The sequence below is a fragment of the Aeromonas sp. s11 genome, from assembly GCF_040907945.1.
In the GTDB taxonomy this organism is placed as follows: domain Bacteria; phylum Pseudomonadota; class Gammaproteobacteria; order Enterobacterales; family Aeromonadaceae; genus Aeromonas; species Aeromonas veronii.
On the sequence record NZ_JBFOCU010000044.1, the window covers coordinates 57,672 to 114,283 of the forward strand.

At 59.5% G+C, this 56,612-nt stretch carries 51 protein-coding genes (2 of these 51 cut by a window edge); 13 read left to right on the forward strand and 38 right to left on the reverse strand.

Annotation, left to right across the window (positions count from 1 at the left end; all coding sequences use genetic code 11):
* The 3 genes from AB5Y84_RS12570 to AB5Y84_RS12580 all read right to left on the reverse strand — a co-directional run.
* On the reverse strand, positions 1-124 hold the beginning of the coding sequence (locus AB5Y84_RS12570) for an ion channel (RefSeq protein WP_005353221.1). Its footprint begins 839 nt before the window's first position; only the first 124 of its 963 coding nucleotides appear in the window; its start codon is at positions 122-124; the stop codon falls past the left edge of the window.
* 66 nt (positions 125-190) lie between these two features.
* A complete protein-coding gene (locus AB5Y84_RS12575) occupies positions 191-1,837 on the reverse strand; it encodes a tetratricopeptide repeat protein (protein WP_368177065.1) in 1,647 nt (548 codons plus the stop codon).
* A gap of 159 nt (positions 1,838-1,996) precedes the next feature.
* The gene (locus AB5Y84_RS12580; protein ID WP_368177066.1) at positions 1,997-3,043 is read right to left on the reverse strand and encodes an FAD:protein FMN transferase; all 1,047 of its coding nucleotides are present in this window, start codon (positions 3,041-3,043) and stop codon (positions 1,997-1,999) included.
* 335 nt (positions 3,044-3,378) lie between these two features.
* Between AB5Y84_RS12580 and azu the strand changes: the two genes are divergently transcribed.
* On the forward strand, positions 3,379-3,819 hold the full coding sequence (gene azu / locus AB5Y84_RS12585; RefSeq protein ID WP_005337768.1) for an azurin: 441 nt from the start codon (positions 3,379-3,381) through the stop codon (positions 3,817-3,819).
* A gap of 115 nt (positions 3,820-3,934) precedes the next feature.
* On the opposite strand, the gene AB5Y84_RS12590 is transcribed toward azu, so the two are convergent.
* The 14 genes from AB5Y84_RS12590 to AB5Y84_RS12655 form a co-directional block, all read right to left on the reverse strand.
* Entirely contained in the window at positions 3,935-4,492 is a 558-nt protein-coding gene (locus tag AB5Y84_RS12590; RefSeq protein WP_368177067.1) for a HutD family protein, read from the reverse strand.
* An 85-nt stretch (positions 4,493-4,577) separates the two neighbouring features.
* Positions 4,578-5,237: a YceH family protein gene (locus AB5Y84_RS12595; RefSeq protein ID WP_368177068.1), complete on the reverse strand. Its 660-nt coding sequence runs from the start codon at positions 5,235-5,237 to the stop codon at positions 4,578-4,580.
* A gap of 139 nt (positions 5,238-5,376) precedes the next feature.
* Positions 5,377-7,515 (reverse strand): diguanylate cyclase, encoded by a 2,139-nt coding sequence (locus tag AB5Y84_RS12600; protein ID WP_368177069.1) that lies wholly within the window; start codon positions 7,513-7,515, stop codon positions 5,377-5,379.
* The gene (locus tag AB5Y84_RS12605) at positions 7,512-8,705 is read right to left on the reverse strand and encodes an extracellular solute-binding protein (RefSeq protein ID WP_368177070.1); all 1,194 of its coding nucleotides are present in this window, start codon (positions 8,703-8,705) and stop codon (positions 7,512-7,514) included. The genes AB5Y84_RS12600 and AB5Y84_RS12605 overlap by 4 nt, the downstream gene beginning before the upstream one ends.
* 162 nt (positions 8,706-8,867) lie before the next feature.
* The gene (locus AB5Y84_RS12610) at positions 8,868-9,083 is read right to left on the reverse strand and encodes a YdcH family protein (protein WP_005337763.1); all 216 of its coding nucleotides are present in this window, start codon (positions 9,081-9,083) and stop codon (positions 8,868-8,870) included.
* A 276-nt stretch (positions 9,084-9,359) separates the two neighbouring features.
* Positions 9,360-9,971, reverse strand: coding sequence for a hypothetical protein (locus tag AB5Y84_RS12615; RefSeq protein WP_005337761.1), 612 nt, complete (start codon positions 9,969-9,971; stop codon positions 9,360-9,362).
* Complete coding sequence (locus AB5Y84_RS12620; RefSeq protein ID WP_368177071.1) at positions 9,968-11,329, reverse strand: MATE family efflux transporter; 1,362 nt, start codon at positions 11,327-11,329, stop codon at positions 9,968-9,970. The genes AB5Y84_RS12615 and AB5Y84_RS12620 overlap by 4 nt, the downstream gene beginning before the upstream one ends.
* A gap of 121 nt (positions 11,330-11,450) precedes the next feature.
* Positions 11,451-13,274, reverse strand: a complete 1,824-nt coding sequence (locus tag AB5Y84_RS12625) for a SulP family inorganic anion transporter (protein WP_139477705.1) — start codon at positions 13,272-13,274, stop codon at positions 11,451-11,453.
* A 71-nt stretch (positions 13,275-13,345) separates the two neighbouring features.
* Positions 13,346-13,936 (reverse strand): nucleotidyltransferase family protein, encoded by a 591-nt coding sequence (locus tag AB5Y84_RS12630; protein ID WP_368177072.1) that lies wholly within the window; start codon positions 13,934-13,936, stop codon positions 13,346-13,348.
* A complete protein-coding gene (locus AB5Y84_RS12635; RefSeq protein ID WP_005337747.1) occupies positions 13,923-14,183 on the reverse strand; it encodes a GNAT family N-acetyltransferase in 261 nt (86 codons plus the stop codon). Before AB5Y84_RS12635 ends, AB5Y84_RS12630 begins: the two co-directional genes overlap by 14 nt.
* Positions 14,184-14,386: 203 nt before the next feature.
* Positions 14,387-15,571 carry an iron-containing alcohol dehydrogenase gene (locus AB5Y84_RS12640; protein WP_139708930.1) on the reverse strand — a complete coding sequence of 395 codons (1,185 nt, stop codon included), beginning with the start codon at positions 15,569-15,571 and terminating at the stop codon, positions 14,387-14,389.
* A gap of 18 nt (positions 15,572-15,589) precedes the next feature.
* Positions 15,590-16,108 carry a hypothetical protein gene (locus AB5Y84_RS12645; RefSeq protein ID WP_201937199.1) on the reverse strand — a complete coding sequence of 173 codons (519 nt, stop codon included), beginning with the start codon at positions 16,106-16,108 and terminating at the stop codon, positions 15,590-15,592.
* The gene (locus tag AB5Y84_RS12650; RefSeq protein WP_031227698.1) at positions 16,089-16,709 is read right to left on the reverse strand and encodes a TetR/AcrR family transcriptional regulator; all 621 of its coding nucleotides are present in this window, start codon (positions 16,707-16,709) and stop codon (positions 16,089-16,091) included. The genes AB5Y84_RS12645 and AB5Y84_RS12650 overlap by 20 nt, the downstream gene beginning before the upstream one ends.
* An 11-nt stretch (positions 16,710-16,720) precedes the next feature.
* Entirely contained in the window at positions 16,721-18,166 is a 1,446-nt protein-coding gene (locus AB5Y84_RS12655) for a coniferyl aldehyde dehydrogenase (RefSeq protein ID WP_021230685.1), read from the reverse strand.
* A 212-nt stretch (positions 18,167-18,378) separates the two neighbouring features.
* Between AB5Y84_RS12655 and AB5Y84_RS12660 the strand changes: the two genes are divergently transcribed.
* The 3 genes from AB5Y84_RS12660 (at position 18,379) to AB5Y84_RS12670 (ending at position 20,306) form a co-directional block, all read left to right on the forward strand.
* Positions 18,379-18,672 (forward strand): hypothetical protein, encoded by a 294-nt coding sequence (locus AB5Y84_RS12660; protein ID WP_005353197.1) that lies wholly within the window; start codon positions 18,379-18,381, stop codon positions 18,670-18,672.
* A 223-nt stretch (positions 18,673-18,895) separates the two neighbouring features.
* A complete protein-coding gene (locus AB5Y84_RS12665; protein WP_368177073.1) occupies positions 18,896-19,864 on the forward strand; it encodes a nucleoside hydrolase in 969 nt (322 codons plus the stop codon).
* Positions 19,865-19,970: 106 nt separating this feature from the next.
* Complete coding sequence (locus tag AB5Y84_RS12670) at positions 19,971-20,306, forward strand: DUF3634 family protein (RefSeq protein WP_180349400.1); 336 nt, start codon at positions 19,971-19,973, stop codon at positions 20,304-20,306.
* An 87-nt stretch (positions 20,307-20,393) separates the two neighbouring features.
* Here AB5Y84_RS12670 and AB5Y84_RS12675 read toward each other — a convergent pair whose 3' ends face one another.
* Both AB5Y84_RS12675 and AB5Y84_RS12680 read right to left on the reverse strand, forming a co-directional pair.
* The gene (locus AB5Y84_RS12675; RefSeq protein WP_368177074.1) at positions 20,394-21,599 is read right to left on the reverse strand and encodes a cytochrome c; all 1,206 of its coding nucleotides are present in this window, start codon (positions 21,597-21,599) and stop codon (positions 20,394-20,396) included.
* Positions 21,596-23,521 carry an NAD(P)-binding protein gene (locus AB5Y84_RS12680; RefSeq protein WP_368177075.1) on the reverse strand — a complete coding sequence of 642 codons (1,926 nt, stop codon included), beginning with the start codon at positions 23,519-23,521 and terminating at the stop codon, positions 21,596-21,598. The genes AB5Y84_RS12675 and AB5Y84_RS12680 overlap by 4 nt, the downstream gene beginning before the upstream one ends.
* 366 nt (positions 23,522-23,887) lie before the next feature.
* On the opposite strand from AB5Y84_RS12680, the gene AB5Y84_RS12685 reads away from it, so the two are divergent.
* Complete coding sequence (locus tag AB5Y84_RS12685) at positions 23,888-24,304, forward strand: DUF805 domain-containing protein (protein ID WP_021230688.1); 417 nt, start codon at positions 23,888-23,890, stop codon at positions 24,302-24,304.
* Positions 24,305-24,386: 82 nt separating this feature from the next.
* Here AB5Y84_RS12685 and AB5Y84_RS12690 read toward each other — a convergent pair whose 3' ends face one another.
* From AB5Y84_RS12690 to manA, 6 genes are all read right to left on the reverse strand, one after another.
* Complete coding sequence (locus AB5Y84_RS12690; protein WP_368177076.1) at positions 24,387-25,490, reverse strand: ElyC/SanA/YdcF family protein; 1,104 nt, start codon at positions 25,488-25,490, stop codon at positions 24,387-24,389.
* A gap of 346 nt (positions 25,491-25,836) precedes the next feature.
* A complete protein-coding gene (locus AB5Y84_RS12695; protein WP_368177077.1) occupies positions 25,837-26,589 on the reverse strand; it encodes a DNA/RNA non-specific endonuclease in 753 nt (250 codons plus the stop codon).
* Between the two features lie 220 nt (positions 26,590-26,809).
* The gene (locus tag AB5Y84_RS12700; protein WP_167566425.1) at positions 26,810-27,655 is read right to left on the reverse strand and encodes a universal stress protein; all 846 of its coding nucleotides are present in this window, start codon (positions 27,653-27,655) and stop codon (positions 26,810-26,812) included.
* Positions 27,656-27,674: 19 nt separating this feature from the next.
* Entirely contained in the window at positions 27,675-29,165 is a 1,491-nt protein-coding gene (locus tag AB5Y84_RS12705) for a SulP family inorganic anion transporter (protein WP_368177078.1), read from the reverse strand.
* Between the two features lie 410 nt (positions 29,166-29,575).
* On the reverse strand, positions 29,576-31,468 hold the full coding sequence (locus AB5Y84_RS12710) for a PTS fructose transporter subunit EIIC (protein WP_368177079.1): 1,893 nt from the start codon (positions 31,466-31,468) through the stop codon (positions 29,576-29,578).
* A gap of 504 nt (positions 31,469-31,972) precedes the next feature.
* On the reverse strand, positions 31,973-33,172 hold the full coding sequence (gene manA / locus AB5Y84_RS12715) for a mannose-6-phosphate isomerase, class I (protein WP_368177080.1): 1,200 nt from the start codon (positions 33,170-33,172) through the stop codon (positions 31,973-31,975).
* A gap of 129 nt (positions 33,173-33,301) precedes the next feature.
* On the opposite strand from manA, the gene AB5Y84_RS12720 reads away from it, so the two are divergent.
* Both AB5Y84_RS12720 and icd read left to right on the forward strand, forming a co-directional pair.
* On the forward strand, positions 33,302-34,177 hold the full coding sequence (locus AB5Y84_RS12720; RefSeq protein ID WP_368177081.1) for a helix-turn-helix transcriptional regulator: 876 nt from the start codon (positions 33,302-33,304) through the stop codon (positions 34,175-34,177).
* 156 nt (positions 34,178-34,333) lie between these two features.
* Positions 34,334-35,587 (forward strand): NADP-dependent isocitrate dehydrogenase, encoded by a 1,254-nt coding sequence (gene icd, locus AB5Y84_RS12725; protein ID WP_005347179.1) that lies wholly within the window; start codon positions 34,334-34,336, stop codon positions 35,585-35,587.
* 72 nt (positions 35,588-35,659) lie between these two features.
* Here the strand turns inward: icd and AB5Y84_RS12730 are convergent, their stop codons facing one another.
* The 3 genes from AB5Y84_RS12730 to dsdX all read right to left on the reverse strand — a co-directional run bounded on the left by AB5Y84_RS12730 (position 35,660) and on the right by dsdX (position 38,830).
* On the reverse strand, positions 35,660-35,836 hold the full coding sequence (locus AB5Y84_RS12730; protein ID WP_005337712.1) for a hypothetical protein: 177 nt from the start codon (positions 35,834-35,836) through the stop codon (positions 35,660-35,662).
* A gap of 308 nt (positions 35,837-36,144) precedes the next feature.
* Positions 36,145-37,476 carry a D-serine ammonia-lyase gene (locus AB5Y84_RS12735; protein ID WP_005337710.1) on the reverse strand — a complete coding sequence of 444 codons (1,332 nt, stop codon included), beginning with the start codon at positions 37,474-37,476 and terminating at the stop codon, positions 36,145-36,147.
* A gap of 16 nt (positions 37,477-37,492) precedes the next feature.
* Entirely contained in the window at positions 37,493-38,830 is a 1,338-nt protein-coding gene (dsdX, locus tag AB5Y84_RS12740; protein ID WP_368177082.1) for a D-serine transporter DsdX, read from the reverse strand.
* A gap of 223 nt (positions 38,831-39,053) precedes the next feature.
* Here dsdX and dsdC point away from each other — a divergent pair, with 223 nt between their 5' ends.
* A complete protein-coding gene (gene dsdC / locus AB5Y84_RS12745) occupies positions 39,054-39,998 on the forward strand; it encodes a DNA-binding transcriptional regulator DsdC (protein WP_005337705.1) in 945 nt (314 codons plus the stop codon).
* 168 nt (positions 39,999-40,166) lie between these two features.
* Here dsdC and AB5Y84_RS12750 read toward each other — a convergent pair whose 3' ends face one another.
* The 3 genes from AB5Y84_RS12750 to AB5Y84_RS12760 form a co-directional block, all read right to left on the reverse strand.
* Positions 40,167-40,343: a hypothetical protein gene (locus AB5Y84_RS12750; RefSeq protein ID WP_005337704.1), complete on the reverse strand. Its 177-nt coding sequence runs from the start codon at positions 40,341-40,343 to the stop codon at positions 40,167-40,169.
* A gap of 311 nt (positions 40,344-40,654) precedes the next feature.
* The gene (locus AB5Y84_RS12755) at positions 40,655-41,104 is read right to left on the reverse strand and encodes a C40 family peptidase (protein WP_005337703.1); all 450 of its coding nucleotides are present in this window, start codon (positions 41,102-41,104) and stop codon (positions 40,655-40,657) included.
* Positions 41,105-41,297: 193 nt separating this feature from the next.
* Positions 41,298-42,206 carry a hydrogen peroxide-inducible genes activator gene (locus AB5Y84_RS12760; RefSeq protein WP_270904976.1) on the reverse strand — a complete coding sequence of 303 codons (909 nt, stop codon included), beginning with the start codon at positions 42,204-42,206 and terminating at the stop codon, positions 41,298-41,300.
* A gap of 146 nt (positions 42,207-42,352) precedes the next feature.
* On the opposite strand from AB5Y84_RS12760, the gene AB5Y84_RS12765 reads away from it, so the two are divergent.
* Complete coding sequence (locus tag AB5Y84_RS12765) at positions 42,353-42,955, forward strand: peroxiredoxin C (RefSeq protein ID WP_005337701.1); 603 nt, start codon at positions 42,353-42,355, stop codon at positions 42,953-42,955.
* A gap of 249 nt (positions 42,956-43,204) precedes the next feature.
* Here the strand turns inward: AB5Y84_RS12765 and AB5Y84_RS12770 are convergent, their stop codons facing one another.
* The 6 genes from AB5Y84_RS12770 to AB5Y84_RS12795 form a co-directional block, all read right to left on the reverse strand.
* Positions 43,205-44,170, reverse strand: a complete 966-nt coding sequence (locus AB5Y84_RS12770) for an alpha-L-glutamate ligase-like protein (RefSeq protein ID WP_005353164.1) — start codon at positions 44,168-44,170, stop codon at positions 43,205-43,207.
* Positions 44,171-44,173: 3 nt separating this feature from the next.
* On the reverse strand, positions 44,174-45,712 hold the full coding sequence (locus AB5Y84_RS12775) for an inactive transglutaminase family protein (RefSeq protein WP_005337699.1): 1,539 nt from the start codon (positions 45,710-45,712) through the stop codon (positions 44,174-44,176).
* A 3-nt stretch (positions 45,713-45,715) separates the two neighbouring features.
* Positions 45,716-46,504 carry an ATP-dependent zinc protease gene (locus AB5Y84_RS12780; protein ID WP_005337698.1) on the reverse strand — a complete coding sequence of 263 codons (789 nt, stop codon included), beginning with the start codon at positions 46,502-46,504 and terminating at the stop codon, positions 45,716-45,718.
* Between the two features lie 52 nt (positions 46,505-46,556).
* Entirely contained in the window at positions 46,557-47,534 is a 978-nt protein-coding gene (gene cmoB / locus AB5Y84_RS12785; RefSeq protein ID WP_368177083.1) for a tRNA 5-methoxyuridine(34)/uridine 5-oxyacetic acid(34) synthase CmoB, read from the reverse strand.
* Positions 47,531-48,277: a carboxy-S-adenosyl-L-methionine synthase CmoA gene (gene cmoA / locus AB5Y84_RS12790; RefSeq protein WP_005337690.1), complete on the reverse strand. Its 747-nt coding sequence runs from the start codon at positions 48,275-48,277 to the stop codon at positions 47,531-47,533. Before cmoA ends, cmoB begins: the two co-directional genes overlap by 4 nt.
* 275 nt (positions 48,278-48,552) lie before the next feature.
* Positions 48,553-49,401, reverse strand: coding sequence for a DUF72 domain-containing protein (locus AB5Y84_RS12795; RefSeq protein WP_005337688.1), 849 nt, complete (start codon positions 49,399-49,401; stop codon positions 48,553-48,555).
* Between the two features lie 162 nt (positions 49,402-49,563).
* Between AB5Y84_RS12795 and AB5Y84_RS12800 the strand changes: the two genes are divergently transcribed.
* The 3 genes from AB5Y84_RS12800 (at position 49,564) to AB5Y84_RS12810 (ending at position 52,457) form a co-directional block, all read left to right on the forward strand.
* Complete coding sequence (locus AB5Y84_RS12800; RefSeq protein WP_005337686.1) at positions 49,564-49,815, forward strand: FmdB family zinc ribbon protein; 252 nt, start codon at positions 49,564-49,566, stop codon at positions 49,813-49,815.
* 32 nt (positions 49,816-49,847) lie between these two features.
* On the forward strand, positions 49,848-51,614 hold the full coding sequence (aspS, locus tag AB5Y84_RS12805; RefSeq protein WP_005337684.1) for an aspartate--tRNA ligase: 1,767 nt from the start codon (positions 49,848-49,850) through the stop codon (positions 51,612-51,614).
* A gap of 102 nt (positions 51,615-51,716) precedes the next feature.
* Positions 51,717-52,457, forward strand: a complete 741-nt coding sequence (locus AB5Y84_RS12810; RefSeq protein ID WP_005337681.1) for a YebC/PmpR family DNA-binding transcriptional regulator — start codon at positions 51,717-51,719, stop codon at positions 52,455-52,457.
* A gap of 519 nt (positions 52,458-52,976) precedes the next feature.
* On the opposite strand, the gene adhE is transcribed toward AB5Y84_RS12810, so the two are convergent.
* Positions 52,977-55,643 carry a bifunctional acetaldehyde-CoA/alcohol dehydrogenase gene (adhE, locus tag AB5Y84_RS12815; RefSeq protein WP_019446648.1) on the reverse strand — a complete coding sequence of 889 codons (2,667 nt, stop codon included), beginning with the start codon at positions 55,641-55,643 and terminating at the stop codon, positions 52,977-52,979.
* 839 nt (positions 55,644-56,482) lie between these two features.
* On the opposite strand from adhE, the gene AB5Y84_RS12820 reads away from it, so the two are divergent.
* Positions 56,483-56,612 carry the 5' end (the start) of a YchE family NAAT transporter gene (locus tag AB5Y84_RS12820; RefSeq protein WP_005337678.1) on the forward strand. The gene runs 506 nt beyond the window's last position, so the window shows 130 of its 636 coding nt (coding positions 1-130); it begins with the start codon at positions 56,483-56,485; the stop codon falls past the right edge of the window.

Sequence of the window (56,612 nt, forward strand, 5' to 3'; positions counted from 1 at the left end):
GTGCCTCGGCGGTGTGGGCTTCCTGATGGGTATGGTGGGGATCATGCCAGTGGCAGAGATCGTGCTCGCCAGCCTCTTCACTGCAGTGGCGGCCATCGGCCACCAGATAACGACACATCGCCATCTTCATTTCCCTCGCATTGCCGAACTGGTTTCAGCATAGGCGGGGAAAAGGGGGCGCGGCGGCGTCTTAGCTGAACTGGTTGAACTCCTGATGCAGCTTGCGAAAACGCTCCTGCTGGGCCGGGTTGAGGGGGATGCCGTCGAGCACGTCCAGGGTGTCTTTGCACTCGGCACCAAACTCCGGGCTCTTGCGGTTTTTCTGCATCAGTTGCAGCAGCACCTGGATCTTGTTGAGAGCCGCACCGGTATTGGCGGGAGCACGGCGCAGGGCCTCGCGAAAATGGCCGAGGGCCTGCTCCAGCTCGCCGCTCTGATAGGCCTTGATCCCCAGATCGTTGAGCTGCTGGTAGCGCTGACGTCGCTCCAGCACCGTCTTGTCATCCCGGGTTGCCTGAATGCAGGTGGTGAGCAGCCGATCTTCGTCCTCCGCCAGCAGCCCCTGCAGGCTTTCGGCATATTCAAACTCGCCGAGCTGATAGAGGGCGAGGATGGTCTCACCAAGCAGGGCGGGGGGCATGGTGGCCGGTTCATCGAGCCAGTTCTGATTGGCGCGATAGAGCATCTTCTTGCCCTTGAGCAACTCACCCAGCGCAATCTGCACCCGGGCCTGACAGATCTGCTCGAACACCGGGTAGTTGAACTCCGACATCATCAGCGAATCGCGAATGCGCGACAGGGCAGAATTGACCTGCTTTTGCAGGTTGGCGATGTGGTAGCTGTCGTTGCTATTGAGGGCGTAGAGGGTCAGGGTCTGGATATAGGCCCCCAGATAATGGGGCGTGCGATGGATCGAGTTGCGCGACAGGTCGATCAGCGACATCAGCACATCCTTGGCCTGGGCGTAGTCGTGGCGCTGCAGGCAAACCTCCGCCAGCCGACGGGAGAGTTGCACCGACTGGGGGGAGATATCCACCGCCCGTCTGAGCTCCTGCTGCGCCTGCTCGTCATTGCCAAGGGCCAGCAGGGATTCTGCCAGCCAGAGGTGAGCCTCCACCATCAGCGGGGTATTTTTGAGGGTCGCCTGCAGATGGCTGACCGCCTCTTCGTGGAGCCCCAGGGTGTTGCAGGCCTTGCCCAGTGTCAGGCGGGCCCAGCTGTTCTCCTGCCCGGCCAGCAGCTGGCGCATCAGGGCGCGTGCTTCCTGCGCCTGACCCAGCTTGAGGTGGGTATCGGCCTGCAGGCAGCGGCAGTAGTTGGCAAAACGGGGCACCGCATCGGCCCGCTCGGCACAGGCGGTAATGAGCGCTGCCAGATTGTCATCGGCCAGCGCGGTAAAGACGCTGGCCAGGGCGTTGCGCCGAGCGAGGGCACGCTTCAAGCGAAACGAGAACTGCTCCTGAGAGAAGGGCTTCATCAGGTATTCGTCGGGCTCGGCTTCCAGCGCGCTCAGTACCATGGCGCGGGAGCTGTCGCCACTCACCATGATCACCACGCTCTGGGGCGGGATCAGGTCTTTGTCGCGCAGGCTTTCGAGCAACTGGCGGCCATTCTCGCCAACCCCCAGATCGTAATCGATGAGATAGATGTCGAAACTGCCCTTCTGGCAGCGGCGCCGCGCATCCTCGGCGGTATTGGAGTAGGTGATGTTGCTGATACCCAGATTGAGCAGCATCGCCTTCATCATCACCTGAAACGAGCGCTGCTCATTGACCATCAGAATGCGTTGTGGCTTGGCTGGGCTCTTTTTTTCTGGCTCTTGTTCAGGTGTCTGCATCTGTCTGGGTCGAGGCGCTGCGGGCTGATGGGAGAAAGTGTGCCACCAAAGCGCCCGAAGAGGCAATTGGCCAAGTTGTCGATTGCGAACCATCTCCGTTTGTCCGCCTTTTGCCCGCGATGAGTGAAAGAAAAAGGCCCTGTTGCCAGGGCCTTGAACTCACCGTTTTTTCTCTGCCAGATAGGGAGCAAATTGCGGCGTGTACTCGGCCTTGAACCCCTGTTCGGTCTTGATGATGAGATAGACCGCCAGCTTGTGCTGCTTGGCAAATGTCATCCCCGCTTCAGGCCCCATCACCATCAGCGCGGTATCGAGGGCATCGGCCTCCAGCGCGGTCGGGGTGATGACGCTGGCGGAGACCAGCTTGTGGGTGACCGGCTGGCCGGTGGCGGGGTCGATGATATGGGAGTAACGCTGGCCATCCAGCTCGTAGTAGTTGCGATAGCTGCCCGCGGTGCTGAGCGCCATGCCGTTGGGGATGACGATATCGGAAAACGCTCCCGGCTGATCGGAGGGTTCGACGATGGCCACTTTCCATGGCGAGCCCTTGCTGTTGTTGCCCTTGCTGCGCACCGCACCGGCCACTTCGATCAGGTAGTTGTGTACCCCCTTGCCTTCGAGCAGGGCGGCAATCTCGTCAGAGGCGGCCCCTTCGCCGAGAGTGGAGAGGTCGAGATAGAGATCCGGGATCGTTTTTTCGAGCAGGAAGTGATCCCCTTGCGGGGTCAGGGTCAGCTTGTCGATGCCCACCTTGTGGCGGGCGGCGGCGATGGCCGCCTCATCGGGCCGCTTGACCGGCCGTTTGTCCGGGCCAAAGCCCCACAGATTGACCAGTGGCCCCACGGTCACATCCAGCTTGCCGTTGGTCAGCTTACCGGCATCAATCCCCTGCTGGACTATGATGGCCATGGCGGGCGGGATGGCAAACGGGATGTTGGCGGGCCCCTGATTGAAACGGGAGATGAGCGAGCCCGGATCGTAGGTGGAGATCTCCTTGTTCATCCGGGCCAGCAGGCTCTCTACGTCGCTTTTGAGGGCGGGCTCTCCACCGGGGTAGCTATCGCTCAGGGTCACCACATAGTAGGTGCCCATGGTCTTGCCCTGAATACGGGTCTGGGCAGGCGGGGTGGGCTGGCAGCCGGCCAGCGCCAGCAGCAGGGTCAGCAGCAGGCCGCGCAGGGCCGCCACGGGGGTTATCGCAATCATCCGGCGCTCTCATCTGGAGAAGGTTCATATCGGGGCGCTAGCTTAGCCAAGGGGCGCCCTTCGGGCGAGCCCTGATAGGGGTAATCGGAGGGAAAAGGGCAGAAAAAATTAAACAGTTTTGAACCTGTGGCGGGAGCGGGTCGTATCGTCCATCCGTGAGGGAGAGAGTGGCGAGTAGAGCACCGTCTGGTGACCTGGCCCGCAGCTTTGGCCAAAAGCCATAGCCGATTGAAGACAATTGAGTAAAATGAAAGTCGATTTAGACGGCATCTTTGCGAAGCGTTCACCGCATCCGCCAAGTCGTTGCCATCCATTGCCAATCAAAGGAGAAGATGATGAAAAAGGCGATTACCCTGCTGTTTCTGAGTACCCTGGCTGCCCCCGTGCTGGCGGATGAGTGTGCACTGGTCATCGAAGGCAATGATGCCATGCAGTACAACCTCAAAGAGATGAGCGTGCCGGCCACCTGCAAGGAGGTGACGGTCACCCTGAACCATACCGGCAAGCTGCCCGTGACCGCCATGGGGCACAACTGGGTGCTGGCCAGCACCGCCGACTATCAGACCGTGGCAACTGCCGGGATGAGCGCCGGGGCCGAGAACGGTTATCTGCCCAAGGATGATCCTCGTGTGCTGGCTCACACCAAGCTGATCGGCGGCGGCGAGAGCAGCAGCGTCACTTTCAAGACCGACGGTCTGGCGGGCAAGGATCTCACCTTCTTCTGCTCCTTCCCCGGCCACTTCGCCATGATGAAGGGCTCCTTCAAGGTCAACTAAGGCGGTTACCGGCATCGAGCCGGTCGCCTGAATAGAAAAAGCCGGGATTGCCCGGCTTTTTCATCTCTGCTGTCTGTGTGTGGCCTGGCATGACTGCACACCGACGACTTTTGCGCTATTTGGCCTGCAGGGTAAAGAAGGCGATGGCGGTCTTCTTCTGGCATTCGAAGTGAATGCTCTCTTCACCGGTCACCACCAGCGTCTCGTTGATGGCTACCTCTTTGCCCTGCACGGCCAGCTGGCCGCTCAGCAGGTGACAGAGGTAGGTCTTCTCTGGCTCGAGGGTAAGGGTCAGCGGGAAGGGGAGGTTCAGCACTCGCACGTTGGCGCTGATGCGATCCGGATGGTAGATAAGCCCCAGATCGGTCACCTCTTTTTTCAGCAACTCGCAGTGGGTCTCCTCATCGCCGCTAAAGTGCGCCGCCTCGAAGGTGGCGTAGGGGTGGCCGTTGAGCACAAAGCCTGCCCCGCTCACCGGCAGCAAAATGCGCTGATAGCCGGGAAAGGGGGAGAAGGGACCCGCGCTCTTGATGGGGGCCGAGCTCAGTCGATAGTCAAAGTCGAGTTTGGAAAGGCTGCTCCCCTTGGGGGAGACGAGGATCTGGCTGGTAGTGCCCTGCTGGTTTTTCCAGGGCATCTTATGGTGGTCAGACTCTTTAATCAGGGTGATCACGGGCACTTCCTCACGATAAAAAAACGCAGGGAGCCGGGGACATCTGCCCCGGCTCCCTGATAGAGATTGGCGATGGTAAAGGCGATCAGCCCTGACCATCCAGCGCAGCCAGCCGCGCTTCCATGGCGGCGAGACGGCTCTTGAGCTCGTTTACCTCCTGCTCCAGCTCGCTCAGACGGTCGGCGGCAGGGGAGGCATAGGCCGCGGCGGGAGCGGCATCCATCATCGCCGGAATATCCACTTCGCCGCTAAACAGGTGGGCGTAGCGGGATTCGCGTTTGCCTGGCTCGCGCGGCAGCTTGACCACGTAGGGGCCACGCTCGATAAGCTGGGTCAGCACCGCATCCACCTCGGTGACATCATCGAAGCTGCAGAGGCGGTTGGTGCGCGAGCGCAGCTCTCCCGGGGTTTGCGGGCCGCGCAGCAGCAGTTCACAGACGATGCCAAGCTCCTGGGCACTGAATTTCAGCTCGCCAAATTCGGTGTTGCAGAATCTGTGCTGGTAGCGGGGAACCCGGGCGTTGAAGCCGGCGGTGTTGACCACCAGCCGCTTGCGGATCAGCTCGTCTACCACGGCGCGGATATCGAGCTCGGAGAGCTCCAGCACCGGCTCGCGGTTGCTCTTCTGGTTGCAGGCGTTGACCAGTGCATTAAGGGAGAGGGGATATTGATCCGGGGTGCAGATCTCTTTTTCAATCAGACAGCCGATGACGCGGGCTTCCAGTGGGCCAAGTACTAACTCCATTTCCTACTCCCTTCCAAATCGAGACATCAAGAGCCCCTATCTTAGTCATGGTCCGCGCCGCGTCTAGCGTTGCGCGCCATTTTTGCGAGCTGATCAGGGCGTTGGCGAAAGGCTCGCCAACGCCGCAGACCTCCGCTTTTTATCGCTGCCCCTGATAGAAGCGCGCCTTATTGGCATACATGGCGTCGTCCGCCACCCGGCTCAGCTCCGCCAGCGGGGTCTGGTCGCTGCTGCTCCAGCCGATGGCAAAACGCAGCGGGAAGCTGTGCTCCCCATGCTGCACAATGGCGTGCTGCTGGCTTGCTTCCAACCTGCCTGCCAGCTGCTGGCTGGCGAGGTGATCCGCCTCCGCCAGCAGCACGAACTCGTCGCCGCCGATACGGAAAATCTTCTCATCCTGACGGCAGAGGGTGCGCAGTTGGCGAGCCATCTGGATCAGCAGGGCATCGCCCGCCTCGTGCCCATACTGGTCGTTGGTGCGCTTGAGGCCGTTGAGGTCGAGCATGAAGAGGGCGAGGTGACGCTCCGGATGGCGCGCCAGCACTGCTTGATAGTGGTGGAAGGCCTCTTCGAACGCCTGCCGGTTGGGCAGCCCGGTGAGGTTGTCGGTGCGGGCCACCCGCGCCAGCTCGTCGGTGAAGAGGCGCCCCTCGATGCCCACCGCCAACTGCTTTGCAAACAGCCGCAAGATGGCCCTGTCTTCGGACTCCAGCCCTTCGGCGCTCACCATCAGATAGCCAAACAGCACGCCGCTCTGGCTACCGGGCAGGGTCATGATCTTCCAGAGTGCGTTGTCCCACTGGCATTCGGAGTGTTTGACCTCCTCATCCATCAGTTGAACCAGTTTCTCCTGCAAGGCATCCCGCAAGGGGGCATCGACCCCCTGGATCAGGGAGTAGTGGGGCTGCCCGTCTCGGCGGATCACCAGTCCCCAGCGGTGGCCGGGATAGAGCTGCGAGAGCTGCAGCAGGGCAGAGCTGGCCAGCTCGGCAATATCGATATCCAGCTGCTGGTGCAGACCGAACTGCAACCAGGATTGCAGGATATGGCGGCTGCGCTCCTCCCGGCTCAGGGCCGAGCGCAGGGCGGTCGTTTGCGAGGCAACCTCTTGCTCCAGTTCGTCGTTGAAGCCGAGCAGCCGCTGGTTGAAGGCCTCTTTCTCGCTATTGGCCTGCTGCAGCTGTTCATTTTGTTGATAGAGCGCCCGCACCTGATCCGAGATGGTGCTGGCCATCTCCTGTAGCAACTGGCGCACCTCGTCGTACTCCACAAAGCGCAGCGGCGCCTGCCGTTGCTGGTAATTGCCCTTGCCATAGCTGCGCACCAGCGCGGCCAGCGAGCGCAGCGGTCGGGTGAGCCAGCGGGTGAGCCAGACGCAGCCGATGGCCACCAGCAGCAACATGACGGCGATGCTGACGGTCAGCAGCTGTTGGGATTTGTTGAGCTCGCTGACCCTGTCATTGCTGTAGCTGTAGAGGGTGATGGTGGGGGTGATCTCCTGCTCCAGCTGGGGCCAGCCAATGGCCAGGGGCTGCGCCATCTTGCTTGGCTCCCTGTCATCCATGGCGTTGGCGCTCTGGTGAGCCCCTTCGTAGAGACGGTTCTCGCCCTGGGAGATCACCAGATATTCGCTTCCCTTGAGATAGGGTTCCAGCAACTGGGCCATCTGCCGCCAGGGGAGAATGGTCATCACGAAGCCGGAAGGGGTCTGCATCACCCCTGCTCGCTGGTGGTTGCGATAGATGGGGGCCACCAGCGCCAGCCCGCCACTGCGGTTTTGCTCCATGTCGTCGACCAGTACGGGATCATTGACGGGGAGCAGCAGATGCTTGCCCTGTTTTGCCTCGCGGGTCTTGCCCCAGGCCATCAGCTGCGGCATCAGGTTGCTCGATTCGAGGTGGGAGGCCTGGCCATTGATGTACTCCACCACCAACCCCTTGTCATCGATGAGGTAGGCCGAGGTGAGCAGGCTGTTGGATTTGACAAAGGTGGCCAGCGCCAGCCGGGCATGGCTGGAGAAGAGAAAGTTGTCGAGGGCCTGATGGAGTACCCGATCCTGGCTGAGCTGATTGAGCTGGGTGCCGATCAGCTCGCTGCGAAAGCGGGCCTCGCGGGTCATGCTGGTGAGGGCTCGCTCCAGCTGCGACTGCTCGCTCTGGGCGATGATCTGGTGCTGACGGATCAGCAACACAGTGCTGGCCAGCAGCGCCGGCAGCAGGGCGACGGTGAACAGGATGATGATGAGGGTCGGGCCGAGCCGAAAGGTGCGATGTTTCATGGTGCTTTGACCTGCCGGTACTGCAGATCGGCCAGCTGCTGCATATAGCGGGCGGTGTCGGCGGCACTGATCCCCTCTTTAAAGCGCTCGAACCCTTTCTCCATCGCTTGCCAGGCGATGGACATGGCGCTGTCGGAGGGCATGGGGGTACTGAGGGTGAACTGTTCCAGCAGCACTTTTTCCTGAGGCGTGGGACGGCGGCTGATGGCGGTAAAAGCCTGCTGATTGACCGGCAGCAGCGCCCCCTGATGATAGATGAACTGCTGAATATCCTGACGCTGGATAAAGGCCATCAGTGCCTTGATGACGGGTTGCCGATCCTCATCATCCATCGCCCAGCGGGAGGCTCCCATCACGTAGGCGCCGCTCATGGAGTGCATGGGATGGCTTTGCCAGCGGGGCAGCAGGGCAACGCCCAGCTTATCCCCCATGTTCTTCACCAGATCGTTGAAGGCCCAGTCCCCATTGATGAGGTAGGCGCTCTTGCCCTCATTGAAGCGGGCGAGGGCGGTGTCATAGTCGCACTCGGGATCGACCCACTGTTCGCTGGCGACGGTGCGGTAGGCCTCCAGTGCCTGCACCATGGCCGGGCTGTCGAGGGTGATGCGCCCTTCGGTCACCGGCGAGCCGCCAAAGGTGTGTAAAAAGGCGGCGAAGTAGTACATGTCGTGATAGGGCCAGCTGACGGGGTAGACCCCCTTGGCCTTGAGGGCCGGGGTGATAGCAGTCAGTTGCTGCCATTGGGTCACCGGAGTCGAGACCAGCGCCTTGTTGTAAAACAGCATCAGATGGTTGCCCTGCATCATGGGCATGCCCCAGCGTTGCCGATCCAGGGTGACATAACGCAAGGCACTGGCCATTAGCGCGGGGGAAAACCACTCGGCCGGGAGGGGGGCGAGGGTCATCTGGCGATAGAGGCCGATAAAATCGGAGGGGATCAGCATCAGGTCGGGCAGCCCCCTGGCCTGAGCTGCCAGCAGGAGATCCGCCTTGATCTTGCCCGGCTCAATCTGGGTGACCCGCACTCTGTGGTTCCCCTCCTGATTGAAGCGGGCGATCACGTCGTCGATCACGTAACCGGCCTGCTGGGAGTGCCACAGCTCCAGTTCAGGCTCCTGAGCCTGCAGGGGGTGGCTCAATGTGAACAGGCAAAGCAGCAAGAGATGATAAAAAGATCGTTTTCTGCTCATGTTATCATCACCGTTATTCCCTGAATTCCAAGGGAAAAATGTAACAAACTACCGGCAAGAACGGTAGGCTCGGGTGTCAACTAATTGACTGAAACAACAAAAAGCCCGGCGCGTGGGCCGGGCTGGGGGATAAATTGCTTATCCGCATATTCTTCGAGGCATCTATTGTGGATGTTGTTTGAGGATGTCGTATATCTCCTCTTTCAGTTTGAGTTTCTGTTTTTTCAGATCTCTCACCTCGGCGCTATAGTCGCTGGCGTGATGCTTTTCCAACTTTCTAATCTCCGCATCCAGGTCGTTGTGCAAGTCAAACTTCTTCTGGAAATGGACATCACTGCTCTTCAGTTTCGAGATGAGTTCTCTGTACTCTGGGAACATGTAATGGAGCCTCCTTGGTTTCGTTTGATTGTGCCTGTAAGACCAAAGCTACCCCTTAGTGCCGGGGATAAATGTGATCCTGATCGGATTTGGGGGCAATGATTTGGAGTATTCGGCGGGATATTTATAACTTGTTGAATCAAAACAAGATAAGTGATTTGTCAATCTGAATGGTGAGCCAAACTGTGCGACAAGTCACAACAGGGGCAGTGTTGGCGTGAGGGCGCAGGATCAAAAAAGGGGCCGAGTGGCCCCTTTTTATGGATGCAGGCAACGTTACTCTTTCTCTTCGTCCGCCTGCTCTTTTTTCTTTTTCTTCTCGGGTAGCGGCTTGCCATCGCGGTGGATCACCTTGCCCGCTTCAAAGCCAATCTGGGCCGCCAGCTCCTCCAGATCCGCCGACTTGGCCTGATCACCGATGGCGTAGCGATAGTTGGCGATGGAGAGTTTGTCAGCCACCGGCGTGCCCGGGACGATAGGCTCGCGCCAGCCCTGGCCGATGTGGGCTACCAGGGTGCCGTTCATCAACAGCTCGCCGACGATCTCCTGGGTCGGATTGCCCTTGCCGTAGGTGAGACCCTGCGGGTGTTTCTTGCCGACCAGCGGCTCGTTGCTGGCGGGGATCAGCTTGGTGCGGATCAGCCACTTGGGCTTTTTGGTGTTGCCCACCGCCTTGCCGGTCTGGTACTCGTTGATCTTGATGGTCTTGATCATCTGGGCCATGAAGTCCTTGGTCAGCGCCTTCTGGGCGTCGCTGGTTTCATCGATGGCGATGGGGGCCACATACCAGGTCTGGGTGGCTTGAGCCTTGGGAGCGGCAGGGGCAGTTTGTGCCATGGCCAGGGGGCTGAGCAGGATGGCAGCCAGCAAGAGTCCTATCTTCTTCATTGTGATTCCGCTTTTGTTTCAACAAGAATTTTGTTTTGCCAGCGACGACTGCGCCAGCGCCAGAACATAGCCAGACCGCGCACCCACTCGTCGCAGGCCAGCGCCAGCCAGATACCGACCAGTCCATAACCCTGCATGATACCGAGGAAATAGGATAGTGGCACGGCAATTCCCCACATGGAGAGCAACGCCATGTAGAGGGGGAAACGGGCATCCCCGGTGGCCCGCAGGGCGTTGATCACCACCAGATTGAAGGTGCGGCCGGGCTCGAGGATAAGGCTGATAAGAAACAGTTGCGCCACCTGGGTGATGATGTCGGCATCATCGGTAAAGAGGCTGATGATGGTGCGGCCGTTGAGGGCCGCCGCCACGGCGATGACGCAGGTGACCGCCAGCCCCAGCTTGAGGCTCTTGAGCAGCTGCTGATAGGCGCGATCGAACTGTCTGGCCCCCGCCAGATGGCCGATGATGATCTCGTTGCCAAGGCCGATGGAGAGGCCAAACAGCAGGATAAACAGGCAGATCTGGAAGAAGTAGGATTGGGTTGCCAGCGCCTTGTCCCCCAGCAGTCCGACAAAGGCTGTCACCACCATAAACTGCAGCATCCAGGAGAGGTTCTCCCCTGCCGCCGGCAGGCCGATATGGAGCACCTTGCCCAGCATCTCCCGGCTGGGGTGGACGATAGCGCGTACCACTAGTCGAATGCCGGTCTTGCGTGCTACCAGCCACACCAGCAGCACCACGCCGACCAGTCGGCCCGCGACCGTGCTGATGGCGACACCGGCGACACCAAGCTGGGGCAGGCCGAACCAGCCGTAGAGCAGCAGCAGGTTGCCGACGAAGGTGATGAGGTTGACGATGAGGGTCACATACATCGCCTGACGGGTGTGGCCGTGAGCGCGCAGGGTGGCTGCCAGACAGAGGGCTGCCGCTTCCGGTAACAGGCAGAGACCGATGATCTGCAAGTAAAGCGTCCCGTCGCTCATCAGATTGGCAGGCAGGTTCATCAGCGCCAGCATGGTGCTGGCCCCCGCCATCACGCCTATGGCGGCCACCAGACCGATCAGCAGGTTGAAGCCGATAGCGGTGTGGATCACCACCCGGCTTTTCTCCCGATCGCCCGCCCCCAGATACTGGGTGATCACCACGCTGGTACCGATGCTGACGAAGCTGAACAATGTGATGGCGAGATCGAACACCTGATTGCCGACCGCCAGCGCGGCCACTCCCTGATAGGAGACGTGACCCACCATGAAGGTATTGAGGGCGCCGGTCAGAAAGTGCAGGGCGAGATCGATAAAGAGCGGCCAGGTCAGCGCAAAGAGCGTGCCCGGGCCTGCGTGGGATTGAGATTGCATGGCATGTCCAACAGCTGGGAGGGTACGGGGGAGTGCCCTCTGGGGGCGCATTTAACACCAAGGCCAAGGCCGGTGCAATCCTTGTGCAGGATTGCACCGGCCAGGGGAGCAGGCCAAGGGATCAGGCAGGCGTGGCGCCCGCCTCCTGTTCGCTTGGCAGGGTGAGGCGAGCCGAGTCCGGGAGGGCATCATCCTGTGGCCAATTTGAGCGGATGGCATCTGTGGTGCTCTCCACCACCGCATCATCCTTGAACACCGGCTCGCGGTAGCAGCGAGTCAGGCGCAGAGCCTGATACATGTCGGGGCAGAGGATGATCCCTTCATCGCCCACCCGCACGCCCGCTTGCTTTAGCCAGTGGGTCATCTGGCCGTGGCGACCCGCCATCACCATATGGATGCCGCGCCGTTTCAGCTCCTTGTGCAGCTCCCCCACCATGCTCATCACGCTGATGTCCTGATGGGTGAAGCAGGCGACCGCATCGATCACCAGACACTTGGGGGCTCGGGGATCCTGTACCAGCAGGGCCAGCACCCGCCGTTTGAAGTAGGGGGCATTGAAGTAGGTGAGCGGCGAGTTGAAGCGATAGACCAGAATACCCGGGATCGCCTTGGCCTGTTCGTTGTCTCCCAGGGTGCGCACCACCCCCTCGTCATCCATGCCGAGCAGCTGATCGGTGGGGCGCATCACATTGCGCAGGAACTGGAACAGCCCCAGCAACACGGCGAGGGTGATCCCGGGGATCACCCCCATGGTAAGCACGCTGATAAAGGTGACCAGCGCCAGCCAGAAGGCGGAGCGATCGGAATGACGCAGGGCCCAGAGGCCACGAAAATCGGTGAGCGACAGGGAGGCCATCACCAGTACCACCCCGAGGGCGGCGGTCGGGATGTATTTGAGCGGCGCCGTCAGATAGAAGGTGATGAGGGCGATCACCGCCGCTGCGATGATGGAGACCAGCTGGCTCTTGCCGCCGTTGGCGTCGTTGACCGCAGTGCGCGAATCCGCGCCACTGATGGCGAAACCCTGGGAGACTGCGGAGGCGAGGTTGGCCATACCGAGGGCCCGAAACTCCTTGTCCGCGTCGATCTCATAGCCGTTTTTGGCGGCAAAGCTGCGGGCGGTCAGCATCATGGAGACGAAGCTCACCATGGCCAGGTTAAGGGCGGGCAGCACCAGCTCCCGCATCAGGCCGGGAGGAAATTCCGGCATCTGGAACGCGGGCAGGCCGGAGCCCACCGTCCCCAGGGTGGCGATATCAAACTGGCCGAGATTAAAGCCCCACACCAGCGCAGCGGTCACCACCATGGCCACCATGGAGGAGGGCCATGCCGGTTTGTAGCGCTTGGCCAGCAGCAGGGTGAGCAGGGCCACCAGACTCATGGCCAGGGTCGGCAGATGGGTCTGGGTAATATAGGTAGCCCCGCTGGCGATCCGCTCGATGAGGTAACGTTCGCTGAAAGTGAAGCCGAAGATCTTGGAGAGCTGGCCCACCATGATGGTGATGGCCACACCATTGAGCAGCCCCATCAGGATGGGGCGGGAGAGAAAGTCCGCCAGCACTCCCAGCTTGAAGCGGCTGGCAATCAGGCACCAGAAGCCGGTCATGGCGGTCATGGTCATCACCAGTTGCCAGTGACGGGTTGGGTCGCCTGCGGCCAGCGGCGTCACCACGGCGGCGATGACCGCACAGGTGGCGGCATCAGGGCCGACGATCAGCTGGCGGGAGGTGCCGAACAGGGCGTAGACCAGCATGGGCAGGATACAGGAGTAGAGACCGACGATGGCACCCACCCCGGCAAGCTCGGCATAGGCGATGGCGACGGGCAGCGCCACTGCCGCCACCGAGAGTCCGGCGCGAAGATCTGGCATCAACCAGGCGTGCTGGTAATGCAGCAGGGCGGCGAGGCCCGGTAGCCAGCGTTCGAGAGAGAAGAAGTCGCGCATTATTTAACCCATTGAGTTACAACCAGCTTTTCCCCTAGTGTGCCCAAGGTTATCGAAAGATTGCAATCAGGTTATGGCCAGTTTACCTGAAGGTCAGGCCAGATAGCCTGCCAGCGTTTCTCCTTGATGCGCAGGGTAAAAATCTGTTTGTCCTGGCGACATCTGGGGTTGGCACTCACTTGCAGCGACCAGTTGATGGCAAAGCCGTAGGGAGCGAGCCACTCGAACTCGCCATCCTGATTCAGGCGCACGCCGATGCAGGTGGGCACTTCAACCCAGTGGCTGAGCGCCTCAAGGCTGTTGGCAAACGGCGCCACCAGCTGCCGCGTGTGCATGCGAGCCTGATTGCGCACCTCCCACTGCTGGCCGGGCAGCCGTTTGGCGAGCCAAGCTTCGTGCTCCGCTTCAGCCAGCCCTTGCGGATCGGTTTTATCGAGATAGATAAGGTCGATATCGTTGAGCGGGGTGGGCACCGCCTTGTGGTGAAGGTGATCCCAGATGAGGTTGCGGATAAAACCGGCCCCCAGCGCCCAGTCGGGCAGATTGAGCTCGGCCGCGGCTTGCAGGCAGGCTATCCGCTGCGGATCGGCCCGCAGCAGGGCTTCTGTTTTGGCTTGGAATTGCTGTTCGAGGGCGGAGTTCAGAGGTTCAGTTGTTGGCATTGCGGCGTAACCAGACATCAATGTAGCGGCAGCTCGGCACTATAGTGAGCCCCTCCGCCTGAGTCCAGTTGAAGAAGGCGCGCGCCAGCTGATCGGCAATCCCCTGCACCCGCAGCTCGGGGGGCACGAAGGTGCTGTAGGCGTCGATGGTCTTGGCGTCGAGCCGCCGGTAGCGCAGTCTCGACTCTTTCCCCTCCACCATACAGATGAACTGCTGCTGGTTGGCCTGATGGATGATGTCGCTCATGGTGGGCACCTCTGGCATAAAGTTGGGTCTCTCGGCACAACATAACTGTTAGCCAAGGTATAGAACAGATAATGAGAGCCCGTGGTCAATATCATCCCCCTTTGACAGAGGGCGCATCGATATCTCGATGTAGATCAAGGTGCCCGATGGTGAGTCGGGCACCGCGTTAGTGTCAGCACAAGAGTGTTGGCAAAGGGGAGGGATCAGACCCAGGCTCGCTCCAGCAGGGTGAGTAACTGCTCACGGTCGGCGTCCTTGCGATTGAACAGCAGGGCACCGTCGTTGACCGCCAGATCGCGGATCTCGGTCAGTAGCGAGCGATCGCTTACCCCTGCCTCGCTCATGGTGCGCGGCAGCTTGACCGCTTGCCACAAGGTGTCGCGCAGGGTGCGAATGGCTGTGATGGTCGCCTCCGCCCGCTGATGGGCCGGGGTGGCAGCAAAGCGCTCTGCCCCCACCAGCGGCAACAGCAGCCGGGCCAGCTCGCTATCCACCTCGGGGCGGTTGTAGTCGAGCACGGTCGGCAAAAAGAGGTTCATGCACAGCCCGTGGGGCAGATGGCAGCGGGCTCCCAGACTGTGGCCGAGGGCGTGCACCAGCCCCACCATGGAGTTGGAAAAAGCCATGCCAGCCAGTGTTGAACCTTCCGCCAGTTGCAGCCGCAGCTGTTTGTTTTGCGGGTCGTGGATGATTTGCGGCAGGGCGCTGGCGATCTTCTCCACTGCCATCAGGGCCAGCGCATCGCTCACCGGGTTCTTGGCGGTACCGATAAAGGCCTCGATGGCGTGGGTCATGGCGTCCATGGCGGTGGCGGCGGTGATATTGAGGGGCAGCCCCTGGGTCAGGCGCGGGTCGAGCACCGCCAGCTGGGGCAGCAGGAAGGGGGAGGTGAAGGGCACCTTGCGCCCGCTCGCCTCATCCTTGATCACTGCAACCAATGTCACTTCTGATCCTGTGCCCGCCGTGGTGGGCACCACCGCCAGCGGCTTGAGGGGACGGGTCAGGCAACCGGCGCCCGAGTAGTCGAGCAGATGATCCCCCCCCATGGAAGTGAGAATGTTGACTGCCTTGGCGGTGTCGATGACCGAGCCGCCCCCCAGCGCCACCAGACTGTCGCAGTCGAGCTCGCGATAGCGTTTGGCGATCCGCTCCACCACGGCAGTGGAGGAGTCGGCCGGGATCTCGTCCCAGATGGCGGCGACCGGCAGCTCCCCTTCGGCCAGCACATTGGCCAGCAGGGTGGCAAGGCCGGTGGCATTGACCCCCTTGTCGGTCAGCAGCAGCGGGCGACGGGCCCCCAGACTGGCCAGCTCGCTGGCCAGTTGCTCCAGCGCCTGTTCACCGGCCAGCAGTTTGACCGGGCAGAAGAAATCGTAATAGCGGCTCATTTCAAGGCTCCTTGCGCGTTAGCCGGTCACCAGACCCAGATAGATGTTGCAGGCCCGGCCGATCTTGTTGGTCGGGGCGGGATAGTGGCGCAGCAGCGGCCGCGCGATAAAAGCGGGCAGGATCAGGGACTGCAACTGCTCAAGCCCCCGCACCAGATGCATGGCAACGGTCAGATCTCCCTCCACCAGCAGCCGGTTTTCGCCAAATGCCTGATTGACCCCGAGCCGAAAACTCAGGGCGCGAAAGGCGATATTGGGATGCTTGAAGCGCACCCGTAGCGGATGGATGGTGGCATGAGGGGCGACTGGCGCGCCGGGATACCAGCGCCCACCCTGCTTGTGCATGTTCATGGCGTAGCCGATGCCGCCCACTTCGAGGCGAATAGCCAGCCCGTCCGGCAACGGCGCCAATTCGCGGCGTACCGCCTCATCGGTACGGGCGGCGCGGCAGAGGGTGCGACCCACCACCCAGAGCAGAGTAGTGATCCAGAGGCGGCGGCCAAGGGCGGCTAGAGATTCAACGGTCGGAGTTGTCATAGGGGTTGGCTCCTGAGATGGCTGACCAGAAGAGGGCGAACGCACTGGCTTGCCAGTAGTCGTCCTCTCCCAGCTCCGGTTGATCGACAAACAGTGATGCGCAGGCGAGGAACTGGCCCTGACACACCTCCAGCAACAGTGGTGCGGGAGCCTGCATCAGCTCGCCGCTGGCCTGCCCCTTTGCCAGCAGGGCAGGCAGAAAGCGCAGGGCATCGTTCAGGATCTGGCTGCGGGCCGGTCTGGCCAGCAGCGGAGAGTGAAAGAAGCCCAGCACGAATTTGAGCTCATTGGGATGCGCGAGCATCCACCCCATCGCCAGCTGCCAGTAGTGGCGAGTCTGGTCGTACAGCGGCAGGGTGGGATCTGCTTCATGGATGGCGCTCCCCATCCGGGTCTTTACATCCTGATAGAGGGCGAGGATCAGCGCCTCCTTGCTCGGAAAGTGGTGGAACAGAGTACCGTTGGCTACCCCGGCCGCCTTGGCGATACGGGCGGTGGCGGCCCCCTGCAAGCCATCTTCGGCGCAGAGGGCGAGGGCGGCATCCAGGATCTGGCGGCGCTTGTCGGTCATGGTTTGTGGCTGCGGGATAGCCTGGTTCATGGTCATCTCCATCAGCGCAGGAAGAAGGCCATCATCAGCTTCTGGATCCAGCTGTGGTAGGGGGGATGGATCAGGGAGCCGGTGGTGAACTTGCCGCGGGTCAGCACGGTTTTCGCTTTGGAGAAGGTGAGGAACCCCTCGTGGCCGTGGTAGTGGCCCATGCCGGAGGCGCCGATGCCGCCGAACGGCACATCGTCGGCAGCCACCTGAAACAGGCTCTCGTTGATCGCCATGCCGCCGGAGTGGGTCTCCCGGGTCACTCGCGCCTGCAGCTCGGGGTCGAAGCTCATCAGATAGAGGGCCAGCGGGCGGGGCCGCTCAGCAACATAGGCGAGCGCCTCCTCCAGAGTGTCGTAGGGGATAAGCGGTAGCAGCGGCCCGAAGATCTCCTGCTGCATCACCTGACACTGACCCGGCACCCCGGTCAGCAGGTGGGGCACCAGCAGGCGACGCTGGTCATCGCGGGCCGGGCTGCCACAGGGGTGGAGCTGGGCACCCGCCTGCTCGGCTTCATCGAGCCAGCTGACGAGACGTTGATACTGGCGGTCGTTGATGATGGCGCCGTAGTCAGCACTATTGAGCCCCTGCGGGTAGAGCTTGCTGAAGTGGCGGCGATAGGCGGCGATAAAGTTATCCACCTCGCTGCGGGGCAGCAGCACATAGTCAGGGGCGACGCAGATCTGCCCGGCGTTGAGGCTCTTGCCGAAGATCATCCGCTCGACCGCGGTGGCGACCGGCATGTCGGGGGCGATGAGACAGGGGCTCTTGCCACCCAGCTCAAGGGTGAGGGGGGTGAGCTGGGGCGCGGCGGCGGCCATCACCAGCTTGCCCACCATGGTGGAGCCGGTAAAGAGCAGGTGATCGAACGGCAGTGAGCTGAACGCCGCCGCCATCTGGGCATCTCCCTCGATGATGGCGATCTCGTTTTCGTCAAATACGCTGGTGAGCATGGTGCGCAGCACGGCGTTGGTATGAGGGGTGAACTCGGAGAGTTTCAGCATCGCCCGGTTGCCCGCCGCGATGGCGGTGATGAGGGGGCCAAGGCTCAGCATCACCGGAAAGTTCCACGGCACGATAATGCCGACCACCCCGAGCGGCTGGAAGTGCACCTCCACTTTGGCGGGGGCCAGCAGCAGGCCGGTGTGGCGGCGGTGGGGCTGCATCCAGCGCTTGAGCCGCTTCTGGGTGTAGTTGATCTGCATGATGCAGGGCAGCACATCGGCGATCAGGCTGTCGTAGTGGCTGCGCTGGCCATAATCTGCTGCCAGCGCCTTGCACAGCTGCCCCTTGTGGGCGAGCAACGCCTGTTTGAGTTTGGTCAGCTGCGCCCGGCGCTCGGCCAGGGTAGGCATGGGATGAGCCAGACTCGCCCGCTTGAGCCGTGCCAGCTGATCCGGCAGGGACAATTTGATGGCGAGGATATCCTCAGGAGTGTGTTGAAGCTGCGCCGCACCCATGTTGTTCTCCGCATGAAAAATGACCGACTGATTAGTCGGTCTAAATCTAGCCGTTTGTTGCCGGAATGTAAAGCTGGCAAGCTGTCTGCCGTTCACCATGAGCCGGACGCAAGAGAGAACTGTGTGTCTCCCCACACTTTTGTGGTTTGCTCGTTGGTGACTTATCTAATAAGGGGTAGTTTTTGGCTATTAACCTACACGGAGAGAGCACTATGACCAGGGAACTGAACAGCTTGTTGGCCCGGCTTGAAGATGTGGTTGAGCGGATGCCGGATTGCTTCAACACCTACGAATTCGCCCAGAAGCTGGCACTGCAATATCAGCCGGAGTTCTTTGCTGCGGGCCACTCTCTGGCCGAGCACGAGGGCAAGGTACTGCGGGTGCTGCACCAGAAGATCGCCGAGGCGCTGGCAGGCAGCGAGATGGTGATTGAAGGGGCGCTGCTCCCCTGCGTCACCCCCTGGGGGGAGAAGGCGACCTCACCGCGCTGGCACCGCAAGCACTGAGGGTCGGAGTAAGGCAGATCACTGCCAGATAGCAGATAACGAACAACGATAAAGGGCGCGGCGCTGGCAACAGGGCCGCGCCGTTTTTTGTGCAGATTGTCGCCAGCAGCGCCCCCGCTGCCGGGAGCAAAGGCCCGGTCTGTGATCCCATGCCGGGATATGGGGCCGTCAGCCGGGTAGACTCTCCCCTTTGTCGCAGGGTTTGTCACCGTAGGAATTTCTCATGACCCATAAAATCATTCTGGATACCGATCCGGGTATCGACGATGCCATGGCCATCCTGTTTGCCGAGGCCCACCCCGCCATCGAGCTGCTCGCCATTACCACTGTTTTTGGTAATGCCACCATCGACAATGGCACCCGCAACGCCCTCTGGCTCAAGCAGAAGTACGGCATGAAAGCGGATGTGGCCAAGGGCGCAGCGGCGCCGCTGCTGCGCGAGCCGGTCGGCCCCACCACCATAGTCCACGGCCCGAGCGGTTTTGGCGACCTGGAGGCGGGAGAGGTGAGTATTGCTCCCGATCCCCGCCCCGCCTGGCAATATATTGTCGAGGCGGTGAAAGCCGCGCCGAGGGAGATCACCCTCGTTACTATCGGCCCGCTCACCAATCTGGCGCTGGCGCTGCAACAGGCGCCCGAGATTGTCTCGCTGGTGAAACAGGTGGTGGTGATGGGCGGCGCCTTTGGCGTCAACGGCCATCGCGGTAACGTCACCCCCTATGCCGAAGCCAATATTCACGATGATCCCGATGCCGCCGACCGGGTCTTTACCGCCGACTGGCCGGTGGTGATCATCGGGCTGGACGTGACCCAGCAGAGCTTCTTCAGCAGCGACTATCTGGATGAACTCAGGGATAAGGCGGGGGAGCCGGGCCGCTTCCTGTGGGATGTCAGCCGCTTCTACCTGCGCTTCTACTCCGAGAAGCTGGGGCTCTCCGGTTGCCACGTTCACGACCCGTCCGCCATCGCCTATGTGATTGATCCGACCCTCTTTACCCTGCGCGAGGGGCCGGTGCGGGTGATCACCAGCGGCCCGGCCATCGGCCACACCCTGCAAAAGTTCGATGGCAAACGCCACTCCCACGATGACTGGGCAGCCTATCGTCCGCAGCAGGTCGGTGTGGCGGTGCGCGATGAAGCCTTGCTGGCGCTCTATCGCGAGACGCTGGTGGGCTGGGGCAAGGATTGCTGAGCAAAGGGGCGCTATTGCGCTGACGCGGGGGCTGTGATCGGCGCCAAACAATCGGAGCGCACGGCCGCTTATACTGCCTTATATCAAGAGCTTGGGAGGGATGAAGATGGCCTGGATTTCCTTGATAGTGGCGATAGCCCTGATCTGGTGGTTGATGAAGCTGGGGCGTGGTGCCCTGTTCGAGATCCGTCTTGCACCCGGCAAGGTAGTGGTCAAGCAGGGCAAGGTGTCACCCGCCTTTATTGAGCATGCCAAGCAGATCTTGCGCCATGACACGGTGCGCGGTCGCATTGTGGGGCAGCGTGATGGCGATGGCGTCAGGCTGATCTTCTCCCGCTCCATCCCCGAGCCGGTGGCCCAGCGCTTTCGCAATATCTTCCCCTACGGCGATTACCGCCAGCCAACGGCGCCACTGCCGGGGCCCAAATCCCGCAAGGGATAAGCACCGGAACCTGGTTCATCAATAGCAAACGGGCCTCCAGTGGAGGCCCGTTTTTATGGCACTTGGCCAAGAGAGAGCTGACAGCCCTTACTCCTTGCCGTGCAGCTCGCGCTGGGCCTTGACCGCCGCCGCCTTGACGGCGGTGCCTTCATTGCCCCAGGAGGCGCGCAGGGTGTTGACCAGCTCGGCGAGCCGCTCGTCATCCATGGTCCAGCCATAGCCCGGCATGTGGTAACCCAGATGGCCGTGGGTGACCGGGGTCTCGGCACCGTGCAGCAGCACGTTGATCAGGCTCGACGGATCGCTCGCCAGCACGGTGCGGTTGTTGACCAGCGAGGGGATGACGTGGTCATTGCCCTGGCCGTTGACCCCGTGACAGGTGGAGCAGTACATGGCGTAGTCCGCCTTGCCGCTGGCACTGGCGTAGGCGCGGGCCCCTTTCTCCGCCACCGGTTCATCTTTCAGGTCGGTCAGATAGGTGGCGATGCTGGCCAGATCGGCGTCGCTGAAATACTGGCTGCTGTGAGTGATCACTTCCCCCATGGGGCCCGCGACCGCTTCATGCTGGCTGCGGCCGGTTTTCAGCAGGTCGATCAGCGCCTGCTTGCTGTAACGGCTGCCGCGAATATCGGGGGCATACCAGCCATCCAGCGCCGCCCCGCTCAGGTAGACAGGGTCCGCCTCGGTCAGCGCTTTCTCCTGCATGCCGAGCCCGCGCGGGGTGTGGCAGCTGCCGCAGTGGCCGGCACCCTGCACCAGATAGGCGCCGCGGTTCCACTCTTCGCTCTTGCTCGCCACCGGGGTAAAGCGGCTGTCATCGTGGTAGATCCAGTTCCAGCCCATCAGCGGCCAGCGCATGTTGAGGGGCCAGGGGATGTCGCTCTCCTTGTTGGCAATGGCCAGCGGCTGCACCTCCTTCATCAGATGGTGATAGAGATCTTCGAGATCCTTATCGCTCATCTTGGCGTAGGCGGTGTAGGGCATGGCCGGATAGAGGCGATGGCCATCGCGGGCCACCCCTTCACGCATCACCTTGATGAACTCCGGCAGGCTGTAGTTGCCGATACCGTGGGTCTTGTCCGGGGTGATGTTGGTGGCAAATACGGTGCCGATGGGGGTCGGGAACCCTTTGCCGCCCGCCAGCGGCTTGCTGGTCTCGCTGGTGTGACAGGCGGCGCAATCGCCGAGCTTGGCCACGTATTCCCCCGCAGACATGGCGGGGGCTGCGTTGGCGGCAAGGGCGGGCAGGGCCAGCAGCAGGGCGCTGGTGGTCAGTGACAGGGCGCGGCTCATTGGGCACCTCCCTTGCTCATGGCAACCAGCTCGTTGACGGCGCGCCACGCTTCGTCGATGGCGGCGTGGGCGTAGGGGCTCCAGCCTGCATCCGAGTTGGCGATGGTGATGTTGCCGATCGGCTGGCGACCCAGTTCAATCCATTTTTCGCACTGTGCTTCGTCATCAAACAGGGTGTTGGTGACATAGGAGTAGCCGTGAGACCAGCGGTTGACCGTGATGGCGAGGATATCCTGCTCATGGTTGAAACCGGCGCTGCCGAGCATCCCCTGCAACTGCTCGCGGATCATCTGTTCATGCTGCTCGAACGGCATGCCGAGGATCATGGCGCGCCCCTTGCGGGACTGTTCGCGGGCCGACAGACCGCTGCCCGGCAGGGTCGGCACATAGACCATGTGCAGGCACATCGGCTGATCCGGGCTCTTGGGATGCTCGTAGCCACCCATGCTGACCGGATAGTCGAGCTTGACCCGGCTATAGGGTGCGGCGGGGGAGTAGACCTCGTGTACCCCCAGCTTGACGAAGGCTTGCCAGTTCTTGATCACCACCTTGGTGTAGACCAGCGGCGCCTTGACATTTTGGCGCAGCGCCTCCTTCTGGGGCTCCGGCATCTCGGGCACCATGTAGGGGATCATCATGTTGTAGCCAGCCATGATCGACTGCTTGGCCCGCACCCGGTGCAGTTTCCCCTCCTTGATGTAGGTGACATCCACTGCCAGCTTGCCGTCGGCGAGGCGCACGTTTTTGGCCTGCAACGCCGTGCTGCCAAGGCGCAACTGCACCTTGTGCTCCGGCAGGTCGAGCTTGCTGTAGTCAAACTTGGCCAGCACCACATCCTGCATGGTGTGACCCGGCGCCACCTGCGGAATGAGCTTGCGCACCATCAGGCGGGTGAGACCGGCGTTGCCATCGGGGAAGTGGAAGATGTAGGGATCGTCCAGCTCCGCCTGCTCCTCGGCATCCAGCGGCGTCAGATTGAGGCCGTCGAACCCCGGCAAGGCGCAGAGGCGCGCATCGGCGCAGGCGGTGGCGTCGATGCCGACCGCCTGGAAGTCGTTGGTGCGCTGCTGGAAGTAAGTGATCGCCCGCTCGCTGAGACCCACTTTATCGCGCAGGAAGGTGGTGTAGCTGTTGCGGGTTACCCACTCATCCTGCTGCTCGCGGGTCATGCCGCTCAGGTAGTCGATCTTCGATTCGTGCAGGGCCAACAGGGCGGCCTTGTCGGCATCATCGAGGGGGAAGTCACCGATAAATTCTGCCAGCGGCCGGCCGTTCAGGCGATCGCGGGGGATGTCATCCGCCACGTTGTGACCCGGATCGCCGTTCACTATCTTGTTGACGCCAAAGTGCTTCTCGTCGAAATAGACGCCACGGCTCAGCCCCAGATCCGGATAGAAGGTCTGCTGGAAACCGGCGGCCAGCTCGTCGATGTTGACCTCCAGCGCCTTGAGCAGACCGAGCGCCACCGGGCTGTAGACCGAACGCGGTGATTGCAGGGATTCACTGCCGCCGTAACCCAGACGCAGGCCATCGGGGGTGGTGAACTCGTTGCGCTTGGCGTGGCCGCCGAAGTCATCGTGGTTGTCGAGTAGCAGGATCTTCTTATCCGCGCCGAGCAGTTGCTGATAGAAGCAGGCTGCGGCCAGACCGCTGATCCCGGCGCCGACGATCACCAGATCGTACTCCCCCTCGAGGGGAATATTGGCAAAGTCATACTGCTTACCGTCACGGGCGATACTGTGGGCCGGTTCGAAGGAGCCCGGGTGGTTGCCGCGCAGGCCGGTGAGGGCGGGCGGGTAGGCCAGGGTTTTATCCGCCAACGCGCTGCCGCCTTCGGCAGCCTTAAGCAGATTGATGGGGGCGACGCCTGCCGCAATGGTGATGGCAACGCCGTTGAGAAAATCTCTGCGTGTAATACTCATGGCTATCCCTGTGTTAGGAGAAGTAATGAATAAGTGGATTCATTATGGGAGGGAGACACAGATCCTGTTCAGGATTGGGCGCCGAATCTACCGCTATCCTCACGCTGAGTCCATACGATTGCTAATGGATTATTAAGCACCATTTTCCTGCTTGTGACGAGAGTGATGCGCTGATGGGGGTGATTTGCCCTGTTGCAGGGCAAATTGTCTTCCGGCTCGGTCGGTCAATGATTGCCGCAGCTGATTAGTTTGGGAGACGTTCGGGCATCATTGTCGACTCGGGGGGATGAGCGCGCTAAGCTCTTAACTACTTGTTTTATCGACTCTCTTTTTATTCATAGGCATAAAGGCCACTCAGGAGGCGCAATGAACTGGTACATCTCGGTCCTCAAGCAATATGCGGTATTCAGCGGGCGGGCCCGTCGCACCGAATACTGGATGTTTGTGCTGTGCAACGTCATCGTCATGCAACTGCTCGGCATGGTGGACAAGCTGATTGGCGGCGACAAGGAGTTCATCAGCGGCATCTACTCGCTGGCCGTGCTGCTGCCCTCGCTGGCGGTGGCGGTGCGTCGTCTGCACGACACCGACCGCAGTGGCTGGTGGCTGCTGCTGGTCCTGGTACCCATCATAGGTATTCTGGTACCCACCATAGGTACTCTGGTACCCATCATAGGCACTCTGGTGCTTATCTATTTTATGGTTTGCAACGGCCAGCAGGGGCCAAACCGCTTCGGTGACGATCCCAAAGCGGCCCCCTCGCAGGGTTTTATCGTCAGCTAACGGGCGCGGCTTGGCCAATCATCGGTCAATAAAAAGAGAGGGAGGCATCACGCCTCCCTCTCTTTTTCGTTTTGATGGCCGATCAACGCTCGATCAGAGGGGCGGAGCGGTAGCTCCACATGCCGTAGGTGCGCAGAGCGTCGCGGTAGATGCCGAGCAGCTCGCTCTCGCTCGGGGTGGCCAGCTCCTCGAGAGGCTTGTCGGGGTAACTGACGCTCGCCACCTTGATGTTGGCCGGACCAATCTGGTCGCAGGCGATTTCCAGCACCGTCTGGCCGCGACGTACATGGCTGGCGGAGCTTACCAGCACCGCATAGTCAATCTGGTGGCGGGCGAGGGCATAGGCGCTGTAGAGGGCGTTATCCACCGTGCTGGTGGCGTAGTTCTCTTCAATCAGGCGGCTGCGGTCGATGCCGTGCTTGGCCAGCCAGTCAGCCATCAGCTTGCCCTCGGTCTGGCGATTCTGCGGCACGCCACCGGTCAGGATGATCAGCGCCTCCGGGTCGGCCTTGGCCAGCTCAAGGGTGGTTTGCAGACGGCCCAGCAGGATCTTGTCCATGCTGCCGTCGGGATTGAGGGCGTAGCCCAGAGTGACGATGGCGCGTTTGCCCTCCCTGCTGGCCTTGACCTGATCCTCGGTCAGCTCGGTCTGCAGCGGGGCGGCGGTGATCCGCTGCACCCGGGCGATGATCTCCTCCAGATCGGCAGCGCGGCCACTGTTGCGATCCGCCACTTTCGCCAGATAGCTGCGGGAAGCCTCCTTGTTACCCTTCACCAGCTGCCAGATGGCGAGATAGCTGTTGATGTCGAGATCATCGGGGGCGACGGCCTGCGCCTGCTCCAGCAAGGTGATGGCGCGACTCAGGTTGCCGTTGTAGATCTGGGCGTTGGCCGCCGAAATGAGCAGGTCGGTGCGGTAGGGTTCAAGCTGGTAGGCGGCCAGCAGCCGCTCGGTCACCAGCTCCATATTGCTCGGCATCTTGGCGGTAAAACCGGCGTGGGAGATTTTGGCTGGCGACTTGTAGATCTGCAGCGCTTCGCCGAGCAACATGTCCACCGCCTGGCGTTTGCTGACCAGGGTATTGAGGTCGTGCTCTATTTGCATCGAGCTCTCGGCCGCTTGCAGGGCGAGGGGCGAGAGCGCCAGCAGGCCGCCGAGGGTGAGGGCAAGAAGGGTCTGTTTCATCAAAAGGTCCTCTGTCGGGCTGAATCGCGCCGTGGCGCAGCGGCTTGTGGGCCGATGGGATAAGGCAAATGTGCGTCAATTCAGTCTGTTAGTGCTAAAGAGAGGGCAATATACCAGTTAACGGTACGGCAAACTGTGAGTCGGGGCGAGTCGTCGGGTGATGCCACACTAGTGGCCGCAAAAATGGCCGCAAAAATGGCCGCAACAGTGGCCGCAAAGGGTCAGCAGCCATCTGAAAGGGACAGGGGGAGCGTGACTCCCCCTGCTGGGAGGGGCGCGGGCCCCTTCCTCTATCGCGATTCAAGACAGATGGGGAGTCAATCCATCTGTTGGCGAGTGTTCGTAGTCAGTTCCACATCGGGGAGATGCGGGCTTCCAGTGTCTCTTGCTGCTCTTCGGGCATATCGCTGAAGAAGTTGAGCTGGGTCTGCTCCTCCACCTCGCGCACCGAGACCCGGTAGTCGGCGATCTGGCTGATGGGCACCTCTTCCTGCGGCATGATAAAGGCGATAGCCTGCAGTCTGGCCGGGTCCATCACGATCTTGTAGTAGGCGCTCGGGATCGCCACACCCTGACCGATGGACTCTTCAGAGCCGGTAAAGATGGGGCCGGTGATCACCTGCACATCCTTGCGGGAGACCGCCCACTTGTTCACCTTGTCCTCCAGCACGCGCCACGCCTTCTGGTTGAGCACCCCGACCTGCGGTGTCATGTTGCTCAGCAGGAAGCTCTCTTTCATGGTGTTCTTGTTCGATTTCATGTCCCCCGCCGGGGCCTGATGGCCACGGTCGTAGCCCGAGCCCTTGTAGTCGGAGAGGGTGGCGCGGTAGGCAACCGGGATCTCCCTGTCCTCGGCGAAGGCATCCTTGCGCGGCACTGTGCCCTGTGCGCTCTGGGCGGTCATCCGGTAGGAGACCCAGTCCGCCACCTTGTAGTCGTAGTTGTAGCCGACCGCATACCCTTCACGACAGAGCTTCTGATCCGATTCGGAGGGGAGGCCAAAGCGCACGTGCTCGCCACACGTCCAGTGGGCCGCCAGCAAGGGGGTAGTCGTGAGGGTGAGGGTAACAGCCAGAACCAATTTATTGATTTTTATCATTTTTGTGATGCTCCAGTTTAGTAGGCGGAGCCATTTGACATGAGATCTGACTAGCGCTTCAATTGCTGTTTTTTTACACTTCACCGTTCTGTGACGGCTCGCCAAGATCCGTGATGTGACTGGTTAATATGTTTTAAATCAGTGGCTTGGTCGGTGGGATGATGTGCGGTTGCTCGGTCGGCAACGAAAAGGGGCCCGTGATGGGCCCCTTGAATGGTCGCTATCTCAGCAATAGCAGAGAGGTTCGGGTGGTTTTCAGCATCCCCGTGGTGGTGCTCCCCACGATGAACTGCCTGATCCGTGAGTGACCATAGGCCCCCATCACGATAAGGTCGCTGCCCACCTCGGTGGCATGCAGGCAAATTACCGGCACCACCTCTCCTTGCAGCAGCCTGGCCGTTACCTTGATGCCCGCACTTTTCAACACCTGCTTGGCCTGTGCCAGCTGGCGTTCGTGCTCGTCACTCGGTTCGGCCACCATCACCAGATCGCACGCCAGTCCCTTGAGCAGCGGACTGCTTGCGATCAACTCCAGCACCTTCTTGGCGGTCGGGCTGGCGTCATAGGCAAACAGGAAGCGGCTTGGCGCCTGAAAGCCCGGTTGTACCACCATGATGGGGTTGGCCAGGGTGCGGATGACGTTCTCGATATGGCTGCCAATCAGCTCGTGGACATGGGTTGTGCCCTGCTTGCCCATGATCAACATCCGCATACCGGATGCGAGCTCCTGGGCCGTCTCTACCAGCTGGCCGTGACGTTGCAGGGTCTCGACTCCTGTCATCCCCAAGTCGGCAAGATATTCCTTGCTGCTGTTTAGCAGCATCCGTCCCTGTTCATGGGCGAGGCGGCTGCGTTGGTGATCCAGCTCGGCGAGCTCCTTGAGCAGCTGCTCGCGACTGCCAAGGCCAATATTGCCGGAGAGATCGCTCTCTCCTTCAAACTCGTTCTTTTCCAGTACGTGCAGCAGGGTGACGGGTAACCCGGTGTTGGCTGCGGCCCAAGCCGCCGCATCGCACACCGCTGTCATGGCTGGGGAGCCATCGATACAGGCGAAAATGTTTGTCATGATGAATTCCTTTTTGTGATCAGTGGCCAGCCAGCAGCTTTTCAACTTCTTCCGGTTTGTCGTGCACACCAAAGCGGTCAACGATAGTGGCGCTCGCCTCGTTCAAACCAATCAGCTCCACGTCGGTGCCCTCTCGGCGGAACTTGATGACCACCTTGTCCAGTGCGGTGACAGCGGTGATGTCCCAGAAGTGGGCATGGGTGAGGTCGATCACCACTTTCTCTACCACCTCCTTGAAGTCAAATCCGGCAAAGAATTGCTCGGCACTGGCGAAGAACACCTGGCCCCGAACCTGATAGGTGCGTACCTCGCCGTTTCGCTCGCTGTCGCTCTTGACCAGCATGAAGCGGGCAACTTTGTTGGCGAAGAACAGGGAGGCGAGCAGCACCCCGACAAATACCCCGAGCGCCAGGTTATGGGTAGCGACGACCACCGCCACTGTTGCGATCATCACGATATTGGTGGAGAGCGGGTGCTTCTTGAGATTGCGAACCGACTCCCAGGAAAACGTCCCGATAGAGACCATGATCATCACGGCCACCAGTGCAGCCATGGGGATCTGGCGGATCCACTCATCCATGAAGACCACCATCAGGATGAGCAAGGTGCCTGCAACAAATGTGGAGAGGCGGCCACGGCCACCGGATTTGATGTTGATGATGGATTGACCAATCATGGCGCAACCCGCCATGCCGCCCATCAAGCCCGCACCGATATTGGCGATCCCCTGGCCCTTGCACTCGCGATTGCGGTCGCTGCTGGTATCGGTCAGGCCATCGACAATGGCCGCCGTCATCATGGATTCGAGCAGACCGACCACGGCCAGACCTGCGGAATATGGAAAGATGATGGCCAGTGTCTCGAGATTGAGCGGCACTTCCGGCCACAGGAAGATGGGCAGGGTATCGGGCAGCTCGCCCATGTCGCCCACGGTGCGGATATCGATGCCCATGGTGATGGCGACTGCCGTCAGGATCACGATGCAGAGCAGCGGGGAGGGCACCAGCTTGCCCACCACCGGGATCAGCGGGAACAGATAGATGATGCCAAGGCCCGCCGCCGTCATGGCGTATACCTGCCAGGTGACATTGGTGAGCTCAGGCAATTGGGCCATAAAGATGAGGATCGCCAACGCATTGACGAAGCCGGTCACTACCGAGCGGGAGACAAACCGCATCAGACTACCCAGTTTCAGGTAACCCGCCACGATCTGGAGTACCCCGGTGAGCAGGGTTGCGGCCAGCAGATATTGCAGGCCATGTTCTTTCACCAGGGTCACCATCAACAGCGCCATGGCGCCGGTGGCGGCGGAGATCATGCCGGGGCGACCGCCGACAAAGGCGATAACCACGGCGATACAGAAGGAGGCATAGAGGCCGACCTTGGGGTCAACGCCAGCTATGATCGAGAAGGCGATGGCTTCCGGGATCAGCGCCAGCGCCACTACTGTGCCGGCCAGCAGATCAGCACGGATGTTGGAGAACCACTCTTGTCTTGCACGTTCCAGCATGGGGGGATTTTCTCGCTTGTTCGGGATCCACAGCACAACGCATCCACTGACCAAGGGGTCAGATGGCGTGCGGGCAGGATCGGGTTGTTATATTGGGAACTAATGGGTGTAAAAAAGCGCTCCGGTTGTGATAACCAGAGTCAGGCGGCAGGTGCCGCGAAGGGCGGGGTTATGGCGGCGTTACGGTCATGCCAGTATGCGTCTTGATCATAAGGCCGCGGATAATAGCAGAGCCGTGCCGGAGGAGGTAGCCCATCTGTTTGTTGACATCTGAACGATGGGCCAAAGCTGCGTGCGGTTGCACTCAGAGGTGAACGGGCGTGGGCTCCCTGATGATTAGCCGGTCGATGTTGGCAATAAGAAAAGGGGCCCGTGATGGGCCCCTGGTGATAGGTGGAGTCTGACTGCTATCAGGCGGCGTTTGCCTTGTTGCCTAGAGTGCGGGCCAACAGTGCTTCCGGATTGTGGATCGCCTCCTTGGTCTTCACGTCGATGACCTCGATATCGGTGAAGCGCTCGCGGTTCTTGATCGCCACGTCGTGGGCGAAGATGACGCAGCGGGCGTTGGCGACATCCTTGGCGGTAATGCGGTTGATGATGCCGTTGGCGCCCTGGGTCTCGACCTTGATCTTGATCCCCTGCTTGGCAGCGGCCTTCTGCAGGCTCTTGGCGGCGAGGAAGGTGTGGGCCACGCCAGACGGGCAGGCAGTGATGGCCAGTACGTCTGCTTCTCCTTCCGCTTCAATGACTTCGAAGCTGGTTTGGGGGGCGGTCACGTCATCTTCTTCGCTCACCGGCTTCTTCAGCAGGTTGACGATGATGGCGGTGGTCAGGGCGCCGAGGATGGTACCCAGGATGTAGCCCATCTTGCCTTCAACAACCGGCAGGACAATCCAGCCACCCCAGGGGGCGTGGTTGATACTGTGCATCATGAAGCCGGTGATGTTGCCGACGATACCGCCTGCGACGATGGCCGGGATAACGCGCATGGGGTCAGCAGCGGCGAACGGGATAGCACCTTCACTGATACCGATCATGCCCATGATGGCGGCCGCTTTACCGGATTCACGCTCCTCTTTCTTGTAACGCTTCGGAGACATAAAGGTCGCCAGTGCCATACCGAGCGGCGGCACACAGATGGCGATACCGACGCCGCCCATCAGCCAGGGCTGGGTGTTGACCTGAGTCTGGGCAAACAGGGTCGCAACCTTGTTGACCGGGCCGCCCATATCGAAGGCGGTCATACCACCCAGAATGGCCCCCAGCATCACTTTACCTGAGCCCGCCATGCTGGAGAGCCAGTGGTTCATCCCTTCCATCATGGCGGCGATCGGGGCACCGATCCCCCACATCACGATGCCACACACCAGGAAGGTACCGATCAGCGGATAGATGAAGATGGAACCAAGGGAGGTCATGGAGTCAGGCAGCTTGATCCGTTTGAGCTGATTGACCACGAAACCTGCGATAAAGCCCACCAGAATGGCGCCGAGGAAACCGGTTTGATAGTGCTGAACGGCAATCCAGGAGCCGATCATGCCCGGAGCCAGGCCCGGCTTGTCAGCCAGCGAGTAGGCGATGTAGCCACCCAGTACGGCAGTAAACAGAGTCAGACCGGCGATACCCATGGTGGCCATGTCTTTGAGGAAGCCCGCTTCCGGCACGGCACCCTTGCCGCTCATCATCACCGACAGTGACAGCAGCACACCGCCCGCCACGATGAAGGGGATCATGTGGGAAGTACCAAACAGCAGGTGCTGCTTCATGGTATTGAGGCGATCCTTGAAGGTGCGCTCGTCGGGTTCAACCGGAGCAGTGGCAGCCGGTTTGGCGGCTGGCGCCGGTTTTTCCGCTTTCGGGCCTTGCTTGAGCAGGGTCAGCGCTTGCTCAACGGTAGTGGCCGCTTTCATCTGCTCGATAAAGCCCGGCTCCAGCAGACGGGTAGAGAGCTCGGCCAGTACTTCGATGTGGTGGTTGGCGCCGCCATCCGGGGAGGCGATCATGAAGATCAGCTGGGTCGGCTTGCCATCTTCTGCGCCGTACTCGATACCCTGACGGCTGACACCGATGGCTATGGCCGGACGGCTGACAGCCTTGCTCTTGGCATGGGGCAGGGCGACACCCTGCTCGAAGCCGGTGCAGTCCAGCTGTTCGCGGGCCCAGATATCCTTGACGAATTGCTGTTGATCAGACACGGCGCCATCGCGCGCCAGCATCTGTGCCATCTCGTCGAATAGAGCCTCCTTGCTGGTGGCCTTCAACTCCAGGCAGATGAGTCTGCCGTTGGTCATGGTGGGTAACATATTACTCTCCTGGCTCCGTTGCCGAGCCGCATGATGGGGGGAACAATTGACCTGGATATTGTTCTCCCGTTGGCGCGGTGCCGAAATCGGACAAATGTGTCGTTTACTGGATTTTTGTGCTGGCAAGAATGAGCTGTGACCGCCATCTCGTTTTAGTGAGATGATTCAATGCGATGTGAATTTTAATCTATTGCTTTAATATCAATCGGTTACGATTGTGTCGCTCATGCGAAGTCTTATTTGAGCGTCCAGGTCGATGATGAATTTGCCGTGATGGAATGGATATTTGTGTGATTTGTTATGGCTCAATAGTGTGAGCTGGTTGGCAAATAGCAGGCGCCGAAAGTGACTTTATTGTCATTAGTTGGGAGGGAGATGACTCTGCGCGTCTGGTCAACCGCGTTGTTAACCGGTGAAAGGGGATGGCAGGGGATAAACAACAAGGGCCATTATTGATGGCCCTTGCGCATGTTCGGGTGGGGATGTCGCTCCGGGATGTGCCCGTTAGCAGCGGTTGCCGGCGCGGGCGATCCGCCCTTCGGCCAGCAGTTGATAACTGCCAGTCGCTGCAGGAATAAAGGCAGATTGCCCCTTTTCCAGACGAAGTGACTGTTCGCCTTGCTTGAGGGTCACTGTGTCATCGATGGCAAACAGGATCTCGGCGCTGGCAGTGGTGAGCTGATGCTCGCCAGCCGGGTAGACGCTGAAAGTGAAGTCAGGTACCGGCACGTCGAAGTGCTGTACCGCGCCATCACAGCGGGGGGACAGCAGGATCTGGTCGTCCGGCTTGGGCAAGCAGCGGGTGCAATCCAAAAGCTCTGCCACATCGATGTATTTGGGGGTGAGGCCGGCGCGCAGCACGTTGTCCGAGTTGGCCATGATCTCGAGACCCGTGCCGCGCACATAGGCGTGCGGGGTACAGGCATCGAGGAACATCGCCTGCCCGGGTTGGAGGGTCACCACGTTGAGCAGCAGCGGCGAGAAGAGTCCGACGTCGCCCGGATACTGGGCCGCCAGACTGGTGATCAGCGCAAAGGTCTCCTCATCCTGATGGGCGGCGGCATAGGTCAGCAGCCCTGCAAGCGCCTCTTCCTTGCGCGCCCCTTCCAGTACCAGCAACTGGTGGAAGAAGTGCTGCAGGCCCGCTTCATTCTGGCTGGCGGCAAGGGCTGCGGTCAGATCGGCGATGACCGCCAGATTGACCCGCTCGAACAGCGCCAGAATGGCCGGGATGGCGCGAAAGCCGTTCATCGCCTGATAGGGGGTGAGGGCAAAAACCAGCTCCGGCTTATGGTTCGGGTCCTTGTAGTTGCGATTGCTCGCCTTGATATCGATGCCTGCGGCCTCCTCTTTGGCAAAGCCCGCTTCAGCCTGAGCCTTGCTCGGGTGCACCTGAATGGAGAGAGCCTTCTCGGCACACAACACCTTGAACAGGAACGGCAGGCTGCCAAAACGGGCGAAGGTGGCCTCACCCAGCGCGGCGGCCGGAGCCCTGTCGATCACCGAAGAGAGCTTTTGCACACTGCCCGCCAGCGTCACCTCGGAGCAGCCGTTGGGGTGAGCCCCCATCCAGAGCTCGGCCTGGGGTCTGCCTTGCGGGTTGGGAATGCCAAACAGGGTGGTGAGGGAGTCATGACTGCCCCAGTCATAGCCTTGAATCGGGTTTTGCATCAACAGAAAGGAGGGCAGATCGCTACTGCTCATAAGGGACGCCTCGTCTAGTTTGAAGAAAATCGGGTGCAGAAAAGGGTGGCATTACTGCTGTGGACCGGACTATAACATGGGCGGTCGTGCGCGCCGCAACCGCTTGCCTCTCTCTTGATCAGGATCACCATGTCTCTCATCTTCAGCCAACTGCTCGACGGAGCCCTGAGCGAACAGGTTCCATTTGACCAAATCTGGTTTGCCAGTGAACAGGGGGTGCCACCCAGTTTCAGCTATCAGGTCAACTTTTCCCGCCTCGAGCTGGTCTTTAGCGGCGAGTATCTCAACCAAATTTGGGACAGGGAGGAGGGGGTCAGAGAGATCAGTGTATTGCCGGGACAGGTGCTCTATATCCCTCCCAACGCCTGGAACAAGCCGCTCTGGACCACCGACTGCTCGGTGCTGAGCCTGCTGTTTGGCAAACGCCAGCTGGGGTTCAGCCTGGTGAGCAAGCGCCGTGAAGATCCGGACTTTTTCGATGTGCAAAAGCACAGCATCATGGCGCGGGTGGGCCATGTGATCGAACACATTTTGGCGGCGCTGAACGTACTGACCGAGGATCCCGGTCGCTCCCCCACCGATGATCACCTGCTGCAGGCTCTGCTGGCGAGTGCCCGTCAGCTGTTGCTGGAGTCCGCCACGGATCGGCCACGGGGGGCAGAGCTCTTTCACGGGATCTGCATCTATATCCAAGAGAACTTTCACCGTCCCATCACCCGTGACTCCATTGCCCACCGCTTCAACGTTTCAGCCAGCCATCTCTCCCACCTGTTCCGCGAGCAGGGTCATATGCGCCTTGCCGATTACATCAGCTGGGTGCGGATCGATCGGGCCAAATTCATGCTGAAAAAGTACCGCTTTCGTCTTGAAGAGGTGGCCAGTCGCTGCGGTTACAGTGACGTGAACTACTTCTGCCGGGTGTTCAAACAGAAGACCGGCTTGACCCCTTCCCAGTACCGTTCCCTGAGTCAGCCGCAGGCGGCGGCCAGCGAGCTGGAGGGATAACGGGGCTGGGTCGGGAAGGCGTGGTGACGGCGCACTGGCGGGTGGCTACCTCTTTGGTCTGACATGCTTTCTTGTCGTTTTATTATGAAAATGAATGGGCTAAGATGGCCGCGCGCAACAAACAAGTTGATAACAAACGGAAGTTAGGAGATGCCGATGGAAAGCAAAGTAGTAATCCCGACCCAAGGTCAGAAAATCACAGTCGATGCCAACGGCAAGCTGCAGGTTCCCAACCATCCGATCATTCCGTTTATTGAAGGGGATGGCATCGGTGTTGACGTAACCCCGGCCATGTTGAATGTGGTGAATGCTGCGGTCGAGAAAGCCTACAAGGGCGAGCGCAAGATCGCCTGGATGGAGATCTATACCGGCGAGAAATCGACTCATGTCTATGGCGAAGGTGCCTGGCTACCGGCCGAAACCCTGGATTTCATTCGTGAATATTGCGTGGCCATCAAGGGCCCGCTGACTACTCCGGTCGGTGGCGGTATTCGCTCCCTCAACGTAGCCCTGCGTCAGGAGCTGGATCTCTACATCTGCCTGCGCCCGGTGCGTTACTACGACGGCACCCCGAGCCCGGTGAAACGTCCTGATCTGACCGACATGGTGATCTTCCGCGAAAACGCCGAAGACATCTACGCCGGCATCGAGTGGAAGGCCGACAGTGCCGAAGCGAACAAGGTGATCGCCTTCCTGCAAAACGAGATGGGCGTGAAGAAAATTCGCTTCCCCGAGTCCTGTGGTATCGGCATCAAGCCGATGTCCAAAGCCGGTACCGAGCGTCTGGTGCGTGCCGCTATCGAGTATGCCATCGACAACGATCGCGACTCCGTGACCCTGGTGCACAAGGGCAACATCATGAAGTTCACCGAAGGTGCCTTCAAGGATTGGGGTTATGCTCTGGCTCAGAACGAGTACGGTGCCCAGCTGATTGACGGCGGCCCCTGGTGCTCCTTCAAAAACCCGAAAACCGGCAAGACCATCGTCATCAAGGATGTCATCGCCGACGCCTTCCTGCAGCAGATCCTGCTGCGTCCGGCCGAGTACGACGTCATCGCCTGTATGAACCTCAACGGTGACTACATCTCCGATGCGCTGGCCGCTCAGGTAGGCGGTATCGGCATCGCACCGGGTGCCAACATCGGTGACGGCGTGGCCCTGTTCGAAGCGACCCACGGTACTGCACCGAAGTATGCCGGTCAGGACAAGGTCAACCCGGGCTCCCTCATCCTCTCCGCCGAGATGATGCTGCGCCACATGGGCTGGGTTGAAGCGGCCGATCTCATCATCAAGGGTATGGAAGCGGCGATCCGCAACAAGACCGTCACTTATGACTTCGAGCGTCTGATGGAAGGGGCCACCCTGCGCTCCTGCTCCCAGTTTGCTCAGGACATGATCGACCAGATGTAATCTGCTGCTTGCCAGAAACGCAAAACCGGCGCCATGAGCGCCGGTTTTTTTATCGCGAAAGAGTGCAGGGGCTTATTGCGCCTGCTCTACGTGTTGCTGATAGCGTTGCTGCCATTTGCTGGTTTCTGCTTCATCACCCTGGGCCTTCCAGAAGGCGCAGATGGTGTTGGCAAGTTCCGAAGCCATCGCGTGATCTCCGTCACGTCGACTCATCAGATAATCTCCCAGCCAGCTTTGATATTGTTTCATTACCCGATCTCCTTATCTCGTGTGCCCTTGAGGGTGCCCACCTTGACGGGAGCCTGTCGGCTCATCTTGGGGGGAACATCATCAGGCATGATGGTGCAAATTCACGACCCGGGCAGAGAGCCCGATGGGCAATCTGGCGGCGAACGTGACGCGAGATGTCAAAAAATGAGCGCCATTTTAGCACAAACTGACCAACTTGGGGAAATTGTCGCCATGGATTGCGACAGAACTGCCCCATCCCCTTGTTCCCAAAACAGAAAACCCGCCGTGATGGCGGGTTGATTTGCAGATAAAAGTGGCAAAAAAGCCTAGATCTTGGCGCTGGCCAGGTACTTTGCCATCTCTTCGGCGGGCACCATGCCACCGCCGGTGGCCCACACAAGATGGGTGGCCTGTGCCATGGTTGCGGCATCGAAACCGCGCACGGTGAGCCACTCGGGATTGGCTGCCACCCGCCACGGGCCAGCCATACCAGCCAGAGCGGAGGGCTCGAGTGTGATCTGCTCATCGCGCGCCAGCAGTCCCAGCAGGTCATACATCTCCTGATCGCTCAGGGTGTAGAAGCCCGCCAGCAGCCGCTCCATGGCGCGGCCGACGAAACCAGAGGCGCGCCCCACCGCGAGGCCGTCGGCTGCGGTGAGGTTATCGATGCCCAGATCCTGCACCGCAATGGCATCGTGCAATCCGGTGTGGACCCCCAGCAACATGCAGGGGGAGTGAGTGGGCTCGGCGAAGAAGCAGTGGACGTTGTCTCCGAACGCGAGCTTGAGACCAAAGGCCACGCCGCCCGGGCCGCCACCCACGCCGCAAGGGAGGTAGACAAACAGCGGGTGGTCGGCATCCACCTTGATACCCATCTGGTCGAACTGTATTTTCACCCGCTCGCCCGCCACCGAGTAGCCGAGGAACAGGGTGCGGGAGTTCTCGTCATCGATAAAGAAGCAGTTGGGATCCCGCTCGGCCTCTTTGCGCCCTTGTTCCACCGCAACTCCATAATCTTCGGCATATTCGACCACGATGGCGCCATGTTCACGCAGTTTGCGTTTCTTCCACTCCCGCGCGTCGGCAGACATGTGGACGGTGACGGTAAAGCCGAGCTTGGCGCTCATGATGCCGATGGACATGCCAAGGTTGCCGGTGGAGCCTACCGCGATGCTGTACTGGCTGAAGAACTGGCGAAACTCGTCGCTGAACAGTTTGCGGTAGTCATCCTCTTCGCAGAGCAGTCCCGCCTTGATCGCCAACTGTTCGGCGTGAGTCAGCACCTCGTAGATACCGCCTCGCGCCTTGATGGAGCCGGAGATGGGCAGGTGACTGTCTTTTTTCAGCAGCAGTCGACCGGTGACCTCGACCCCGTAGCGCTGGTTGAGCGTAGCCTGCATCGCCGGAATAGCGGCGATCTCGGACTCCAGAATACCGTTGCTGGTGCGGGTCTCGGGGAAGGCTTCGCACATGTAGGGAGCGAAGCGGGCCAGCCGGGCGGAAGCGTCCGCCACATTGTTGTTATCGAGCCCCACATAGGGCAGACCGGCAGCCAGAGTGGTGGTGTTGGGGTTGAACCAGGTGACTGGCTCAAGCGCGATCAGGGATTGCACCAGTGGAAATTGCGCTGTGAGCTGTTGTACGTCGATGTTTTTCATAGTGTTCTCGGTCTTGTTACACGATAAAGGAGAGCAGGAAGGTACCGGCCAGCGCCATCAGGGAGGCGACAAAGGTGGCGGTGGTGTAGTACTTGAGCGTTTCGTTCAGGGTGGCGCCGCAATACTGCTTGGCTAGCCAGAACAGAGAGTCAGTCACCATGGTGCAGCCAATGGCGCCGGAGCCGATGGCCAGGGTCATGATCTCCGGGCTGATATCCGGGTAGTGCGCCATGATGGGGGAGACGATGGCAGTGGCGCCCATCATGGCGACGGTGGCGGAGCCCACGGCGGCGTGCAGCACGATAGCCACCAGCCAGGCGAGCAGAATCGGGTGCATATCCAGCTGTGAGAGGATAGTGGCCAGACTATCGCCCAGCCCACTCGCCTTGAGTACGCCGTTGAAGGCGCCGCCCGCTCCGATAATGAGCAGGATATTGGCGATGGAGGAGAAGCACTCCTCGGTCTTGTTGAGCAGCCCTTCCATCTTCATCTGCTGGCGGATCCCCAGCACGTAGTAGGCGGTGAAGGCGGCGATAAACATGGCGGTGATGGGGTTGCCGATAAACTCCAGCACGGTGTAGAGGTGGCTGGCGTGCTCCATATTGAGCTCGGCGACCGTCTTAGCCAGCATCAGCAGGATGGGCAGCAGCACGGTAAAGAGCGAGGCGCTTAAGGTCGGGAGAGTTGCTTCATCGCGCGCCTTGATGTCGGCAAAGGCAGCGGGCACCTCCTTGAACGGGAGCCGGTTACCCAGCAGCTTCAGAAACAGCGGGCCGCCCACCAGCGAGGCAAACAGGCCGACCGCCAGACCATAGACAATGACCGAGCCGACGTCAGCCCCCAGCTGATTGGTGACATAGAGGGCAGCAGGGTGGGGCGGCACTATGCAGTGCACGGCCATCAGGGCGGTGCAGAGCGGAATGGCCAGGGTCAGCAGCGAGGTGTTGGTCTTGCGGGCGATGGAGAAGGCGAGCGGGATCAGCAGCACTACCCCCACTTCGACAAACAGGGTGATGCCGCATACCAGACCCACCAGCACCATGATGACCTGAGGCGAGAGCCAGCGGCATCTCTGCAGGGCGAGACCGATGCGCTCCGCTGCTCCTGACACCTCCATCATCTTGCCAAGTATGGTGCCAAGACCAATGACGGCGGCGAGAAAGCCTAGCGTGCCGCCAATGCCCGCTTCCATGGCATTGACCATGTTGACCGGGTTCATCCCCATCAGGGTGCCGACATAGAAGCTAGCCAGCAGCAGGGCAAGGAAAGGATGCACCTTGCCCTTCACTATGGTGACCACGATAAGAATGATGCTACTTAGCAGGGTAGCAATGATCCATAACTCTGAACTCATACTGCGCCTCGACATCTGTTGTGTGTGATTGTTTATGCGCTTATTGAATGAAAATGAGGCGGGGCTGACAAATGATGAAATTGACCACTTGGATGAGCTGAGGTGATGCAAAGGCGCTATATTTGTCACAATTTATCGAAATAACACTCTTTGGGTCTTTTGGTTTCATCCTGAAGGTGGCCTGTGGGTGTATCATCGGCGGCCATTGCGAAGAGGGGGATGAATGTATAACGGGGATAATTACATATCGCGCAACAAGCTGCTGAGCGGCTACCAGCTGGCCAAGCTGCACACCTTCGAGGCAGCCGCCCGCCACGGATCCTTTGCCATGGCAGCTGATGAATTGTCGCTGAGTCCCAGTGCCGTGAGTCACCGGATCAGCGCGCTGGAAGAGGAGCTGGGGTTCAAGCTCTTTGAGCGTTTGCACCGCAAGGTGATATTGACGGCGGATGGGCAGCGGGTGTTCTGGGCGCTCAAATCTTCGCTGGAGTTCATCAATCAGGAGATCCTGGAGATCAAGAATCAGGAGCTCTCCGGTACCCTGACCATCTATTCGCGTCCCTCCATCGCCCAGTGCTGGCTGGTGCCCAGGTTGGCGGATTTCTCCCGCCTGCATCCGCAGATCGAGCTCAATATCATCACCGGCAACGAGAACATCAACCTGCATGGTTATGGCATCGATTTGACCCTCTATTTCGATGAGAAGAGCCCGGAGCGGCTTGCCATCCACCCGCTGATGGATGAGTTCATGCTGCCGGTCTGCAGCCCGGAATATGCCGAGCAGCACGGGCTTGTCGGCAATCCCGCCAACTTGTCTTTGTGCCGTCTGCTTCATGATCGGCAGGCATGGGGATTTGACTCGGATACCGATGAATGGAGCTGCTGGGCTCGCCACGCCGGGGTCAGCCTCGAGGCATGCCAGCTGAGCATGGGTTTTGATCGTTCGGATCTCGCCATCATCGCCGCCATGAATCACGCCGGGATCGCCATGGGGCGCAAGAATCTGGTGAGCAAGCGACTGGCACGCAACGAGCTGGTGGCCCCTTTTGCCGGGCTGGAGATCAAGTGCGAGCAGCGTTATTACATGGCGACCCTGCCCAATCGGGCGTGTCCCAAGATCCAGGCCTTTATCGACTGGGCGCAGGAAATGGCTGCCGAGATGGAATGAACAGAGGCCGGTGCGCAAGAGCAACATGAAGATGGTAAAGCGCGAGTGAACGAAGGTAGCGGTTTAACGTAGCGGGAAAATTGGGGGAGAGGGGTTGGCTGATGGTGGTTGGTCGCAAGTGGCCTTGCTGCCAACACCGGGTGGCTGGCAGCAAGGCAACGGTCGGGATCAGGTGGTCTTTTCCAGATGGTTCTGGTAAATCTGCTGCCACTTGTCCAGTTCGTTTTCATCACCCTGCTGCTGCCAGAACTCGCAGATGGAACTCGCCATCTCGCATGCCATGGCGTGGTCACCGTCACGGCGACTCATCAGGTATTGCCCCAGCCAGCTTTGATACTGTTTCATTGCACGATCTCCTTATCTATTTAACCCTTGATACTGCAGCTGTGGGACACCCGTCCGGCAGTGTTGCGCCACACTCCACTTTCGCCGCGCGCTGTTTGTTATTGCCTCGCTTGTTGTCAATCAGGACAGAGAGCGTATGAGAAAGCGGCGAAAGTGTTAAAAATTGGCCACCACCTTATCACAAAATGGTGTGATATGCAGGCTTTGGGGCCAATTGAGTTATAAGCGCGGGTTGTGTGTCCCGACATCGCGACAGGAATTGACGGAGAGTATCGGCACGCAACTTGTGCCGCAAGCAGGCGTTTGAGTGGTTACTGGGTTACCCGACGTGCCTGCCAGTAGCGACTGTTCCAGTAGACGTTGTCGAGGCGGGAGCGGATCACTCCCTTGCTGGTGGAGGCGTGAATAAACTCGCCGGCACCTGTGTAGACCCCCACATGGTACTGTTGCCAGCCGGTCTTGAAGAAGACCAGATCCCCGTGTTGCAGCCGGTAGCGATCCACCGGTTTGCCAATGCTGGCCTGAGATTCGGTGGTTCTTGGCAGGTTGAAGCCCAGCACCTGACTGTAGGCGAGCTGGGTGAAGGCGGAGCAGTCTAGCCCGGCGCGGCTGGCGCCGCCCATGCGGTAAGGGACACCGCGCCACTGTTGGTAGAAGCCATCGAAGGCACTGCTCTGCCGAGGGGCCGGAGGTGGCTCCGGCGTGCTGGAGCAGGCGGCCAGCAGCAGAGTCAGCAGGGATAGCAACAGCTTGCGATACATCGGGCTCTCTCCACGGACGGGTCTACCAAACGAGACATTTATCGAACGCATATCCTGCCAAATCGTTCTGGGGGCAGGAGGGCACGCGACAACTTTTCCATCATAAACAGGGATCTGGCTCCAGACCTAGTCTCCGAGAGGAAAAATGTGGCGGGGAACTGAAAAACGCCAACCCGAGGGCTGGCGTTTGTTGTCACTCGTTGTGGCTGATCAGCGGTTTAAGCAGCTCGGCCAGCTTGTAGAAGGTCTGCACCCGGGTGGTGCTGGGGCGCCAGACCAGCCCGATCTCGCGATAGGGGGTCTCTCCCGGCAGCGGGATGGCCACCAGATCGGAGTTGGCAAGAATGCCGGCATCGATGGCCATCTGCGGCAGGAAGGTGGTGCCAAGACCCGCTTCCACCATCTGTACCAGGGTGTGCAGGCTGGTGGCGGCGAACGGGTTGATCTTGCTCTTGTCCCGCAGGCGACAGGCGCTCACCGCGTGCTCGGTGAGGCAGTGCTCCCGCTCCAGCAGGAAGATGCTCTGGTTGGGCAGCTCCTTGTAGTCGAACGGGGTATGCAGACCGGCCGCCATGCTGGCGGGCATCACCATGTGGAACGGATCCTGACCGACGGTCTTGCAGTGAAATCCCCCGATCTCGATGGGCAGGGCGAGGATCAGCAAGTCGAGCTGACCCTGTTCCAGCTGCTTGAGCAGATTGCTGGTGGTGTCTTCACGCAGCAACAATTCGAGGTCAGGATAGGTTTTGCTGCACTCTTTCAGCAGCTTGCTCAGCAGGAAGGGGGCGATGGTGGGAATGCAGCCAAGACGTACCGTCCCCTGCATCACGCCGCCCTGATGTTGCCCGAGCTCCATGAGATCCCGCGCATCGGAGAGTAAATTGCGAGCGCGCTCGACGATTTCCATGCCGACCGGGGTCATAATGAAGCTCTTGTGGTCCCGCTCCACCAGTTGCAGGTTCATCATGTCCTCTAGCGTCTGGATCCCGGTACTCAGGGTCGACTGGCTGACATGACAGGCCTTGGCGGCGCGGTTGAAGTTTTTGTGCTCATCGAGAGCGACCAGATATTGCAGCTGTTTGAGGCTGGGCCAACGTTGCATAGAAAAACCCGATTAATGCTATCTATTTAATTTGATTTAACTAATCTACCACCGGGTCTATAGTTTGTCGCTTGAATTAGATGGACTTGGCTCTAGGTAGCCCAATCCTCACCGGATTGTTCACTTCACATAAAGAGGAATTGAATATGGTATTGGTAGGCCGTCCCGCACCCGATTTTACCGCCGCAGCTGTTCTGGGTAATGGCGAGATCGTTGATTCATTCAACCTGTCATCCCACATCAAAGGCAAAGCTGCCGTTGTCTTCTTTTATCCGCTCGATTTCACCTTCGTCTGCCCGTCTGAGCTGATTGCCTTCGATCACCGTTATGAAGAGTTCCAGAAGCGTGGTGTGGAAGTGATCGGTGTTTCCATCGATTCCCAGTTCTCCCACAACGCATGGCGCAACACCAAAGTGGAAGATGGCGGTATTGGTCAGGTCAAGTACCCGCTGATCGCCGACGTCAAGCACGAAATCTGCAAAGCCTATGACGTTGAGCATCCGGAAGCCGGCGTGGCGTTCCGTGGCTCCTTCCTGATCGACAAGAACGGTGTCGTTCGTCACCAGGTTGTCAACGATCTGCCGCTGGGCCGCAACATTGACGAGATGCTGCGCATGGTCGATGCCCTGCAATTCCACGAAGAGCACGGCGAAGTGTGCCCTGCTCAGTGGGAAAAAGGCAAAAAAGGTATGCAAGCCTCTCCGGACGGCGTTGCCAAGTACCTGTCCGAGAATGCTGACTCCCTGTAATCGGGCTGCACTCTCCTTGAAGAACCGGCGTCTTGGCGCCGGTTTTTTTATACCTGAGATTTATCCATCCCCTGACATTGCGGTCATACTCTTCTCACTCCATCGCTATTCCAAGCAGCCGTTCGCTGGCGTACTCGTTGTTTCGAAATGAGGTGCTGCCCCTATGGCTGGATGGGGGATATGCCGACAGACAAACATGAGCCATAAAAAAAGCGCGCCATAGGCGCGCTCAGTTCACAAGCGGAGGTGTTATTCCTCAAAGATCCCGAAGTGATCCTTGGCGAAATTGACCCGCTGCTCCACGTTCATCTTCACCTGCCCCAGCTTCTCGATGGTCTTGAGATTGGGCACCAGGCCGCGACCGTTGGCGATCTGGATGGCAAGGCCGGGACGGGCGTTGAGCTCCAGCAGCATGGGGCCGCGGAACTTGTCCAGCACCATGTCAGTACCGATATAGCCCAGACCCGACATCTCGTAGCAGGAGGCGGCCAGAGTTAGCAGGGTATCCCAGTGTGGGACCTTGAGCTCATAGAGGTCGAGGCCGGTATCCGGATGGTGGCGCAGCGGATTGCCAAACTGCACCGCCCGCAGGGCACGACCGGTACGCAGGCACAGACCTACCCCCACGGCACCCTGGTGCAGGTTCGCCTTGCCATCGGAGGCGGCAGTGGAGAGGCGCATCATCGCCATCACCGGGAACCCCTTGAAGATGATGACCCGGGCATCGGGTACCCCTTCAAAGGAGTAGCCGTCGAACACATCATCAAAGTTGATGAGGCCTTCGACCAGCGCCACGTCGGGCTTGCCGCCAAGCGAATAGAGCCCCGCCAGAATGTTGGAGACATGGCGCTCCAGGTCCTGACCGGTAGAGGCGCTGCCGTTGGGTTTATAGAAGAGGCCATCTTCCTGACGCAGGATCACCAGGATCCCCTTGCCGCCCGAGCCACGAGCCGGCTTGATGCAGAAGCCCGGCCAATCTTTTACCAGCTCGGTGATGCGACCCACATCGTGCTGGGCACGGATGGTACCGATCAGCTCAGGCACGGTAACGCCTGCATCCAGCGCAATTTGCTTGGTCTGCAGCTTGTCATCCACCAGCGGATAGAGGCTGCGCGGATTGTAGCGGCTGATGTAGGAGTGGTTGCGCTTGTTCATGCCGAGGATGCCTGATTGGGACAGGCTCCACGGGGTGGTGTATTTTTCCCAGAACCACATCGGTTACTTGTCCTTACCCGGGGTGACGCCAGATTTCATCTCGTCCACCAGCGGTTTGAAGCGCTTCAGTTCGCTCAGCTTGTAGCCGGTGTAGTTACCCATCAACAGCACGGTCGCCATCAGCACCAGCTGCAGGCCGAGGAAGTTGAAGGTGAGGTGACGAATAAGCTCGTTATCCATGGCCAGATAGGCGATGACGGCAACCAGCAGAGAGCCGCCGCCCTGGCGGAACACCTCTTTCGGGCCCTCTTCTTCCCACAGGATGGACATCCGTTCGATGGTCCAGGAGAGGATGATCATCGGGAAGAAGGTGATCTTCATACCGTCGGTCAGCCCCAGCTTGAAGGCGAACGCGGAGAAGATACCGATCATCGAGATAACCATGATGATGATGGCCGATATTCGGGCGACCAGCAGCAGGTTAAGCCGAGACAGATAGGAGCGAATGATGAGACCGGTGCCGACGATCAGCAGGAAGCCGATGAGACCGGTGACCAGCGAGGTCTGGATAAAGGCGACCGCGATCAGCACCGGCATAAAGGTACCTGAGGTCTTGATCCCCACCAGAACCCGCAGGAACACCACCATCAGCACGCCGATCGGGATCAGCAGCAAGCCCTTGAACAGGGTCTGCTCTTCCAGCGGCAGGCTGTGGATGGAGAAGTTCATCATCTCTGATTTTTCGAACTTCTGGGCCAGAGCAACGCTGACCGGCTGCTCCTGCTCGATCATCGAGAAGCTGACACGGGAGTTGTGACCACCGGTCACGTCCAGCAGAGCGCCGGAGTTGTATTCCCACAGCAACAGGTTGGCCGGACGGCCCTGTTCACCGGTTTGCGGGTTGAACAGCTTGTAGTCGGTCGGGCTGTTGAATACCTGCAGGTAATCCACCAGCTCCTGACGACGGCGGCCATCTTCCAGATTCAGGGCATGCACCACGCGGGTGGGGACGTCAGCATTGTTGAGCAGCTCGGCAATCAGGTTGGCGCGGCTCTTGTGCTTTTTCAGCAGCTCGGCGTTCTGCTCCTGCTTCTCGATCTCCTTGATGATCTCGCGAGTCAGGGTGTAGCCGTCGGCAGAGCGCTCCTGGGCCCGCTCGAGGATCTGCTTCATCGCGGTGGCGTAAGGCTCACTCTCGATCTGCTTCTCGATGGCAGGCGGCTGCGGATTGGCGGCCGGTTTGGCATGGGCATCCGCCATCATGTCGACGCGGTAATAGAGCTCCTGACGGCCAGAGGCGGTGCGGATGGACCACTCGGCGCGGGCATCGCCATCTTTCTCGACAAAGGAGAGGCCGTAGCCCGGGCTGGCGGCGTTCTCGTTCATCAGGGTGAAACCGGGCTGGGTGCCCGGAATGGCCAGAGAGGCGATCACCGGCTCACCGGTCGCCTCAAACTCCAGCTTGGCTTCGATGGACCAGATCTGGCGCTTTTCACCGGGCGTCAGCGGCACATCCAACGCGATATGGTGATAGATCGTCATCCCCAGGCCGACAATGTACAGCAGGGCTACCAGCAAATAGAACGGCTTACGGGAAACCATGGATTATTTCACATCCTTGAGCTTGGGTTTGGGTTGGATATATTCGCGGGCCACATCAACCACGGCGATGTCTTTCAAAAATTCGCGACCCAGCAGCACAGGGAAGGTCATGTCGCTACGGTCTTTCAGGGTAAATTCGGCTTTCTCGGTCATGTCGCCAATGCGCACGGCCAGACGCACCACCGGACGGCGGTCCAGATCGTCGGCAGAGGCCTGACGCACCCGTACATGGCGTACCAGCGGCGCTTCGATCTGGATCTTGTCGTCCACTTCCTGATGGCTCAGGAAGAAGCGCACCCAGTTTTTGCCGTTGCGCTCGAAAATGGTGATCTCCTGCGCACTGATGGAGGAGGTGGTCGCACCGGTATCGACCCGCGCCTGGAAGGCGTCGTTGGCTGCATCAACCCAGATCCACTCGGCTTCACCGACCATCAGCTTGCCATCGATGGTGTGACCTTGATTGGGGGCCGGGCACTTCTCGGTGGGGATGGCCATCGGCTTGGGTGGCTCGGAGGGGAGGGTGGCGAGCTTGTGGTCTACTTGCTTGACGGACTCTTTCATATTGGTGACATCTGTGTTGAGCTGAACCAGCAGGTGCTGTTGCTGCACATACTGCTTCTGTTGCTGTTCCATGGATGTTTGCAGGCGTTGCTCGCTCTGGCTCAGCTCGCTACGAAGCTCGGCCAGCGTCAGAGCAGGAACCTGAGGCGCTTTTTCCATATTGACACACCCGCCGAGACTAAGCAGGGAGAGCAGGGTCATTCCTTTTAATTTGCTTTTCATGTCATTCATTTAACTGTGCTTCCTGGAATTGGGTCAGTGTAACTTCCACAAGCGCCATCGGCTAGTCTTTGACCTTGCGGGCAATCAGTACGGCACGTTTCGGCGCCGGGTGTCCTTCTACCGTGAGTGCCGGATTGTCTGGATCCAGATAGTCACTCAGGGATTCATTAATCATCCAGTCGGTACGACGCTGTTCGTCGGTGCTGGTCATATTCTCGTCTACTATCCGTACGTCGGTGAAGCCGCAGCGCTCGACCCACAGCTTGAGGGCGCGGCTTGAGGGAATAAACCAGACGTTGCGCATCTTGCCGTAACGATCGGTGGGCATCAGCACGTCGTTGACCCCGCCGTCAATCACTAGCGTCTCCAGCACCAGCTCGCCATCATCTTTCAATTGATTGCGCAACTGCTCGATGTGCTCGATGGGGGATTTGCGGTGATAGAGCACTCCCATGGAGAAGACGGTGTCAAAAGCACGCAGCTCCGGCAGCTCCTGAATGCCGAGCGGCAACAGGTGGGCGCGCTGATCATTGCCCGCGAAGTGACGAATGGCCTCGAACTGGCAGAGGAACAGCGGGCTCGGATCGATGCCGACTGCAAGCCGAGCCCCTTCACCCACCATGCGCCAGAGGTGGTAACCGCTGCCGCAGCCCACATCCAGCACGTAACGCCCTTCGAGCGGGCTGATATGGGGCTGCACCCGATCCCACTTCCAGTCAGAGCGCCACTCGGTGTCGATGTGGATGCCGTGCACGGTGAACGGCCCCTTGCGCCAGGGCATGAAGTGGCGCAGCAGGCTCTCGACCTTCTTGCGCTCCCCTTCGCCAAGGCTCTCGGCCGAGCCAATCTCGACCCGGCTTTTCAGCTCGACGTTGCCGGGGGAGACCACCGGCAGCTTGTTGAGGGCGCGGTTCCAGCGCGGCAGATCGCCATGCTGGTTGTCATGTTGCCAGGCGTGCAGCTGGGCGGGCAGGGTATGCAGCCAGTGGCTCAGCCGGTTTTTGGCAATCAGTTGATAGAAATTGGCAAAGTCGATCATGGCTGGGCGTCGCTGGATTTGATGGCAATCATGGAGCCGAAGTTGAAGCACTGGAACCAGAGATCCTGATGGACGAAACCGGCATCCCGCAGGCGTGCCTGATGCACCGGCAGGCTGTCGGTGCGCATCACGTTCTCAAGGGCAGTGCGTTTCTGGCTGATCTCCAGCTCGCTATAGCCATTGGCCCGCTTGAAGTCGAGGTGAAGATCGATGAGCAGCTCGTTGACCGGTTCATCTTCGAAGCGGAACTTTTCGCTCAGGATCAGGATCCCGCCCGGGCGCAGACCATCGTGAATGCGCTGGATCAGGGCGGCCCGTTTTTCTGGCTCGACAAATTGCAGAGTGAAGTTGAGCACCACCACGGAGGCGTTCTCGATCTCGATGTCGCAGATATCTGCTTCCACCAGCTCCACCGGCACCTCGGATTTGAAACCGGAGAGGTGGGCGCGGGCGCGCTCGATCATCGGATGGGAGAGATCCACCGCGGTGATGTGGCAGCCGAGCTGGCTGACATGGCGACGCATCGCCTGGGTCGCGGCGCCCAGTGAGCAGCCGAGATCATAGAGTCGGCTCTCGGGTTGGGCGTAGCGGGCGGCCATCATGCCGATGGCGGAGATGATGTTGCTGTAACCCGGCACCGAGCGCTGGATCATATCGGGAAAAACGTCGACGACCTGTTCGTCAAAACAGAAGTCTCCCAATCGGGCGATCGGGGCGGCAAAAATTTGATCTTTGGTATGCATGCTGGCGCAACCTGACAGTCGGGACATCACCCGGCTGTATTGTTCAATTGAGTCGTTGGGTGACACCCATCAGAGTAGATTTATCACCTGTTTACGAACGGGGTGGCTGGTCGTGAAATCCTTTGGACCGTTCCTGTTCGTACGGGCCATGTTCCGGACCCTTACTTGGGGCGGTAGTGTAGAGGATTGATGGCCGTTTGTCTTGACGCCAGGGCTTGCCACGCCACAAAAAAGCACTTTTTTTGCAGCGAAACGATGGCTGCAGAATGGGTTGGCTAAAAGCGCAGCACTCCCTGCCGTGCGCGATCGTTTTCCCCCGGCCAGGGGGCCATCTCCTGCTCCAGCAAGCGGGTGATCTGGCGGGCCAGCTCAGGTGCCTGGGCGTTGTCGGCAGTATGTATATAGAGGTAGAGATCTTTCCCCTCCCCGAGCCACTGGCGCCAGTGGGGGAGCCAGCTGGGCAGGAAGGGGTGATTGGCCGCCGGGTCCGGCAGGCCGATAAAGCGCACCATGGGGGCGTTGGCGGTGGCCAGCAGATGCACCGGCAGGCGCGGTTTCTTGCCCTGGGCATCGACAAGGGCTGGCGTGGTTGCTGGCACCGAGAAGAGTGGCCGGCTGTCGAGCATCACCCGGTTCACACCCTGTTCCATCAGCAGCCGGTTCAAGGCCCGCTCGGCCTCCCCCTTGGCGAAAAAGTCGGGGTGACGCACCTCGAGGGCGTAGCGAAACGCCCGTGGCAACCGCTCGATAAAGGCCGCCAGTCTGGCCAGCCCCTGTGGCCCGAAACGGGCGGGCAGCTGCAGGGTGAGCAGCCCCAGCTTGTCGTGTAGTGGCGCAAGTAGCTTGATAAAGTCGGCAACCTGTTTGTCTGCGCTCACCAGATCGCTCTGGTGGCTGATGGTTTGTGGAAACTTGAAGTTGAAACGAAAGTGATCGGGCACCGCATCGGCCCATCGCTGTACCGTGTCCGGTGTCGGCAGGGCGTAGAAGGTGGTGTTACCCTCCACCGAGTTGAAGACGGTCGCATAGTGGGCGAGGTGTTCGGCAGGCTTGGCGCCAAGGCCCAGCAACTGGCCTGGCCAGCTGGGGTGGGACCACTGCGGCAGGCCCAAATAGAGGCTCATGATGGCTATTCTCTTCGCTCTTGGTGCATTCGTGCCGATTTTTTGCCCGCTTTTTGCCATCGAGTGCAAAAAACTGGCGAAAGGAGGCTGCTGGCCATTTTACCCAAAAGGGGGTTTTCCTCTATAATGCCAGCCCTTTTGTTTTTCAATTTCTTGTGACCCATGCCTATCTACGAATATCGTTGCGACGTCTGTGGCCATGAATTGGCAAAACTGCAAAAGCTTTCCGATGCCCCCCTGACCGACTGTCCGGCCTGTAGCAAGCCGAATCTGGTCAAGCTGATATCGGCGGCAGGCTTCCGGCTCAAGGGAACCGGATGGTACGAGACTGATTTCAAACCGGGTAAGAAAAAGAATCTGGCCAGCTGTGAGACAGACGGTGCTTGCCAGTCGTGCCCGGCGGCCCAAGGTTAACCGTCTCTCTACAATTTCGAAGGAAGAAGTCCATGCGCTCTATCTATTGCGGACAGGTCAATGAGGCCCATGCAGGGCAGACCATTACATTGTGCGGTTGGGTTCATCGTCGTCGTGATCTCGGCGGTCTGATCTTTATCGATATGCGCGACCGGGAAGGGATCGTTCAGGTGTTCTTCGATCCAGACAAGCCGGACGCGTTCGCCCTGGCCTCCGAGCTGCGCGGCGAGTTCTGCATCCAGGTGACCGGCGTGGTGCGCACCCGTCCCGAGTCCCAGCGCAACAGCGACATGGCCACTGGCGCCATCGAAGTGTTCGCCCACGAACTCAACATCATCAACCGTGCCGAGCCGCTGCCGCTGGACTTCAATCAGGTCAACAGCGAAGAGATCAGCCTCAAGTATCGCTACCTGGATCTGCGTCGTCCCGAGATGGCCAAGTACCTGAAGACCCGTGCCAAGGCTAGCGCCTTCGTACGCCGCTTCATGGACGAGCACGGCTTCCTCGATATCGAGACCCCGATGCTGACCAAGGCCACCCCGGAAGGTGCCCGTGACTATCTGGTGCCGAGCCGCGTGCACAAGGGCAAGTTCTACGCTCTGCCGCAATCTCCCCAGCTGTTCAAGCAGTTGCTGATGATGTCCGGCTTCGACCGCTACTACCAGATCGTCAAGTGCTTCCGTGACGAAGACTTGCGTGCCGACCGCCAGCCGGAATTCACCCAGATCGACGTGGAGACCTCCTTCATGACCGCGCCGCAGGTGCGTGAAGTGATGGAAGAGATGATCCGCAAACTGTGGCTGCACATCCTGAACGTGGATCTGGGCGACTTCCCGATCATGACCTTCGACGAAGCCATGCGTCGCTACGGCTCCGACAAGCCGGACCTGCGTCTGCCAATGGAGCTGGTTGATGTGGCTGATCTGCTGACTGCTGTCGAGTTCGCCGTGTTCGCGGGCCCCGCCAACGATCCGAAAGGCCGTGTGGCTGCCCTGAAAGTCCCGGGCGGTGCCGAGCTCTCTCGTAAGCAGATCGACGAATACACCAAGTTTGTCGGCATCTACGGTGCCAAGGGCCTGGCCTGGATGAAGGTTAACGAAGCCGCCAACGGCATCGAAGGCGTGCAGTCTCCGGTTGCCAAGTTCCTCTCTGACGCCATCGTGCGCGAGATCCTGGCTCGTACCGGCGCTGCCGACGGCGACATCATCTTCTTTGGCGCTGACAGCAAGAAAGTGGTCTGCGATGCCATGGGCGCCCTGCGTCTGAAAGTGGGTCGCGATCTGGGCCTGCTGGAGAACAGCTGGAAACCGCTGTGGGTCATCGACTTCCCGATGTTCGAGGAAGATGGTGAAGGTGGTCTGGCCGCCATGCACCACCCGTTCACCGCGCCGAGCAACATGAGCCCGGCCGAGCTGAAAGCCAACCCTGTGGGTGCTTACGCCAACGCCTACGACATGGTGATCAACGGCTACGAAGTGGGTGGCGGCTCTGTCCGTATCCACAACAGCGAGATGCAGTCCACCGTGTTCGACATCCTGGGTATCACCCCGGCCGAGCAGCGCCTGAAGTTCGGCTTCCTGTTGGATGCCCTGAAGTACGGTACCCCGCCGCACGCCGGTCTGGCCTTCGGTCTGGACCGTCTCAGCATGCTGCTGACCGGCACCGAAAACATTCGGGACGTCATCGCCTTCCCGAAAACGACCGCGGCCGCCTGTCTGATGACAGACGCCCCCAGCCTTGCCAATGCCGCCCAACTGGGTGAGCTGGCGATTGCAACCACCGTCAAGGGCGACGAGTAAGCCGATACCGGCACCGGAGGCCGCCGCCGTGCGGCCTCTGTGTTTCCCTTGGGTTAGTCATGATCAGTGTTACTGACATTTAAAAAATAACGGAGAGTCTCTATGGCAGGTCACAGTAAATGGGCCAACATCAAACACCGCAAGGCCGCTCAGGACGCCAAGCGTGGCAAGATCTTCACCAAACTGATCCGCGAAATCACTACCTCCGCGCGTCTGGGTGATGCCGATCCGGCCAACAACCCGCGTCTGCGTGCTGCGGTGACTGCCGCCCTGACCAACAACATGACCCGCGACACCATCAACCGTGCCATTCAGCGTGGCGCCGGTGGTGGCGATGGCGAGCAGCTCGAGACCATCGTATACGAAGGTTACGGCCCGGCTGGCTCTGCCGTGATGGTAGAGTGCCTGACCGACAACCGTAACCGTACCGTAGCCGAAGTGCGCCACGCCTTCAGCAAGTGCGGTGGCAACCTGGGTACCGATGGCTCCGTTGCCTATCTGTTCAGCAAGAAAGGTCTGCTGACTTTCGTGGGCGTAGACGAAGATGCCCTGATGGATGCCGCGCTGGAAGCGGGCGCCGATGACGTGGTCACCGAAGAGGATGGCACCATCGAGGTGTACACCACCCCGAACGACTTCGGTACTGTGCTGGATGGTCTTGAAGCTGCTGGCTTCAAGGCCCAGAGCGCCGAAGTGACCATGATCCCCTCCACCGAAGCTGAGCTGGATGCAGAAACTGCACCCAAGCTGATGCGTCTGATCGACATGCTGGAAGATCTGGACGACGTGCAAGAGGTTTACCACAACGGCTCCATCTCCGATGAAGTCGCTGCGACCCTCTGATCGCTGAATTGTGCTCTCCCGATGGCAGCCTGATGGCTGCCATTTTTTTATCTTTGCATCGTGGCAACTGCTGATGTGTCGGTTGCGCAACCGGTGCTACAACTCTCTTCACTTACAATCTTTCCCGCTTTCTCCGCGAATTATCATTGATCTGTCCCTGCCAGTAGGTTGGCCCTGCACGTATGCCAGTCGGCAGTTCTGCTGCGTTGTGTTAGCGAGGCTCCGCTTATCCTGTTTATCACACCCATAGCTCTTGAGATGGCGTTGACTGCTCACATCTGCCCGTCAGGGTAATTCGTTGCGGGTAGGGGATAGGAGGTGATGGAGCGTGCTCTTGTTATCACCGAGGGCATCAATGCTGAGTCTCTGGTTGGGCTGCCGATAACGGATTGGCTGGGGCGGGTTGGTTGGGAAGTTAGGGGCTGCACTTGCGCAATCGTCAGAGAGATGATGGCTGTGATTAGTAGCAGATAAAAAAAGCCCGCGCAGTGCGCGGGCTTGTTATCTCAGGACTGGTTATCAGGCCTTGGATTTCTTCTTGCCTTCAACCTTGGCTTCAACCGGGGCAGCAGTTACCGGAGCGGCTTCGGTGAACGGACGACCGTAGTAGGAGTCCAGCAGAACCTGCTTCAGCTCGCTGATCAGCGGGTAGCGCGGGTTGGCGCCGGTGCACTGGTCATCGAAAGCTTCGATAGCCAGCTGGTCAACCTTGGCCAGGAAGTCAGCTTCAGTCACGCCAGCTTCGCGGATAGAGGCCGGGATACCCAAGGTAGCCTTCAGCTCGTCCAGCCAGGTCAGCAGCTTCTCGATCTTGGCGGCGGTGCGGTCACCGGCAGCAGTCAGACCCAGGTGGTCAGCGACTTCGGCGTAACGACGACGAGCCTGCGGGCGGTCGTACTGGGAGAACGCAGTCTGCTTGGTCGGGTTGTCGTTCGCGTTGTAGCGGATGACGTTGCTGATCAGCAGGGCGTTAGCCAGACCGTGCGGAATGTGGAACTCGGCACCCAGTTTATGAGCCATGGAGTGGCACACACCCAGGAAGGCGTTGGCAAACGCGATACCGGCGATGGTGGCAGCATTGTGCACCTTCTCACGAGCGATCGGGTCGTTGGCACCGTTCTGGTAGCTGGACGGCAGGTACTCTTTCAGCATTTTCAGGGCTTGCAGCGCCTGGCCGTCGGAGTACTCGTTAGCCAGTACGGAAACATAGGCTTCCATGGCGTGAGTCACGGCATCGATACCACCGAAGGCACACAGGGACTTCGGCATGCCCATGACCAGGTTGGCATCAACGATGGCCATGTTCGGGGTCAGCTCGTAGTCAGCCAGCGGATACTTCTGACCAGACACTTCATCGGTTACTACTGCAAACGGAGTGACTTCAGAGCCGGTACCGGAAGTGGTGGTGATACAGACCAGTTCGGCCTTCACGCCCATTTTCGGGAACTTGTAGATACGCTTGCGGATGTCCATAAAGCGCATGGCCAGATCTTCGAACGCAGTGTTCGGGTGCTCGTACATCACCCACATGATCTTGGCAGCATCCATCGGTGAACCACCGCCCAGCGCCAGGATAACGTCCGGTTTGAAGGAGTTGGCCATCTCGGCACCCTTGCGAACCACAGCCAGGGTCGGGTCAGCTTCTACTTCGTAGAACACTTCCACTTCCATATTCTGTGCTTTCAGCAGGCTGACCAGTTCATCGGCGTAGCCGTTGTTGAACAGGAAGCGGTCAGTTACGACCATGGCACGCTTTTTACCTTCCAGGTCGCTCAGAGCGATCGGCAGGGAACCACGACGGAAGTAGATGGATTTCGGAAGTTTGTGCCACAGCATGTTTTCTGCCCGTTTTGCGACTGTCTTCTTGTTGATCAGGTGCTTCGGACCCACGTTTTCGGAGATGGAGTTACCGCTCCAGGAGCCGCAACCCAGGGTCAGGGACGGTGCCATTGCGAAGTTGTACAGGTCACCGATACCGCCTTGGGTAGACGGAGTGTTGATCAGGATACGCGCGGTCTTCATCTTGTCGCCGAAGTACTTGATGCGGTCAGCGTTGCGGTCCTGGTCGGTGTACAGACCTGAGGTGTGGCCGATACCACCGATGTTGACCATGTCACAGGCCATATCAACGGCGTTTTCGAAGCTGCTTGCACGGAACATACCGAGCAGCGGGGACAATTTCTCGTGAGCAAACTCATCTTCTGCACACAGCTTGACGCCTTCACCGATCAGGATCTTGGTATCAGCCGGTACAGTCACGCCTGCCATCTCGGCAATCTTGGTGGCTGGCTGGCCAACGATGTTGGCGTTCAGTGCACCGTTGATCAGGATGACTTTACGTACCTTGTCAGCATCTTCTTTGGAGAGCACGTGGCCCTTGTGGGATGCAAAGCGCTCTTTAACCTGGTCGTAGATGGCATCAACAACGATGACTGCCTGCTCGGAAGCACAGACCACGCCGTTATCGAAAGTCTTGGACATCAGGATGGAGGCAACGGCACGCTTCACGTCGGCGGTTTCGTCGATAACGATAGGTACGTTACCGGCACCTACACCGATAGCAGGCTTACCAGAGGAGTAGGCTGCTTTCACCATGCCCGGGCCACCGGTGGCCAGGATCAGGTTGATGTCTTCGTGCTTCATCAGGGCGTTGGAGAGCTCAACAGACGGTTGGTCGATCCAGCCGATGATGTCTTTCGGTGCACCAGCGGCAACAGCGGCATCCAGTACCAGCTTGGCAGCGGTATTGGTGGAGTTTTTGGCACGGGGGTGCGGGGAGAAGATAATGGCGTTGCGGGTCTTGAGCGCGATCATGGATTTGAAGATCGCAGTAGAGGTCGGGTTGGTGGTCGGAACGATACCACAGATGATACCTACCGGCTCGGCGATGGTGATGGTACCCATCTGATCATCTTCGCTCAGAATGCCGCAGGTCTTCTCGTCTTTGTACTTGTTGTAGATGTATTCGGAGGCGAAGTGGTTCTTGATAACCTTGTCTTCGATGATACCCATACCGGATTCTTCCACGGCCATCTGGGCCAGGGGGATACGGGCGTTGTTGGCGGCCAGGGCGGCGGCACGGAAGATCTTGTCTACCTGCTCTTGAGAGAAGCTGGCGAATTCACGCTGGGCTTCCTTAACGCGGGCGACCAGTGCATCCAGTTCAGCCAAATTGGTTACTGCCATGTTTATCTCCTGATTATTTGAAAACTGTTTAGTAAGACGTTGGCAATGCCCGGCAATTATAGTCGCCCTGTCAAGACGGTATTGTTGCAACAGCTTTTTCACATGCCTTACTAAATCGCTTTCTGAGTCGATTATAGAGCGGGGCTGACTCAGAAAAACTTGATCTGGATCATGTGTAACAAAAGAACAAAAGAAATTTTATTTCACAATCCTTGTTTGACTGATGTTATCGGAATGTGCATCAAAGGGAAAGGTGAGAGACTTGTTAGTGCAGAGTAATAAACCACATTTATCAAGTGGTTAATTGCACTCGGCCATAGTATTACAGAGCTATTTTGGCGGTATAGGTTAGCAAATATGAGTGAATCGGTTTCAAAACCACCGACAAACGCACTTTATTCCAGCGTTTGTTGCAAAAATGATTGTTGTTTTAATCCATGACTAATCCGCTTTATTCCCCAAGGGGGCTATTTCTGCCCCCTTTCCCAGTTTTGCATTGTGGCTCTCTTGCCGAGTCAATGAAGTGATGTCTGGCCTGAAATAGTGGGAAGGCAAAACCTGGATCCTCTCGAGTCGCTTGGTCATTCGGTCAGTCATCGTCGGACTCTCTGGTCATGATTAAGCAGGCTTGCACTCACTTTTCTAACGCGTGTAGGGCGGTAGAAAGGGCTTTTGGCATCGGTTTATGCCGGTTAGCGCGTATGCATTAGATGAACTAACTAAAAAACCCTCAAAATGGTGAGATTATTTGATTGGTGCCCGCTCTGGCTATGATGTAAATTTACGCACGAAATTAATGGACTGGCCCGCTGGGCCCGAAACTCTATTGGAAGGCGCCTATGGCAGCAATTGACGTCTCGTTGTATCTGAAGTTTTTTGTCGGTTTGTTCGCAATTATCAATCCGCTTGGTTTGTTGCCGGTGTTTGTCAGCCTGACCAGCCACCATACCCAGGCCGAGCGGATGAAAA

Bases quoted from the DNA above. Each gene is read 5' to 3' on its own strand.
- AB5Y84_RS12575 (WP_368177065.1), bottom strand. From the start codon at position 1,837: ATGCAGACACCTGAACAAGAGCCAGAAAAAAAGAGCCCAGCCAAGCCA.
- AB5Y84_RS12580 (WP_368177066.1), bottom strand. From the start codon at position 3,043: ATGATTGCGATAACCCCCGTGGCGGCCCTGCGCGGCCTGCTGCTGACC.
- azu (WP_005337768.1), top strand. From the start codon at position 3,379: ATGAAAAAGGCGATTACCCTGCTGTTTCTGAGTACCCTGGCTGCCCCC.
- AB5Y84_RS12595 (WP_368177068.1), bottom strand. From the start codon at position 5,237: ATGGAGTTAGTACTTGGCCCACTGGAAGCCCGCGTCATCGGCTGTCTG.
- AB5Y84_RS12600 (WP_368177069.1), bottom strand. From the start codon at position 7,515: ATGAAACATCGCACCTTTCGGCTCGGCCCGACCCTCATCATCATCCTG.
- AB5Y84_RS12605 (WP_368177070.1), bottom strand. From the start codon at position 8,705: ATGAGCAGAAAACGATCTTTTTATCATCTCTTGCTGCTTTGCCTGTTC.
- AB5Y84_RS12610 (WP_005337763.1), bottom strand. From the start codon at position 9,083: ATGTTCCCAGAGTACAGAGAACTCATCTCGAAACTGAAGAGCAGTGAT.
- AB5Y84_RS12615 (WP_005337761.1), bottom strand. From the start codon at position 9,971: ATGAAGAAGATAGGACTCTTGCTGGCTGCCATCCTGCTCAGCCCCCTG.
- AB5Y84_RS12620 (WP_368177071.1), bottom strand. From the start codon at position 11,329: ATGCAATCTCAATCCCACGCAGGCCCGGGCACGCTCTTTGCGCTGACC.
- AB5Y84_RS12625 (WP_139477705.1), bottom strand. From the start codon at position 13,274: ATGCGCGACTTCTTCTCTCTCGAACGCTGGCTACCGGGCCTCGCCGCC.
- AB5Y84_RS12630 (WP_368177072.1), bottom strand. From the start codon at position 13,936: ATGCCAACAACTGAACCTCTGAACTCCGCCCTCGAACAGCAATTCCAA.
- AB5Y84_RS12635 (WP_005337747.1), bottom strand. From the start codon at position 14,183: ATGAGCGACATCATCCATCAGGCCAACCAGCAGCAGTTCATCTGTATG.
- AB5Y84_RS12640 (WP_139708930.1), bottom strand. From the start codon at position 15,571: ATGAGCCGCTATTACGATTTCTTCTGCCCGGTCAAACTGCTGGCCGGT.
- AB5Y84_RS12645 (WP_201937199.1), bottom strand. From the start codon at position 16,108: ATGACAACTCCGACCGTTGAATCTCTAGCCGCCCTTGGCCGCCGCCTC.
- AB5Y84_RS12650 (WP_031227698.1), bottom strand. From the start codon at position 16,709: ATGAACCAGGCTATCCCGCAGCCACAAACCATGACCGACAAGCGCCGC.
- AB5Y84_RS12655 (WP_021230685.1), bottom strand. From the start codon at position 18,166: ATGGGTGCGGCGCAGCTTCAACACACTCCTGAGGATATCCTCGCCATC.
- AB5Y84_RS12660 (WP_005353197.1), top strand. From the start codon at position 18,379: ATGACCAGGGAACTGAACAGCTTGTTGGCCCGGCTTGAAGATGTGGTT.
- AB5Y84_RS12665 (WP_368177073.1), top strand. From the start codon at position 18,896: ATGACCCATAAAATCATTCTGGATACCGATCCGGGTATCGACGATGCC.
- AB5Y84_RS12670 (WP_180349400.1), top strand. From the start codon at position 19,971: ATGGCCTGGATTTCCTTGATAGTGGCGATAGCCCTGATCTGGTGGTTG.
- AB5Y84_RS12675 (WP_368177074.1), bottom strand. From the start codon at position 21,599: ATGAGCCGCGCCCTGTCACTGACCACCAGCGCCCTGCTGCTGGCCCTG.
- AB5Y84_RS12680 (WP_368177075.1), bottom strand. From the start codon at position 23,521: ATGAGTATTACACGCAGAGATTTTCTCAACGGCGTTGCCATCACCATT.
- AB5Y84_RS12685 (WP_021230688.1), top strand. From the start codon at position 23,888: ATGAACTGGTACATCTCGGTCCTCAAGCAATATGCGGTATTCAGCGGG.
- AB5Y84_RS12690 (WP_368177076.1), bottom strand. From the start codon at position 25,490: ATGAAACAGACCCTTCTTGCCCTCACCCTCGGCGGCCTGCTGGCGCTC.
- AB5Y84_RS12695 (WP_368177077.1), bottom strand. From the start codon at position 26,589: ATGATAAAAATCAATAAATTGGTTCTGGCTGTTACCCTCACCCTCACG.
- AB5Y84_RS12700 (WP_167566425.1), bottom strand. From the start codon at position 27,655: ATGACAAACATTTTCGCCTGTATCGATGGCTCCCCAGCCATGACAGCG.
- AB5Y84_RS12705 (WP_368177078.1), bottom strand. From the start codon at position 29,165: ATGCTGGAACGTGCAAGACAAGAGTGGTTCTCCAACATCCGTGCTGAT.
- AB5Y84_RS12710 (WP_368177079.1), bottom strand. From the start codon at position 31,468: ATGTTACCCACCATGACCAACGGCAGACTCATCTGCCTGGAGTTGAAG.
- manA (WP_368177080.1), bottom strand. From the start codon at position 33,172: ATGAGCAGTAGCGATCTGCCCTCCTTTCTGTTGATGCAAAACCCGATT.
- AB5Y84_RS12720 (WP_368177081.1), top strand. From the start codon at position 33,302: ATGTCTCTCATCTTCAGCCAACTGCTCGACGGAGCCCTGAGCGAACAG.
- icd (WP_005347179.1), top strand. From the start codon at position 34,334: ATGGAAAGCAAAGTAGTAATCCCGACCCAAGGTCAGAAAATCACAGTC.
- AB5Y84_RS12730 (WP_005337712.1), bottom strand. From the start codon at position 35,836: ATGAAACAATATCAAAGCTGGCTGGGAGATTATCTGATGAGTCGACGT.
- AB5Y84_RS12735 (WP_005337710.1), bottom strand. From the start codon at position 37,476: ATGAAAAACATCGACGTACAACAGCTCACAGCGCAATTTCCACTGGTG.
- dsdX (WP_368177082.1), bottom strand. From the start codon at position 38,830: ATGAGTTCAGAGTTATGGATCATTGCTACCCTGCTAAGTAGCATCATT.
- dsdC (WP_005337705.1), top strand. From the start codon at position 39,054: ATGTATAACGGGGATAATTACATATCGCGCAACAAGCTGCTGAGCGGC.
- AB5Y84_RS12750 (WP_005337704.1), bottom strand. From the start codon at position 40,343: ATGAAACAGTATCAAAGCTGGCTGGGGCAATACCTGATGAGTCGCCGT.
- AB5Y84_RS12755 (WP_005337703.1), bottom strand. From the start codon at position 41,104: ATGTATCGCAAGCTGTTGCTATCCCTGCTGACTCTGCTGCTGGCCGCC.
- AB5Y84_RS12760 (WP_270904976.1), bottom strand. From the start codon at position 42,206: ATGCAACGTTGGCCCAGCCTCAAACAGCTGCAATATCTGGTCGCTCTC.
- AB5Y84_RS12765 (WP_005337701.1), top strand. From the start codon at position 42,353: ATGGTATTGGTAGGCCGTCCCGCACCCGATTTTACCGCCGCAGCTGTT.
- AB5Y84_RS12770 (WP_005353164.1), bottom strand. From the start codon at position 44,170: ATGTGGTTCTGGGAAAAATACACCACCCCGTGGAGCCTGTCCCAATCA.
- AB5Y84_RS12775 (WP_005337699.1), bottom strand. From the start codon at position 45,712: ATGGTTTCCCGTAAGCCGTTCTATTTGCTGGTAGCCCTGCTGTACATT.
- AB5Y84_RS12780 (WP_005337698.1), bottom strand. From the start codon at position 46,504: ATGAATGACATGAAAAGCAAATTAAAAGGAATGACCCTGCTCTCCCTG.
- cmoB (WP_368177083.1), bottom strand. From the start codon at position 47,534: ATGATCGACTTTGCCAATTTCTATCAACTGATTGCCAAAAACCGGCTG.
- cmoA (WP_005337690.1), bottom strand. From the start codon at position 48,277: ATGCATACCAAAGATCAAATTTTTGCCGCCCCGATCGCCCGATTGGGA.
- AB5Y84_RS12795 (WP_005337688.1), bottom strand. From the start codon at position 49,401: ATGAGCCTCTATTTGGGCCTGCCGCAGTGGTCCCACCCCAGCTGGCCA.
- AB5Y84_RS12800 (WP_005337686.1), top strand. From the start codon at position 49,564: ATGCCTATCTACGAATATCGTTGCGACGTCTGTGGCCATGAATTGGCA.
- aspS (WP_005337684.1), top strand. From the start codon at position 49,848: ATGCGCTCTATCTATTGCGGACAGGTCAATGAGGCCCATGCAGGGCAG.
- AB5Y84_RS12810 (WP_005337681.1), top strand. From the start codon at position 51,717: ATGGCAGGTCACAGTAAATGGGCCAACATCAAACACCGCAAGGCCGCT.
- adhE (WP_019446648.1), bottom strand. From the start codon at position 55,643: ATGGCAGTAACCAATTTGGCTGAACTGGATGCACTGGTCGCCCGCGTT.